This window comes from Enterobacter sp. MGH 38, from assembly GCF_000492855.1.
Taxonomy (GTDB): Bacteria; Pseudomonadota; Gammaproteobacteria; order Enterobacterales; family Enterobacteriaceae; genus Enterobacter; species Enterobacter hormaechei_C.
Genome location: NZ_KI535607.1, coordinates 1,307,400 through 1,365,070, shown reverse-complemented (window position 1 = coordinate 1,365,070; position 57,671 = coordinate 1,307,400). Strand labels below are relative to the sequence as shown.

The 57,671-nt window shown below is 55.6% G+C and carries 55 protein-coding genes (2 of these 55 cut by a window edge); 30 read left to right on the top strand and 25 right to left on the bottom strand.

Features of this window, described 5'->3' with window-relative positions; all coding sequences use genetic code 11:
* The 4 genes in view from gpsA to L384_RS14485 are tightly spaced (at most 31 nt apart) and all read right to left on the bottom strand, a layout consistent with a single transcriptional unit that may run on beyond the window.
* Positions 1–1,013 carry the 5' portion of an NAD(P)H-dependent glycerol-3-phosphate dehydrogenase gene (gene gpsA, locus L384_RS14470; RefSeq protein ID WP_006812398.1) on the bottom strand. The gene continues 7 nt to the left of window position 1, outside the view, so the window shows 1,013 of its 1,020 coding nt (coding positions 1–1,013); the start codon lies at positions 1,011–1,013; its stop codon lies off the left edge, out of view.
* Positions 1,013–1,480, bottom strand: a complete 468-nt coding sequence (secB, locus tag L384_RS14475; RefSeq protein WP_003860835.1) for a protein-export chaperone SecB — start codon at positions 1,478–1,480, stop codon at positions 1,013–1,015. The genes gpsA and secB overlap by 1 nt, the downstream gene beginning before the upstream one ends.
* Before the next feature lie 31 nt (positions 1,481–1,511).
* On the bottom strand, positions 1,512–1,763 hold the full coding sequence (gene grxC, locus L384_RS14480) for a glutaredoxin 3 (RefSeq protein WP_023323980.1): 252 nt from the start codon (positions 1,761–1,763) through the stop codon (positions 1,512–1,514).
* An 11-nt stretch (positions 1,764–1,774) separates the two neighbouring features.
* Positions 1,775–2,206, bottom strand: a complete 432-nt coding sequence (locus tag L384_RS14485) for a rhodanese-like domain-containing protein (RefSeq protein ID WP_003860840.1) — start codon at positions 2,204–2,206, stop codon at positions 1,775–1,777.
* Positions 2,207–2,454: 248 nt separating this feature from the next.
* On the opposite strand from L384_RS14485, the gene gpmM reads away from it, so the two are divergent.
* From gpmM to L384_RS14500, 3 genes are read left to right on the top strand one after another with little or no spacing between them, the layout of a single operon-like run.
* On the top strand, positions 2,455–3,999 hold the full coding sequence (gpmM, locus tag L384_RS14490) for a 2,3-bisphosphoglycerate-independent phosphoglycerate mutase (protein ID WP_023323979.1): 1,545 nt from the start codon (positions 2,455–2,457) through the stop codon (positions 3,997–3,999).
* A gap of 33 nt (positions 4,000–4,032) precedes the next feature.
* Positions 4,033–5,292, top strand: coding sequence for a murein hydrolase activator EnvC (gene envC / locus L384_RS14495; RefSeq protein WP_026094345.1), 1,260 nt, complete (start codon positions 4,033–4,035; stop codon positions 5,290–5,292).
* 3 nt (positions 5,293–5,295) lie between these two features.
* Positions 5,296–6,228 (top strand): divergent polysaccharide deacetylase family protein, encoded by a 933-nt coding sequence (locus L384_RS14500; RefSeq protein ID WP_003860850.1) that lies wholly within the window; start codon positions 5,296–5,298, stop codon positions 6,226–6,228.
* An 11-nt stretch (positions 6,229–6,239) separates the two neighbouring features.
* Here the strand turns inward: L384_RS14500 and L384_RS14505 are convergent, their stop codons facing one another.
* Positions 6,240–7,040: a glycosyltransferase family 2 protein gene (locus L384_RS14505; protein ID WP_023323978.1), complete on the bottom strand. Its 801-nt coding sequence runs from the start codon at positions 7,038–7,040 to the stop codon at positions 6,240–6,242.
* A 205-nt stretch (positions 7,041–7,245) separates the two neighbouring features.
* Here L384_RS14505 and L384_RS14510 point away from each other — a divergent pair, with 205 nt between their 5' ends.
* Both L384_RS14510 and L384_RS14515 read left to right on the top strand, forming a co-directional pair.
* Complete coding sequence (locus L384_RS14510) at positions 7,246–8,451, top strand: glycosyltransferase (RefSeq protein ID WP_023323977.1); 1,206 nt, start codon at positions 7,246–7,248, stop codon at positions 8,449–8,451.
* A gap of 15 nt (positions 8,452–8,466) precedes the next feature.
* Entirely contained in the window at positions 8,467–9,381 is a 915-nt protein-coding gene (locus L384_RS14515) for a hypothetical protein (RefSeq protein WP_023323976.1), read from the top strand.
* Positions 9,382–9,408: 27 nt separating this feature from the next.
* Here the strand turns inward: L384_RS14515 and tdh are convergent, their stop codons facing one another.
* On the bottom strand, positions 9,409–10,437 hold the full coding sequence (gene tdh / locus L384_RS14520) for an L-threonine 3-dehydrogenase (protein WP_017383610.1): 1,029 nt from the start codon (positions 10,435–10,437) through the stop codon (positions 9,409–9,411).
* Between the two features lie 9 nt (positions 10,438–10,446).
* On the bottom strand, positions 10,447–11,643 hold the full coding sequence (kbl, locus tag L384_RS14525) for a glycine C-acetyltransferase (RefSeq protein WP_023315172.1): 1,197 nt from the start codon (positions 11,641–11,643) through the stop codon (positions 10,447–10,449).
* 213 nt (positions 11,644–11,856) lie between these two features.
* Between kbl and rfaD the strand changes: the two genes are divergently transcribed.
* The 6 genes from rfaD to L384_RS14555 are packed head-to-tail and all read left to right on the top strand — an operon-like array spanning position 11,857 to position 18,042.
* Positions 11,857–12,789: an ADP-glyceromanno-heptose 6-epimerase gene (rfaD, locus tag L384_RS14530; RefSeq protein WP_003860858.1), complete on the top strand. Its 933-nt coding sequence runs from the start codon at positions 11,857–11,859 to the stop codon at positions 12,787–12,789.
* Positions 12,790–12,791: 2 nt separating this feature from the next.
* Positions 12,792–13,838, top strand: a complete 1,047-nt coding sequence (gene rfaF / locus L384_RS14535) for an ADP-heptose--LPS heptosyltransferase RfaF (protein ID WP_003860863.1) — start codon at positions 12,792–12,794, stop codon at positions 13,836–13,838.
* A gap of 3 nt (positions 13,839–13,841) precedes the next feature.
* Entirely contained in the window at positions 13,842–14,825 is a 984-nt protein-coding gene (rfaC, locus tag L384_RS14540) for a lipopolysaccharide heptosyltransferase RfaC (protein ID WP_022646632.1), read from the top strand.
* Positions 14,826–14,828: 3 nt separating this feature from the next.
* On the top strand, positions 14,829–15,938 hold the full coding sequence (locus tag L384_RS14545; RefSeq protein WP_023323975.1) for a glycosyltransferase family 9 protein: 1,110 nt from the start codon (positions 14,829–14,831) through the stop codon (positions 15,936–15,938).
* A 5-nt stretch (positions 15,939–15,943) separates the two neighbouring features.
* Positions 15,944–16,843: a glycosyltransferase family 2 protein gene (locus tag L384_RS14550; protein WP_022650152.1), complete on the top strand. Its 900-nt coding sequence runs from the start codon at positions 15,944–15,946 to the stop codon at positions 16,841–16,843.
* A complete protein-coding gene (locus L384_RS14555) occupies positions 16,831–18,042 on the top strand; it encodes an O-antigen ligase family protein (RefSeq protein ID WP_023323974.1) in 1,212 nt (403 codons plus the stop codon). The genes L384_RS14550 and L384_RS14555 overlap by 13 nt, the downstream gene beginning before the upstream one ends.
* Before the next feature lie 26 nt (positions 18,043–18,068).
* On the opposite strand, the gene L384_RS14560 is transcribed toward L384_RS14555, so the two are convergent.
* A complete protein-coding gene (locus L384_RS14560; RefSeq protein WP_022650150.1) occupies positions 18,069–19,022 on the bottom strand; it encodes a polysaccharide deacetylase family protein in 954 nt (317 codons plus the stop codon).
* A gap of 150 nt (positions 19,023–19,172) precedes the next feature.
* Between L384_RS14560 and rfaQ the strand changes: the two genes are divergently transcribed.
* The 7 genes from rfaQ to coaD all read left to right on the top strand — a co-directional run bounded on the left by rfaQ (position 19,173) and on the right by coaD (position 26,065).
* Positions 19,173–20,243, top strand: a complete 1,071-nt coding sequence (gene rfaQ, locus L384_RS14565) for a putative lipopolysaccharide heptosyltransferase III (RefSeq protein ID WP_003860870.1) — start codon at positions 19,173–19,175, stop codon at positions 20,241–20,243.
* Positions 20,240–21,367: a glycosyltransferase family 4 protein gene (locus tag L384_RS14570; RefSeq protein ID WP_023315168.1), complete on the top strand. Its 1,128-nt coding sequence runs from the start codon at positions 20,240–20,242 to the stop codon at positions 21,365–21,367. Before rfaQ ends, L384_RS14570 begins: the two co-directional genes overlap by 4 nt.
* A gap of 2 nt (positions 21,368–21,369) precedes the next feature.
* Entirely contained in the window at positions 21,370–22,470 is a 1,101-nt protein-coding gene (locus L384_RS14575; RefSeq protein WP_023323973.1) for a glycosyltransferase, read from the top strand.
* 11 nt (positions 22,471–22,481) lie between these two features.
* Positions 22,482–23,471 carry a glycosyltransferase gene (locus tag L384_RS14580; RefSeq protein WP_023323972.1) on the top strand — a complete coding sequence of 330 codons (990 nt, stop codon included), beginning with the start codon at positions 22,482–22,484 and terminating at the stop codon, positions 23,469–23,471.
* A gap of 66 nt (positions 23,472–23,537) precedes the next feature.
* A complete protein-coding gene (waaA, locus tag L384_RS14585) occupies positions 23,538–24,812 on the top strand; it encodes a lipid IV(A) 3-deoxy-D-manno-octulosonic acid transferase (protein ID WP_003860874.1) in 1,275 nt (424 codons plus the stop codon).
* Positions 24,812–25,582, top strand: a complete 771-nt coding sequence (locus tag L384_RS14590) for a glycosyltransferase family 2 protein (protein ID WP_003860875.1) — start codon at positions 24,812–24,814, stop codon at positions 25,580–25,582. Before waaA ends, L384_RS14590 begins: the two co-directional genes overlap by 1 nt.
* A gap of 3 nt (positions 25,583–25,585) precedes the next feature.
* Complete coding sequence (coaD, locus tag L384_RS14595; RefSeq protein ID WP_023315165.1) at positions 25,586–26,065, top strand: pantetheine-phosphate adenylyltransferase; 480 nt, start codon at positions 25,586–25,588, stop codon at positions 26,063–26,065.
* Between the two features lie 2 nt (positions 26,066–26,067).
* Here the strand turns inward: coaD and mutM are convergent, their stop codons facing one another.
* From mutM to radC, 4 genes are all read right to left on the bottom strand, one after another.
* Positions 26,068–26,877 carry a bifunctional DNA-formamidopyrimidine glycosylase/DNA-(apurinic or apyrimidinic site) lyase gene (gene mutM, locus L384_RS14600; RefSeq protein ID WP_003860879.1) on the bottom strand — a complete coding sequence of 270 codons (810 nt, stop codon included), beginning with the start codon at positions 26,875–26,877 and terminating at the stop codon, positions 26,068–26,070.
* A 72-nt stretch (positions 26,878–26,949) separates the two neighbouring features.
* Positions 26,950–27,117 (bottom strand): 50S ribosomal protein L33, encoded by a 168-nt coding sequence (gene rpmG / locus L384_RS14605; protein WP_003024094.1) that lies wholly within the window; start codon positions 27,115–27,117, stop codon positions 26,950–26,952.
* Between the two features lie 22 nt (positions 27,118–27,139).
* Positions 27,140–27,376, bottom strand: a complete 237-nt coding sequence (gene rpmB, locus L384_RS14610; protein WP_002436699.1) for a 50S ribosomal protein L28 — start codon at positions 27,374–27,376, stop codon at positions 27,140–27,142.
* 217 nt (positions 27,377–27,593) lie between these two features.
* Positions 27,594–28,259, bottom strand: coding sequence for a RadC family protein (gene radC / locus L384_RS14615; protein WP_006812419.1), 666 nt, complete (start codon positions 28,257–28,259; stop codon positions 27,594–27,596).
* 173 nt (positions 28,260–28,432) lie between these two features.
* On the opposite strand from radC, the gene coaBC reads away from it, so the two are divergent.
* The 3 genes from coaBC to slmA all read left to right on the top strand — a co-directional run bounded on the left by coaBC (position 28,433) and on the right by slmA (position 30,798).
* On the top strand, positions 28,433–29,644 hold the full coding sequence (gene coaBC, locus L384_RS14620) for a bifunctional phosphopantothenoylcysteine decarboxylase/phosphopantothenate--cysteine ligase CoaBC (protein WP_168714451.1): 1,212 nt from the start codon (positions 28,433–28,435) through the stop codon (positions 29,642–29,644).
* Positions 29,622–30,080 (top strand): dUTP diphosphatase, encoded by a 459-nt coding sequence (gene dut / locus L384_RS14625; protein WP_015570042.1) that lies wholly within the window; start codon positions 29,622–29,624, stop codon positions 30,078–30,080. Before coaBC ends, dut begins: the two co-directional genes overlap by 23 nt.
* 121 nt (positions 30,081–30,201) lie before the next feature.
* Positions 30,202–30,798, top strand: a complete 597-nt coding sequence (gene slmA, locus L384_RS14630) for a nucleoid occlusion factor SlmA (protein WP_003860901.1) — start codon at positions 30,202–30,204, stop codon at positions 30,796–30,798.
* An 82-nt stretch (positions 30,799–30,880) separates the two neighbouring features.
* Here slmA and pyrE read toward each other — a convergent pair whose 3' ends face one another.
* Positions 30,881–31,522 (bottom strand): orotate phosphoribosyltransferase, encoded by a 642-nt coding sequence (pyrE, locus tag L384_RS14635; RefSeq protein ID WP_023323971.1) that lies wholly within the window; start codon positions 31,520–31,522, stop codon positions 30,881–30,883.
* 66 nt (positions 31,523–31,588) lie between these two features.
* Entirely contained in the window at positions 31,589–32,305 is a 717-nt protein-coding gene (gene rph / locus L384_RS14640) for a ribonuclease PH (RefSeq protein ID WP_003860905.1), read from the bottom strand.
* 125 nt (positions 32,306–32,430) lie between these two features.
* Here rph and L384_RS14645 point away from each other — a divergent pair, with 125 nt between their 5' ends.
* Entirely contained in the window at positions 32,431–33,294 is an 864-nt protein-coding gene (locus tag L384_RS14645; protein ID WP_003860907.1) for a YicC/YloC family endoribonuclease, read from the top strand.
* 208 nt (positions 33,295–33,502) lie between these two features.
* Positions 33,503–34,120 (top strand): trimeric intracellular cation channel family protein, encoded by a 618-nt coding sequence (locus L384_RS14650; protein ID WP_015570045.1) that lies wholly within the window; start codon positions 33,503–33,505, stop codon positions 34,118–34,120.
* A 26-nt stretch (positions 34,121–34,146) separates the two neighbouring features.
* Here the strand turns inward: L384_RS14650 and etk are convergent, their stop codons facing one another.
* From etk to ligB, 8 genes are all read right to left on the bottom strand, one after another.
* Positions 34,147–36,324: a tyrosine-protein kinase gene (gene etk, locus L384_RS14655; protein WP_023323970.1), complete on the bottom strand. Its 2,178-nt coding sequence runs from the start codon at positions 36,322–36,324 to the stop codon at positions 34,147–34,149.
* Between the two features lie 22 nt (positions 36,325–36,346).
* Positions 36,347–36,790: an arsenate reductase/protein-tyrosine-phosphatase family protein gene (locus L384_RS14660; protein WP_003860912.1), complete on the bottom strand. Its 444-nt coding sequence runs from the start codon at positions 36,788–36,790 to the stop codon at positions 36,347–36,349.
* On the bottom strand, positions 36,778–37,911 hold the full coding sequence (locus L384_RS14665; protein ID WP_023323969.1) for a polysaccharide export protein: 1,134 nt from the start codon (positions 37,909–37,911) through the stop codon (positions 36,778–36,780). Before L384_RS14665 ends, L384_RS14660 begins: the two co-directional genes overlap by 13 nt.
* Before the next feature lie 43 nt (positions 37,912–37,954).
* On the bottom strand, positions 37,955–40,048 hold the full coding sequence (locus L384_RS14670; RefSeq protein ID WP_023323968.1) for a YjbH domain-containing protein: 2,094 nt from the start codon (positions 40,046–40,048) through the stop codon (positions 37,955–37,957).
* Complete coding sequence (locus L384_RS14675; RefSeq protein WP_023323967.1) at positions 40,048–40,785, bottom strand: capsule biosynthesis GfcC family protein; 738 nt, start codon at positions 40,783–40,785, stop codon at positions 40,048–40,050. Before L384_RS14675 ends, L384_RS14670 begins: the two co-directional genes overlap by 1 nt.
* Positions 40,782–41,426: a YjbF family lipoprotein gene (locus L384_RS14680; RefSeq protein ID WP_023323966.1), complete on the bottom strand. Its 645-nt coding sequence runs from the start codon at positions 41,424–41,426 to the stop codon at positions 40,782–40,784. The genes L384_RS14675 and L384_RS14680 overlap by 4 nt, the downstream gene beginning before the upstream one ends.
* A 115-nt stretch (positions 41,427–41,541) precedes the next feature.
* The gene (locus tag L384_RS21815; RefSeq protein ID WP_022650140.1) at positions 41,542–41,838 is read right to left on the bottom strand and encodes a hypothetical protein; all 297 of its coding nucleotides are present in this window, start codon (positions 41,836–41,838) and stop codon (positions 41,542–41,544) included.
* 708 nt (positions 41,839–42,546) lie between these two features.
* The gene (ligB, locus tag L384_RS14685) at positions 42,547–44,217 is read right to left on the bottom strand and encodes an NAD-dependent DNA ligase LigB (RefSeq protein ID WP_023323965.1); all 1,671 of its coding nucleotides are present in this window, start codon (positions 44,215–44,217) and stop codon (positions 42,547–42,549) included.
* 250 nt (positions 44,218–44,467) lie between these two features.
* On the opposite strand from ligB, the gene gmk reads away from it, so the two are divergent.
* From gmk to recG, 5 genes are read left to right on the top strand one after another with little or no spacing between them, the layout of a single operon-like run.
* Complete coding sequence (gmk, locus tag L384_RS14690) at positions 44,468–45,091, top strand: guanylate kinase (RefSeq protein WP_006177710.1); 624 nt, start codon at positions 44,468–44,470, stop codon at positions 45,089–45,091.
* 54 nt (positions 45,092–45,145) lie between these two features.
* Positions 45,146–45,421, top strand: coding sequence for a DNA-directed RNA polymerase subunit omega (gene rpoZ, locus L384_RS14695; protein WP_000135058.1), 276 nt, complete (start codon positions 45,146–45,148; stop codon positions 45,419–45,421).
* Between the two features lie 19 nt (positions 45,422–45,440).
* The gene (gene spoT / locus L384_RS14700) at positions 45,441–47,555 is read left to right on the top strand and encodes a bifunctional GTP diphosphokinase/guanosine-3',5'-bis pyrophosphate 3'-pyrophosphohydrolase (RefSeq protein WP_003860921.1); all 2,115 of its coding nucleotides are present in this window, start codon (positions 45,441–45,443) and stop codon (positions 47,553–47,555) included.
* A gap of 4 nt (positions 47,556–47,559) precedes the next feature.
* Positions 47,560–48,249: a tRNA (guanosine(18)-2'-O)-methyltransferase TrmH gene (gene trmH / locus L384_RS14705; protein WP_003860922.1), complete on the top strand. Its 690-nt coding sequence runs from the start codon at positions 47,560–47,562 to the stop codon at positions 48,247–48,249.
* A 3-nt stretch (positions 48,250–48,252) separates the two neighbouring features.
* On the top strand, positions 48,253–50,334 hold the full coding sequence (recG, locus tag L384_RS14710) for an ATP-dependent DNA helicase RecG (RefSeq protein WP_023323964.1): 2,082 nt from the start codon (positions 48,253–48,255) through the stop codon (positions 50,332–50,334).
* A 3-nt stretch (positions 50,335–50,337) separates the two neighbouring features.
* Here the strand turns inward: recG and gltS are convergent, their stop codons facing one another.
* A complete protein-coding gene (gltS, locus tag L384_RS14715) occupies positions 50,338–51,540 on the bottom strand; it encodes a sodium/glutamate symporter (protein WP_006812438.1) in 1,203 nt (400 codons plus the stop codon).
* Between the two features lie 225 nt (positions 51,541–51,765).
* Between gltS and xanP the strand changes: the two genes are divergently transcribed.
* Entirely contained in the window at positions 51,766–53,157 is a 1,392-nt protein-coding gene (xanP, locus tag L384_RS14720) for a xanthine/proton symporter XanP (RefSeq protein WP_023323963.1), read from the top strand.
* A 118-nt stretch (positions 53,158–53,275) separates the two neighbouring features.
* The gene (locus L384_RS14725) at positions 53,276–54,970 is read left to right on the top strand and encodes an AsmA family protein (RefSeq protein ID WP_023323962.1); all 1,695 of its coding nucleotides are present in this window, start codon (positions 53,276–53,278) and stop codon (positions 54,968–54,970) included.
* A gap of 84 nt (positions 54,971–55,054) precedes the next feature.
* Here L384_RS14725 and yicI read toward each other — a convergent pair whose 3' ends face one another.
* The gene (yicI, locus tag L384_RS14730) at positions 55,055–57,373 is read right to left on the bottom strand and encodes an alpha-xylosidase (RefSeq protein ID WP_023323961.1); all 2,319 of its coding nucleotides are present in this window, start codon (positions 57,371–57,373) and stop codon (positions 55,055–55,057) included.
* A gap of 12 nt (positions 57,374–57,385) precedes the next feature.
* Positions 57,386–57,671 carry the end of a glycoside-pentoside-hexuronide family transporter gene (locus L384_RS14735; protein WP_015570055.1) on the bottom strand. 1,106 nt of this gene lie beyond the right edge of the window, so the window shows 286 of its 1,392 coding nt (coding positions 1,107–1,392); its start codon lies beyond the right edge, outside the window; the stop codon is at positions 57,386–57,388.

Genomic DNA, 57,671 nt, shown 5'->3' with positions numbered 1-57,671 from the left:
CTGCTGCGCTCGTCCTTGCGCGCACGACCTAATAAGGTCAATGCTGCCTCGCGCGCATTTTTTCCGCAATACAATACCTGATAAATTTCCTCGGTTATTGGCATTTCGACACCGAAACGGTGCGCCAATTCGCGAACTTCTTTGGTATTGCGATAGCCTTCAACCACCTGACCAATCTTCTCCTGCGCGCTTTTTACATCGCTGCCCTGTCCGAGCATCATGCCAAAGCGGCGGTTACGCGACTGGTTATCGGTGCAGGTCAGCACCAGGTCGCCCAGCCCTGCCATTCCCATAAAGGTGGCCGGATCGGCACCCAGCGCTTCGCCCAGGCGGGACATTTCGGTCAGACCACGGGTGATCAGCGCCGTACGCGCATTCGCGCCGAAACCGATGCCGTCAGACATCCCGGCCCCGATGGCAATGACGTTCTTCACCGCACCGCCCAGCTGTACGCCGATAAAATCAGGGTTGCTGTACACGCGGAAGCTTTTGCCGCAGTGCAGCAGTTGCTGAAGATCGTCTGAAAATGCCTGGTCGGTGGACGCCAGCGAGATCGCCGTCGGCAAGCCCGCAGCCAGCTCTTTGGCAAAGGTCGGCCCCGAGATCACCGCCAGCGGGATCGCTGTTCCCAGCGCTTCGCGGGCAACGTCCTGCAACAGACGTCCGGTTTCCGCTTCCAGCCCCTTCGTCGCCCACACAATACGCGCATCCGCACGCATCAGCGGCTTAATCTGACGCAGGACTTCGCCAAACACGTGGCTTGGCACCACAATCAGAATATTGCGGCTGGCCGCCAGCGCGGTCGCGAGGTCGCTTTCCAGATAGAGAGAGTCAGGGAACGGAACGTCCGGGAGAAACGCCACGTTGCAGCGGTCGTGTTGCAACGTCGCGATATGTTTTGGATCGTGGCCCCACAGGACCACGTCGTGACCATTTCTTGCCAGCGTGATGGCAAGAGCGGTGCCGTAAGAGCCGGCACCGATCACAGTCATTGACGCATTAACAGTGCTCATCAGGCATCCTGATGTTGTTCGGCACCTTCGCCAGCCTGCTGCTGTAGATAGTTCATGAACAGCGCATCAAAGTTTACTGGCGCGAGGTTCAGTTGCGGGAATGTACCGCGAGAAACCAGGCTGGTGATGCATTCACGCGCATACGGGAACAGGATGTTCGGGCAGTATGCACCCAGGCAATGCGCCATCTGGTTGCCTTCGATGCCGCCGATGGAGAAGATACCGCCCTGCTGAACTTCGCACAGGAACGCAGTTTCTTCGCCCAGAGAGGCGGTCACGGTGACACGCAGTACGACTTCATACACATCATCCGCCAGCTGGGTGGATGCGGTATCCAGATCAAGTTTAACCTCTGGCTGCCAGTCTTTCTGGAAAACGTGCGGCGCATTTGGCGCTTCGAAAGAGACATCCTTGGTGTAGATGCGCTGGATCTGGAAAGTCATCTCGGTGTTATTTTGTTCTGACATGGAAAAACCCTTTTTAATTGTCCTAAAGTCTCTAGCTCAGCAGCGGATCGAGTCCACCACGGGCGTCGAGCGCATACAAGTCATCACAGCCGCCAATGTGCTGCGCATCAATAAAAATCTGTGGAACCGTTGTGCGACCACTGCGTCGGATCATCTCTTCGCGTTTAATCGCGTCACCATCGATCGGCAGTTCCTTGAACGTTACGCCTTTGCTGGACAGCAGCGCTTTCGCTCGGTGGCAGAACGGGCACGTTGCTTTGGTGTAGATCTCAATATTGGCCATCACTTAACTCCTTATTTACCGCGCACTAAAGGAAGATTCTCCCCGCTCCAGCCGGAGATGCCTTCTTTCAGCACCGTTACGTTTTCAAAGCCTGCTTTATGCAGTGCGTTGGCAGATTCCTGCGCCTGCATGCCAGTGCCGTCAACAACAATAATCGGCTGGGCTTTATGCTTCTCCAGCTCACCAATGTTGTTCGCTTTAATTTCCGCTGGCAGCAGGTTGATAGCACCTGCAATATGGCCCTTGCGGAAATCGTCGCGCTGACGCAGATCGACAACCACGGCGTCCTCTTTGTTGATCAGACGTGTCGCTTCACCGCGGGTGATCACCTTAATTTTAGACGTCAGTCCCTTAAATGTGGTGAACAGTACAGCGACCAGCAGGCCAATCCACGCGATGCTCAGAACCGGGTGGCGGCTAACGAATTGCATAATTTCTTGCATGGGGGGTAACAACTCCCGACTAAGTGATTAAAAAAACCAGGACAGGAGTATACCTGTGCGCTGTGGCAAATACAGCCAGCGACATAAAGCTAATCTATTTTCTGCGGCATGCCACGTAAAAAAAGCCTCAAAATGGCCTGAGAACAGCCTTGCCCCCGCGCTTTCTTTGATCTTCTGTGGCTATTTTATCGATTCAGCTGTAGTAAAATTACGCAATATTTTTGTCTCTTGAGCATGAGGTTGTCGCAATGTCGGTTTCTAAAAAACCTATGGTACTGGTGATTCTGGATGGCTATGGCTACCGTGAAGATCAACAGGATAACGCCATTTTCAACGCCAAAACCCCGGTTATGGATGCGCTATGGGCAAAACGTCCCCACACCCTGATTGATGCGTCTGGCCTGGAAGTGGGTCTGCCGGATCGTCAGATGGGCAACTCAGAAGTGGGTCACGTTAACCTGGGTGCGGGCCGTATCGTTTATCAGGACCTGACGCGCCTGGACGTTGAAATCAAAGAACGTACATTCTTTGCCAACCCAACGCTCACCGGAGCGGTTGATAAAGCCGTTGCCGCAGGCAAGGCTGTTCACATTATGGGTCTGCTCTCTGCGGGCGGCGTTCACAGCCACGAAGATCACATCATGGCGATGGTAGAACTGGCCGCTGAGCGCGGTGCGGAAAAAATCTATCTGCACGCCTTCCTGGATGGTCGCGATACGCCACCACGCAGCGCAAAAGGTTCTCTTGAAGCGTTTGAAGACAAATTTGCCGCACTGGGCAAAGGCCGCGTGGCGTCCATCATTGGTCGTTACTATGCCATGGACCGCGACAACCGCTGGGACCGCGTTGAGCAAGCCTATGATCTGCTGACCCTGGCAAAAGGCGAGTTCCAGTTCCCGACCGCCGTTGAAGGCCTGGAAGCGGCTTACGCGCGTGATGAAAACGACGAATTTGTGAAGGCAACCGTGATCCGCGCTGAAGGCCAGGCCGATGCCGCCATGGAAGATGGCGATGCGCTGATCTTCATGAACTTCCGTGCCGATCGCGCGCGCGAAATCACCCGCGCCTTCGTCAACAGCGATTTTGACGGTTTCGCCCGTAAGAAAGTGGCGAAGATTGATTTCATCCAGTTGACCGAATATGCAGCGGATATCAAAGCCCCATGCGCGTATCCGCCCGCCTCGCTGGCAAACACCTTCGGCGAGTGGATGGCGAAAAATGACAAAACGCAGCTGCGCATCTCCGAAACTGAGAAGTATGCGCACGTGACATTCTTCTTTAACGGCGGCGTAGAAGAGCCGTTTAAAGGCGAAGACCGCATCCTGATTAACTCACCGAAAGTCGCCACTTACGATCTCCAGCCAGAAATGAGCTCTGCGGAGCTGACCGAAAAACTGGTGGCCGCGATCGAAAGCGGTAAATACGACACCATCATCTGTAACTATCCGAATGGCGATATGGTGGGCCACACCGGCGTGATGGAAGCAGCCGTTAAAGCGGTTGAAGCGCTGGACCACTGCGTTGAGCAGGTTGCGAAAGCGGTTGAATCCGTAGGCGGCCAACTGCTGATTACCGCTGACCACGGTAACGCAGAACAGATGCGTGACCCGGCAACCGGTCAGGCACATACCGCCCATACCAACCTGCCTGTTCCACTGATTTATGTGGGTAATAAATCAGTGAAAGCAGTGGAAGGCGGCAAGCTTTCCGACATCGCGCCAACCATGTTGTCGCTGATGGGTATGGAAATCCCTGAAGAGATGACTGGCAAGCCGCTGTTCATCGTGGAATAATCGCTCCCCATGAGGGGAAAGGCGATTTTTTCAATCACATGGGTCGTGAAGCCGCTTCGGTTATCAGTCAGACCTCTGCTTTGCGCCAGCGCACTCAGCGCTGGCGTATTGCTGTGCGCCGCATCCGCCCATGCGGATGACCGCGATCAGCTTAAATCCATTCAGGCCGATATCGCCGCCAAAGAGCGTGCGGTACGTCAGCAGCAACAGCAGCGCGCCACCCTGCTCGCCCAGCTTAAAAAGCAGGAAGAGGCCATTTCCGCCGCCGCGCGTAAGCTGCGTGAAACACAAAACACCCTTGCCCAGCTCAATAAGCAAATCGATGAAATGAACGCGTCGATTGCGAAACTGGAGCGTCAGCGCGATGCCCAGGAGCGGAACCTTGCTGCACAGCTTGATGCTGCTTTCCGTCAGGGTGAACACACAGGTCTTCAGCTGATCCTCAGCGGTGAAGAGAGCCAGCGAGGTCAGCGTTTACAGGCCTATTTCGGCTATCTTAACCAGGCGCGTCAGGAGACCATTGCGCAGCTGAAACAGACGCGCGAAGAAGTCACCACGCAAAAAGCCGAGCTGGAAGAGAAGCAGAGCCAGCAGCAAACGCTGCTCTACGATCAGCAGGCGCAGCAGGAGAAGCTTGAGCAGGCGCGCAATGAGCGTAAGAAGACGCTCGCCGGGCTGGAGTCCTCTATCCAGGCAGGACAAAGCCAGCTGAGCGAAATGCGCGCCAACGAATCGAGACTGCGTAACAGCATTGCCCGGGCAGAAGCCGCGGCCAAAGCGCGCGCCGAAAAAGAAGCGCGCGAAGCGCAGGCGGTGCGTAACAAGCAGCAGGAAGCCTCCCGGAAAGGCACCACCTACAAACCGACTGAAAATGAACGTTCCCTGATGTCCCGTACCGGCGGCCTCGGCTCCCCGCGTGGTCAGGCTTACTGGCCCGTTCGCGGTACGATCCTGCATCGCTATGGCGAACAGTTGCAGGGTGAGCTACGTTGGAAGGGGATCGTTATCGGTGCGTCTGAAGGTAGCGAAGTGAAAGCCATCGCCGATGGCCGCGTGATCCTGGCCGACTGGCTACAGGGTTATGGGCTCGTGGTGGTGGTTGAACACGGTAAAGGCGACATGAGTCTTTACGGCTACAACCAGAGTGCGCTAGTCAGCGTTGGCACTCAGGTGCGCGCGGGTCAACCCATTGCCCTTGTGGGCAGCAGTGGCGGTCAGGGCCGCCCGTCACTCTATTTCGAAATTCGTCGTCAGGGTCAGGCGGTCAATCCACAGCCGTGGTTGGGAAGATAAGTTTTGCTTCAATTTCGTCGAATTGTTGTTTCCGTAGTCAGCGCACTGGCGCTGGCTGCACCGGTTTATGCAGGCAAACTCGCGATTGTGATTGATGACTTCGGTTATCGACCACACTATGAAAATCAGGTGCTGGCGATGCCGTCAGCCATCTCTGTCGCCGTCCTGCCTAATGCGCCTCACGCGCATGAAATGGCGACCAAAGCTCACAATGGCGGCCATCAGGTCCTTATCCATCTGCCGATGGCCCCCCTCAGCAAGCAGCCGCTGGAAAAAGATACCCTGCGCCCGGACATGAGCAGCGACGAGATCGATCGCATCATCCGCGATGCGTACAATAAAGTGCCGTATGCCGTGGGTCTGAATAACCATATGGGCAGCGCGATGACCTCCAGCCTGTACGGTATGCTGAAAGTGATGCAGGCGCTGGAGCGTTACAACCTCTATTTCCTCGACAGCATGACCATCGGCAACAGCCAGGCGATGCGTGCCGCTCAGGGAACGGGCGTGAAAGTCATCAAGCGCAAAGTATTCCTGGATGACTCCCAGAACGAAGCGGATATCCGCGTCCAGTTCAACCGCGCGGTACAGCTGGCGCGCCGTAACGGTTCGGCGATTGCCATTGGGCATCCGCATCCGTCTACCGTTCGCGTTTTGCAGCAAATGTTGCCGGGCTTACCCGCCGATATCACGCTGGTGCGTCCGAGCGATCTGCTCAATGAACCTCAGGTGGATACTTCTCGTCCGGGTAGCGCGCAACCACCCGCAACGCGGCCACGTAATCCATTCCGCGGCGTGAAGAACTGCACGCTGAAACAGCCGCCTGAACCGGTCTATGCAACCCGCTTCTTCACGGTGATTGGCGAAAGCATCAGCAGCAGTACGCTGGTTAAATACGTCCAGCAACAGTGGCAGGGTTGGGGAAAAAAAGCCTGATCGGCTAACGCCTATTCTGCCAGATAAGAGTCCGACTGCTCTTTTGCAACGGACTCTTTCTTTTCCCGATTCTGATACCAGGCCTTGAAATACTTCAAAAAACTGTACGCCGTGGCATAAAACCCTGTCACCACACCCACTTTGCCCTGACGCCAGGCACCACTAAACAGATACCATTTGAAAAATGCGCCGATAGCGCTGATCGCTCCGCGACCAAGAGAGGGACGTATCGTCTGATATTGAACCAGGCGAGTGGTATATCCGTTTAATTTATTGAAAAGTTCATGCAGTGAATAAAATGTATCATGTCTGACATAGCCAGGAATACGTTCAGAATGGAGAAAACCTTCGACCTGATCGTCTACTGGCCGGTTATTAAATCGCGACTGCGTACGGTTAAAAAGACGCACCGGATAATCCGGTGATGAGACGGGATAAATCGTTCGGACATTTTCTCCCAGAACAAACCAGTGACGACATATCCGCCACGCCATATCCGGTTCGGGTTCATCGCCCATTTTTAATTTTAAAATAGCATCAACGGTTTCTTGATCGAGTATTTCGTCGCTGTCCATGCACAGCACCCAGTCGTTGTGTGCATGGGATACGGCATGGTTCATCTGCTCGCCGTGCCAGCTATATTTTTTGAATATGGCCGACAATCCATAACTCTGGCAAATATATATCGTTGCGTCTGTACTTCCGGAATCAACTACAACGAATTCATCCGCTATTTTTAAAAGAGGAGGAATAACATCGTGCAACGTTCTTTCGGAGTTAAACGTTAATAAGCAGACCGTTATTTTAAACATTTTCTCACTCTCTCAATAACAACATAAATACTTTCGCTAATAGTATCTAATTGAGAAGAGGCGATTAAAGTCTTAAATCACACTTTTAAAATAAGCGCGTTTAAAACGTTTTCTTATAAAAAGACAAAGAAATACAAAAAATCTATTTTATTTCAACAAATTCTTTATAATGCGGTCAGATGAAGGGTAGCATACGGATTCAGACATGCCGCAAAAACGTAAAATCCTCCTCCTGGACACGGGCAAAGAATGGGGGGGAGGTACCAACAGTATGCTTGAGCTTCTGAAGCGAATCAACCGCGAAAAATTCGACATTACTTGTTGTTTTTACAGTGATTATAGTCGTGCTGAAGGTGAAACGATAGGCCAGGTGCTCAATAGCATTGGGATACCTCTACTCGTTATCCCTCAACGTAAGCAACCGGCATGGGCAAAACTCCTGAAAGAAGCGGGACGTGGTCTGCTGTTTTTCTCGCGTTCGGCGCGCAAAGCATTTACGCGACATATCGATACCCTGTGGCGCATTCGCCCCAACGTCAGCAAGATCGAGACCATTTTCAGGGAAGGTGGTTTCGATACGCTGTATATGAACAACCAGCCAGGCTCTAACGAAGAAGGGTATCTGGCGGGTGCAAACCTGCATGCGCGGATAATCCAGCACTGCCGGATTGAACCGGTGCTGACCCCGCCGCTGGTGAAGCTGGTGAATGCCCATGCCACAAAAATCATCGCCGTCTCGCACGGCGTTGAACGTGTGCTACTTCAGCATGGCGTCCGGCCAGCGCTGTGTACCACGGTCAACAATGCCATCGACATCCACCAGCCTTTGCCCGACCGACGCGCGATGCGCCAGCGCCTGAACATTGATGATGACACGTTTGTGTTCGGCAGCGTTGGCTCGTTAATCCCTCGCAAGGCCAACCATCACACGCTGGAGGCGCTGGCCCAGTTCAACCAGAGGCACCCGCAGGCAAAATGGAAGATGGTGCTGGTCGGTGAAGGGGCTGAGCGCGGCGCGCTGACGGCACAGGCTGACGCGCTGGGGATTGCTGAACACGTGATTTTTACCGGTTTCCAGAACACGCCTTTTGACTACCTTGCTACCTTTGACGCGTTTATTCTGGCCTCGAAGAGCGAAGGTCTGCCGCGCGTCGTGCTGGAGGCAATGCTGCTGAACATCCCAGTGATTGGTTCAAAAGTGACCGGCACGGCAGAATTGATCGATCATGAGTCGACCGGCCTGCTGTTTCCGTGGAGCGACGTGTCGCAACTTGCTCAACATCTGGATAATATCTGGCAGGATCCTGCTCTGCGCGCCCGGCTCGCCGCTGCCGCACACCAGAATGTCTGCAACATGTATGCCATTGAAAGCTATGTTAACGGTGTCGAGGCCGTTCTTGGCGCGCAATAACCAAACGAGAAGAACATGTTTAAATTCCTGAATGCTCGCTACCGCCACATTACCGGGCGTCATAACATTCCCTACGCTTCCCTTCCGGTCACGCGCGATCTCGTTGCGGTTGATTCCATCGTGATCCCTTGTACGGGCGCGGATTTCGTCGAAGAGGCGTTATTATCAGCGACCTTTGCAGAGCGTTACGCCACCGACGTCAGCGAGATTGTTATCGTCAGCGATCAGCCTGAATCCGCTTTTGGCGAACTGCCGCCAAAAACCCGCGTTGTGACCCTCACGCCGCCAAAACGTGAAGAGGGGTACCGCTATAAGCAGATCTACCTCAGTCGTCTGGTGAAGCTTAATGCTCCGCTTCAGGCGCGCGGTGAAGGGGTGCTGATGATCGACTCCGATCTCAACCTGCTGAAGATGCCCCAGATCAACATGACCGATATGCACATCTACTCCAGCTTCCGTCAGGGCAAAATGATTGCCAAGCTGGACGGCGCCCCCGCAGAAAAAGTGCCGGCCTATTACAAAGAAACGGTGCGCCCGTATCTGGTCGATCACGTTAACGGCGCGTTTCTTGCGGCCACCAAAAAGACCTGGCGCCGTATCTGCCCGCTGTGGCTGACGCTGTTCCAGGATACCTGGGAGCTGATGGACGATACGCAGCCGCCGACCGATCAGCTGCCGCTCGCTGCGCTGCTGGACATGCTGGATGTAAAAACGGTTAACCTGGGCGACTGGATGAACTGGCCGGTCTCCAAGAAGATCGGCGGTCAGGAAGCCGTTGTGCCGAAAGAGGTGATTGGCGCGCACGGTGGTTTCCCGCTTTCCGAGTGGCAGAAGTATCTGGAATCGCCGGATAACAAACTGCTGTTCAAAGGTCAGGACTACACCCGCAAGGTGCGTTACCTGACGGACGAAGAGAAAAAGAATCAGTAAAATAAGGGGCCGCTGGCCCCTTTTTCATTATTTATCCCAGCTCAGGATCACTTTCCCTGACTGGCCGGAACGCATCGCGTCAAAGCCCTGCTGGAACTCATCGATGGAGAAACGGTGAGTGATAATCGGGGACAGATCCAGACCAGACTGGATCAGCGCGGCCATCTTGTACCAGGTCTCAAACATCTCGCGGCCATAGATGCCCTTAATGAATAGCCCCTTGAAGATGACTTTGTTCCAGTCGATGGACATATCTGACGGCGGAATACCCAGCATCGCGATACGACCACCGTGGTTCATGGTGTCGAGCATGGTGCGGAACGCGGGTGGCGCGCCGGACATCTCCAGACCCACGTCAAAGCCTTCGGTCATGCCCAGCTCTTCCATCACGTCGGTCAGGCTCTCTTTCGAGACATCCACCGCGCGGGTGACGCCCATTTTGCGCGCCAGCGACAGGCGGTATTCGTTCACGTCGGTGATCACCACGTTGCGCGCACCCACATGCTTCGCCACGGCTGCCGCCATAATACCGATGGGGCCTGCGCCGGAGACCAGCACGTCTTCCCCCACCAGGTCGAAGGAGAGCGCCGTATGTACCGCGTTGCCGAACGGGTCGAAGATGGAGGCCAGATCGTCAGAGATATTGTCCGGGATTTTGAACGCGTTAAACGCCGGGATCACCAGGTATTCCGCGAAGCAGCCCGGACGGTTCACGCCCACGCCGACGGTGTTGCGGCACAGGTGGGTACGCCCACCGCGACAGTTGCGGCAGTGACCACAGGTAATGTGGCCTTCACCGGAGACGCGGTCGCCAATGTTGAAGCCTTTCACTTCCTGGCCGATGCCGACTACTTCGCCGACATATTCGTGGCCGACTACCATTGGCACGGGAATAGTTTTTTGCGACCACTGGTCCCAGTTGTAGATGTGAACGTCAGTACCGCAGATGGCGGTTTTACGAATTTTGATCAGCAGATCGTTATGACCGACTTCCGGCTCCGGTACGTCGGTCATCCAAATCCCTTCTTCCGCTTTCAGTTTGGATAACGCTTTCATCACACGTCCTCAGGCAATTACGCCCAGCTGTTTGCCGATGCGGGTAAAGGCTTCCACCGCACGTTCAATTTGTTCAGGCGAGTGCGCCGCAGACATCTGGGTGCGGATACGCGCCTGACCTTTTGGTACCACCGGGAAGAAGAACCCGGTCACGTAAATCCCTTCTTTCTGAAGCTCACGAGCAAATTGCTGTGCGACAACCGCGTCACCCAGCATCACCGGAATGATCGCGTGGTCAGCACCGGCCAGGGTGAACCCTGCTGCGCTCATTTTTTCACGGAACAGGCGGGCGTTAGCCCACAGACGCTCGCGCAGTTCAGCTCCTGATTCCACCATCTCCAGCACTTTAATAGAGGCAGCCACAATCGCCGGCGCCAGGGAGTTGGAGAACAGGTACGGGCGGGAGCGCTGACGCAGCCACTCAACCACCTCTTTACGCGCAGCGGTATAACCGCCAGACGCGCCGCCGAGCGCTTTGCCCAGCGTACCGGTGATGATGTCCACGCGGCCCATTACGTCACAGTATTCGTGGGAGCCGCGACCGTTTTCGCCGACAAAGCCAACCGCGTGAGAGTCATCCACCATCACCAGCGCGTCGTATTTATCCGCCAGATCGCACACGCCCTTCAGGTTGGCGATCACGCCATCCATGGAGAACACGCCGTCGGTGGCGATCAGCACGTGGCGGGCACCGGCTTCACGGGCCTCTTTCAGGCGGGCTTCCAGCTCAACCATGTCGTTGTTGGCGTAGCGGAAACGCTTCGCTTTACACAGGCGAACACCGTCGATGATGGAGGCGTGGTTCAGGGCGTCGGAGATAATCGCATCTTCTGCGCCGAGCAGGGTTTCAAACAGACCGCCGTTGGCGTCGAAGCAGGATGAGTACAGAATCGCGTCTTCCATTCCGAGGAAGTTCGCCAGCTTTTGCTCAAGCTGCTTGTGGCTGTCCTGGGTACCGCAGATAAAGCGAACGGAGGCCATACCGAAACCGTGGGTGTCCATGCCGTTTTTCGCCGCGGCAATCAGCTCAGGGTGATTCGCAAGACCTAAGTAGTTGTTCGCGCAAAAGTTGATCACATGGCTGCCGTCGGCAACGGTGATGTCCGCCTGCTGGGCAGACGTGATAATACGCTCTTCTTTGAACAACCCTTCCGCACGTGCGGTCTCGAGGTCGCTGTTTAACTGTTTGTAAAAATCACCACGCATTGCAATTCTCCAGACTCGGCAAATTTTGGCACATATTACCCAAACCAATAGTTCATGACGAGATGACGCAGTATCTCTTCTCGTTTTTGCAGCATAAATCACGCGTACCCCTGCTGCATATCGGTGAATGGCTGAAGCCTGAGCATTGTGATGATATGATAAAGAGATTAGCGTTCGGGATATTCCCCGACTCATACTTCAAAGGTTACAGTTATGATCATCGTTACTGGCGGCGCGGGCTTTATCGGCAGCAATATTGTTAAGGCCCTCAATGACAAAGGCATCACCGACATTCTGGTGGTGGACAACCTGAAAGACGGCACCAAGTTCGTGAACCTGGTGGATCTGAACATCGCTGACTACATGGATAAAGAAGACTTCCTTATCCAGATTATGGCGGGTGAAGAGTTCGGCGAGATCGAAGCCATCTTCCACGAAGGTGCATGCTCCTCCACCACCGAGTGGGACGGCAAGTACATGATGGATAACAACTATCAGTACTCCAAAGAGCTCCTCCACTACTGCCTGGAGCGTGAAATTCCGTTCCTGTACGCCTCTTCCGCGGCAACCTACGGTGGGCGCACTTCAGATTTCATCGAATCCCGCGAATATGAGCAGCCGCTGAACGTCTACGGTTACTCCAAATTCCTGTTTGATGAGTACGTGCGTCAGATCCTGCCTGAAGCGAACTCGCAAATTGTCGGCTTCCGCTACTTCAACGTCTACGGGCCGCGCGAAGGCCACAAAGGCAGCATGGCGAGCGTGGCGTTCCACCTGAACACCCAGTTAAATAACGGCGAAAGCCCGAAACTGTTCGAAGGCAGCGACGGCTTCAAGCGTGACTTCGTCTACGTGGGCGACGTGGCGGCAGTGAACCTGTGGTTCCTGGAAAATGGCGTGTCCGGCATTTTCAACCTGGGCACCGGCCGCGCGGAATCCTTCCAGGCGGTGGCAGACGCGACGCTGGCGTACCATAAGAAAGGCAGCATCGAGTACATTCCATTCCCGGATAAGCTGAAAGGCCGCTACCAGGCATTCACTCAGGCGGACCTGACTAACCTGCGCGCCGCAGGCTATGACAAGCCGTTCAAGACCGTTGCCGAAGGCGTAACGGAATATATGGCCTGGCTGAACCGCGACGCATAAGTATGAAAATTCTGGTGATCGGCCCGTCATGGGTGGGCGACATGATGATGTCGCAAAGTCTCTATCGCACGCTCAAGGCGCGTTATCCCCAGGCGATAATCGACGTGATGGCACCCGCATGGTGCCGTCCGCTGTTATCGCGTATGCCGGAAGTGAACGAGGCGATCCCGATGCCGCTCGGCCACGGGGCGCTGGAAATCGGTGAACGCCGCAAACTCGGCCACAGCCTGCGCGAGAAACGCTATGACCGCGCCTACGTGCTGCCTAACTCCTTCAAATCTGCCCTTGTGCCCTTCTTTGCGGGCATCCCGCATCGTACCGGCTGGCGCGGTGAAATGCGCTACGGCCTGCTGAACGATGCCCGTGTGCTGGATAAAGAGGCCTGGCCGCTGATGGTCGAGCGCTACGTGGCGCTGGCCTACGACAAAGGCGTGATGCGCAGCGCGAAAGATCTGCCGCAGCCGCTGCTGTGGCCGCAGCTCCAGGTAAGCGATGGGGAGAAATCCCACACCTGTAACGCATTTGGCATTTCGTCCGAACGCCCGATGATTGGGTTCTGCCCTGGCGCGGAGTTTGGTCCGGCAAAACGCTGGCCGCACTATCACTATGCAGAGCTGGCGAAACAGCTTATCGATGAAGGCTATCAGATTGTGCTGTTTGGCTCGGCGAAAGATCATGAGGCGGGCAATGAAATTCTCGCCACGCTCAGTACCGAGCAACAGGCCTGGTGCCGAAACCTGGCCGGGGAAACGCAGCTCGAGCAGGCGGTTATTTTGATTGCCGCCTGTAAAGCCGTGGTGACGAACGACTCCGGTTTAATGCACGTCGCCGCCGCGCTGGATCGTCCCCTGGTTGCGCTGTATGGCCCAAGCAGCCCGGACTTCACGCCGCCGCTGTCGCACAAGGCGCGCGTGATCCGTTTAATCACCGGCTACCACAAGGTGCGTAAAGGCGATGCCGCAGAAGGCTATCATCAGAGCCTGATCGACATCACGCCGCAGCGCGTCCTTGAAGAACTCAACGCATTGCTGTTGAGCGAAGAAGGATAACGGATGCGGGTATTGATCGTTAAAACCTCCTCAATGGGTGATGTTCTGCATACGCTGCCGTCGCTGACGGACGCCATGCGGGCCATTCCCGGCATCCGTTTTGACTGGGTGGTGGAAGAAGGCTTCGCGCAGATCCCCACCTGGCATGAAGCGGTTGATCGCGTGATCCCGGTGGCCATTCGCCGCTGGCGCAAAGCGTGGTTCTCCGCACCGATTAAAGCCGAACGCAAAGCCTTCCGCGAAGCGGTGCAGGCCCGGCGTTACGACGCGATCGTCGACGCCCAGGGGCTGGTGAAAAGCGCCGCGCTGGTCACGCGTCTGGCGCACGGCGTAAAGCACGGCATGGACTGGCAAACCGCCCGCGAACCGCTGGCGAGCCTGTTCTATAACCGTCGACACCATATTGCGAAACAACAGCACGCCGTGGAGCGCACCCGCGAGCTGTTCGCGAAAAGCCTGGGCTATGCAAAACCTGAAGCCCAGGGTGACTACGCTATTGCACAGCATTTTTTGCGCGAGACGGAGGAGCATGCCGAGCCGTATCTGGTGTTCCTGCATGCCACAACGCGCGACGATAAGCACTGGCCGGAAACGCACTGGCGAAGGCTGATTGAACTAATGCAACCTTGCGGTATCCATATTAAACTCCCGTGGGGCGCTGAACATGAGCGTCAGCGTGCGGAGCGTCTGGCAGCCGGTTTTTCCCATGTCGAGGTGTTACCCAAACTCACGCTGGCGCAAGTTGCCGCACAGCTGGCGGGCGCAAACGCCGTCGTTTCTGTGGATACAGGGTTAAGCCATTTAACCGCCGCACTGGATCGACCTAATATCACGATTTTCGGCCCGACCGATCCGGGGTTGATCGGGGGTTACGGTAAAAACCAGCATCAGATGGTCAGCCCTACGCAACAAACGAAGGATATTAGCGCAGATGCTATTTTTTCATTTTTACAGGGCAGCCATCGGCTTTCCAACAGGGATATTTAACCCATGAGTTATGTATTTCTGCTGATTTTACTCTTTCCGGTGAAACTCATCCGGAAGCTGTTTCGAAAGGACACGGGCAAGAACCTTGTCATTCAAACAGCCAAAATCGGTGACTTTATTAATGCGACGCCTCTTCTGGCCTGGCTGCAAAAAAGCGATGTGTTGATCAGTCGCAGCGTTGGCGCGCTGGCGAAGCATGATGAGACTATCGAGCAGATCTATTTTATTGAGCAGCATAAGCGCAACCTGTGGCGTAAACTGTGCTTCGCGTGCAGGATCATGAACCGCTACGACAACGTCTACCTGCTACAGCCCAACAGCGTGAACCTCTTTTTTGCCGCCGTCTGCAATGCCAAAAACAAACAATTTTTAAGCATTTACACGCGCAGGTGGTATCACGGGATTTTCTATCTCGCGGCCGAAGGTACCGTTGAGCATGGCAAAAAAACGCTTTCGGTGACGAACTACCTGAAACTGGCCGACCGCTCGCTCACATGGCAAGACTCTCCCAAGCACGCCACAAAGCCGCTCTTCAAGCCGACGACCTGGCCGGCTATTCTTGATAAACCTGACGTTATCCGCATCGGCATCAGTATTGCGGCAGGCAATAAAGCCAAAACCGTCCCTCCGGTTATCTGGAAGCGGATTGTTGATCAACTCGCTGATTTACCCTGCGAGTTTTATGTCTTCGGCGCGCCAAACGAACAGTCGTGGATGGATGATATCACCCGCCTTTACGGTGAAATCCCTAATTTTATTAATCTTATTGGCAAAATTTCGCTAGAAGAGCTTCCCTGGGCCATTTCAAAGATGGACTGCTATATCGCGTCTGACTCGGGGAATGTCTATATCGCAGACGCCGTCGGCGTGCCGGTGGTCCTGCTGTTTGGACCGTGTTGTCATTACGAACAGCGTCCGCTTGGCAATGTGATGCTGATCGGGAATGACGACAACATTTGTTCTTATGTGTTTGAAACGCGCTATTACTTCCCGCAAGAACGGGAAGCGCTATTCTCTGTCACTGACTCCGCGTTACACGATCTTCAGCAGTTTGTCCGTACATTACCCAAAGCCCGCTCACTGGCTAGCGCTACCGACGCTCAAGGAAACTAATTTTTATGGCTTTTTTAAGCGTCATTATTGCTGCGCATAACGCTGAAGCTACGCTGCACGCCACGCTTTCAAGCCTGCTGGCAGCAATCGGTCAGGACACTGAAGTCATTATTTTCAATGACAGTTCTGAGGATGCCACGCAGGCAATAATTGAAGAGTGGTCGCCGAAATTTCCTCAGATCATCACGCGCACCGTGAACTTTCGTAACGTAGGCCGGGTACGAAACAGCGCTGTCGCGCTGGCATCGGGAGAGTATATTACGATGCTCGACAGTGACGATTGCTTAAAGCCGGGCAGCCTCGGGGACGCAATAGCCTTCCTGAAAGCGCAACGTCCGGATATGTTACTGACACGTTTGCTTGAGATTCGCGATCCCCGGAAAATGACTTCAGACTGGCAGGGATTTAATCCTGTGCCATTGCCACGAAATGAAGCAGTCGCTCGTTTCTTACGCCATAAAGACTTTCAGGCACATCTCATTGGCCAGTTTATTCATCGTAGCCTGTACGAGAGTAACCCTATTCCTCCGATGTTATGTTATGAGGATTTCGCTGTCTTCCCTGGAATGCTGATGCAATCGAACAAAATAGTCTATCAACGCCAGGGGCATTATTATTACATCAAGCGTCGCGACAGTTTGTCGAGCACTCTGGACGCCAGCAAAATTTCAACGCTTGTCGAATGCACGTTACAGATGGAAAGAACATTTCCGTCAAGCTACAAGCATCTCGTCAATTGCCACTGGTTTGATATTTACAGCAACCATCGGTCCTGTCTTACAGACCAACAATTGCAGCTCGTGAAACAACGCGTAAAGGCCATGTATACATTGTCTTTTTTCCTCTCCACCGATGTTCGTTTTAGCTATAAAAAAAGGGTTATTGAGGCATTATGGAAAAAATAAAACCACGGCTCTATCAACTGACGATCGCTTTGAGCCTCATCTCTTTGATACTGGCTTTAGTCAGTTCAGGGAAGCAAAGAGAGTTTTTCTATATTGCTATTTACGTCAGTATTATTGGCCTGGCTTTCGAATATAAAAAAATCACTCTGAGACCTTTTACTATAGCGCTGCCCATTCTGCTGATTGGATTACTTAACCTCGGCTGGTATTTACTCTATGAGTATCATAACGAGGGACTCAACCTTTACAGCGACTATCTCGGTGCCAGCAAAAAATTAATTTTAGCGAGTATCCTGATTTTCTATATTGACCGCTTTAAGTTTTATATCGATAAGGACACCTTCAGGAAATTTTTCTTCTTCGCAACGGCCTTAGGATTTGTGCTCGCCACAGGGTATGGCTTGTGGCAGGCCTCACAAGGTATGACTCGCGTTGAGATGGCAATTAACCGTGCCACCGTTTCAGCCTATGTTTATTCTGTCCTGTCACTGGCTTTCGTATACAGTCTTTACCTTCAACAGAACGTGAAGCTGTATGTTGTTGCGGGCTTCACTATATTAATCTCTTACTTCGTCATACTGTTGACGGGGACCCGTGCTGCGATGGGTTTATATCTGCTTCTGGCAATTGTGCTCACGCTTTATCATTTCAGAAAGATTCATCTTAAATCAGCCCTCATCTTTCTATGCATTGTTGCAGGCGTTGTAATCGTGAGCTACAAGCCATTGATTTCGCCGAAAATAAAACAAACCCAACATGAGGTTGAACGTTATCAACAAGGTTTTGACCGCACGTCATTGGGCGCACGTTTTTCGATGTGGACTGTCGGGATCGAGAATGGTCTTGCGCATCCGTTAGGGCAATCGCTGGAACAGCGTGAAGCGTGGACGCGGCAGTATATTAAAGACGGACATCCGCACCTTGGCAGTGCACTCGAATACATCAAAGTTCATCTGCATAATGAATTTATTGAGAAATACTCTTTGCAGGGGATCCCCGGCGTAGCGGTAATGCTCTTTTTCTTCGTTTCGATGATTGCGTATGCCCTACGAAACAGAAACGCGCTGCTGCTAACGTCAATGCTTCTTTTGCTTTTGTATGGACTGACGGATGTCATACTGCTCAGTTCAGAAGCCTTAATCTTCTTTATGATTTTGTTTGCGTTAAGTACACCTTTCTCACAAACAAAGCAGCAATAATAAATATGCCCGCCTGGCGGGCATAACTATTTTTTGTACTGGTAAAACTCCGCAAGCGTCATCCCCACGGTCTTATCTGATAACCAGGTAAAGAGCTGCTCCAGATCCTGATACAGTCCCTCAATCGCGGCCTGGTCTTTAAAAGTAGGGCTGCCGCCAGGCATAAATTCCGACGAATGCAGCATGAACTCTACGTAGTCATTCCCCTGAGCCAGGCACTGCTGCGCAACCTTAATCATCTCCTGCGCGTTACCGCCGGACGGGCGTAACCAGTTAACTGACGGAGAACGGTATTTACCGCGCAGACGATCGTAACCCTGCTTCAGGGAATTCAGCCATGCCGGGTGTTTATACTGGATACTCATCGGCACTTCGAGGAGAGGGCTGTTTCCCGGCCGGGAAATGTCGTCTACGTCCAAAAAATAGGCGCGATCGGGAAAATGCTGGTAATTCGTTCCGCCATTACCCTGCGGGGCACCTTTCGCGTTGCGCCAGTTCACGCGCGGCGTAACGGAACAATCTACCTGATACCCCAGCTCAATCAGCAACCGGGCGTAACGGCTGTCGAATGCCCAGCGCCCGGCGCGATGGCTGAGCATTTTTGTCTGGAAAGTCTCTTCCAGTAAGCGGGTCATGAACAGCACTTTCTCACGCATGACCTCGTCTGAAAACTCAATCAGATAAGGCTGCCAGCGCCAGTCATCACCGGTCAGATCGTGCTCCGGAGGGCTATTCCAGGCATGGAGATGCATTCCCACCTCACCCTGGCCGCGGGCTATGACCTCTTTCGCGAACTCAATGAATACCGGTTCGACGGCCATCTCGTAGTTGGTCAGCCAGACGGGCTTAAAGCCGAAGCGTTCACAAAGCGCCTGAAACCGCGCCAGGTAGCGCGCGTTTTCCGTTTTGATCACCCGGTGGTTCTGCCAGAGATTATCCCCTTCGGTATCGATCGTGATGATAAACGCTGGTTTTTTCATAATAAGTCCGCAAGACAAAATAGTTAGCGCTATGTTACGCACGCCCGAAAGCAGGAGTAAACCCTTCCAGGGAAATTCCTGACATTATGGAGAATGAGTGCAAGTCGTTACCAGGTCTATTAGAATTGCCAATAGTACAACGCCGATAAGATGATGATGAATAACTTACCTGACACGCCTGATTTGCGCATTTTACTGATCAAACTTCGCCATCATGGCGACATGTTACTCACCACCCCCGTCATCAATTCATTACGCCAGAAATGGCCTGAAGCCCAAATCGACGTGCTTCTCTATGAAGAGACGCGAGACATGCTCGCCGCGCATCCGGCAATCGGGACGATCTATGGTATCGATCGTAAATGGAAGCAGCTGGGGACGCTGAAGCACCTGCAAAAAGAGTGGCAGTTGCTTCGTGCTTTACGCGCTCAGCATTATCATCTGGTGATCAATCTTGCCGATCAGTGGCGCAGCGCGATTGTTACCCGCTTCACCGGCGCACCGGTTCGGCTCGGGTTCGCTTTTAACAAGCGCAAGAATGCCTTCTGGCGTTTTTGTCACAGTGAACTGGTCTCGGTCGCCAGCCATCAGTCGCTGCACACCGTTGAACAAAATCTCTCCATACTGTCAGCGCTGCCGGTAATGGCCAACCCTACCGTCACCATGGCTTACAGCGCGGATGACTGGCGCCATGCTCACCAAAAGCTGACACAAAAGGGCGTGGGAGACCGCTACATCGTTATTCAACCCACGTCACGCTGGTTCTTTAAGTGCTGGGACGAAGGCAAAATGGCGCAAACTATCGCCGCGTTGCAGCAGGACGGCCACACTATCGTCCTTACGGCGGGACCGGATAAGAAAGAGCTGGCGATGATTGACCGCATTCTTGCCGCCTCCCCGCAGACGGGTGTTGTATCGCTGGCAGGGCAGTTAACCCTGCGCCAGCTGGCCTCGCTAATCGATCACGCGATCCTGTTCATTGGCGTTGACTCCGTACCCATGCACATGGCCGCCGCCCTTCAGACGCCCTGCGTGGCGCTGTTTGGCCCGTCAAAATTGACGTTCTGGTCGCCATGGCAGGTTAACGGCGAGGTCATCTGGGCAGGTAACTACGGCCCGCTTCCCAACCCTGACGCCATTGATACAAAAACGACGGAACGTTATCTCGACGCCATCCCCGTTGATGCTGTCGTCTCCGCCGCAAGGAGATACCTGCAATGAAGCTTCATCGTCTGGCCATTGTGCGCCAAAAATATCGTCCGGATGGAGGAGCAGAACGTTTTGTCTCCAGGGCACTTACCGCGCTGAGCAATCAAAATCTTGAGCTCAACGTCATCACCCGCGAGTGGCAGGGCGAAAAGCAGGACGACTGGCATATTCATATTTGCGATCCACGAAAGTGGGGCCGCATCAGCCGTGAGCGCGGCTTTGCACACGCCGCACGCGCGCTGTGGCAGCAACAGCAGTTTGATATTGTCCAGAGCCACGAACGTATTCCGGGCTGCGATATTTACCGCGCCGGGGATGGTGTACATCGACGCTGGCTGCTACAGCGTACGCGTATTCTTCCCGCCTGGCGTGCGAAGCTGCTTATGCACGATCGTTATCACCGCTACGTGATGAACGCAGAACGTGAAATGTACCAGGCTCCCGAGTTGAAAGCCGTTATCTGTAATGCGGAGATGATCAAACGCGAAATCGTCGAAGACTTTGATATTGACGCAAAAAAGATACATGTGATTTATAATTCAATAGATTCCAGCCGCTTCGTTCCGGCAGAAGAGAGACAACGCGCTGTACTGCGTCAGCAATTTGGCTTACCCGCTGATGCCGTCATTTTCTGCTTCGTGGGTTCAGGGTTTGAACGCAAGGGGCTGGCAAGCGCTATTCGGGCTATAGCAGGAACATCGGCGTGGCTGGTTGTGGTCGGTCAGGATAAAGCGGAAAGCCGTTATCGCGACCTCGCCCGTTCATTAGGCTGTGAGGGGCAAATCCGTTTTCTGGGGATGCAAAAAGAGACGCTGCCATTTTATCAGCTTTCTGATGGTTTACTGCTGCCGACGCTGTATGATCCTTTCCCTAACGTCATACTTGAAGCAATGGCCTGTGGATTGCCCGTCATTACGTCAGAGAGTTGCGGTGGTTCAGAATTTATTGAGCAAGGCCAGAACGGGTTTTACTGTGATGCACTTGATATCCACACATTGAAGGAGGCCGTCATGTCCATCCCTTCACTGGAAAAAAATAATAATATGGGGCTTGCGGCGCGTGAACGCGTCAGAGAAGCAACCCCTGAAAAACTATCAAGTCAGCTTATTTCGCTTTATCAAAAATTACTGGATTAATAATGCGCATCCTAATGATTATTGATGGTTTACCCGGTGGAGGAGCCGAAAAAACGGTTCTCACCCTCTCCAGCGGACTGACAGAACTGGGGCATCAGGTCACCCTTTTCTCCTTACGGAAGGTGTGCGACTACGCCATTCCGGAAGGCATCGATTTTCAGATTGTGCAGGATACCTGTAAAAAACCCTGGCGGAAGCTGACCGAGATCCCGCGTCGCGCCCGTTTGCTGGATCGCGCCATCGAGAATGCAGAACGCAGCGGTAAATTTGACGTCGTGTTCTCGCATCTGCATAAAACCGACCGTATCGTGGCGCACAGCCGCGTGCTGGATCGGGATAAGGTCTGGTTCTGCGTTCACGGGATGTTCTCCTTCTCCTATTTGCGCCATCGCAGCGGGCTTTCTCGCTGGTTTAAGCATTATAAAATTCGGCATACCTATGAAAACCGCAACGTGGTGGCGGTTTCCGGCGCCGTGCTGCACGACCTCTCTCAAGTACTCGCGATCCCCCTGCGGCGCAAAGCGGTTATCCATAACCCCTTTGATATCCCTGAAATTCAGCGTCTGGCGGAAGCGCCCTTTGAGATGCAGGGGCAGGATTACATTATCCACGTTGGCCGTTTTCATGAACACAAACGTCACGACCGGCTGCTGCGGGCGTTTGCGCTGAGCAAGATCGACGCATCGCTGGTGTTGATGGGCAAAGGTTCTGACGCGAAAATAAACCAGCTTAAACAGCTTGCCGCTAAGCTGGGAATTGAAAACAAGATCGTCTTCCGCCCGTTCGAAACCAACCCCTACCCGTGGATCAAAGGGGCACGCCTTTTAGTGTTAAGTTCCGACTGCGAAGGTTTTGGTAATGTACTGGTAGAGTCCATTATCTGTCAGACCCCACCGGTGAGTACAAACTGCCCTGGCGGTCCTGCTGAGATCCTTACTGGCCCCCTGGCGCGAGGTCTGACAGCGTTAACCGACGAATCACTGGCGAAAACACTGGCAGAATTGTATGCCTCTCCGCCAGTTGTTGATCGCGAAACGATCGCATCGTTCGGTATTAACGCCATTTGCCAGCAATACATTGCTTTGGTCGACAACCAAAAATAATCAGGTTTCATATGCAAAATTCAGCGCCTTTATTAAGCGTGGTGGTTGCCGTTTATAACGGTGAAGCTTTTCTCGATCAGTTCTTTACCTGCCTTGTAAATCAACACATCGACAGTATGGAAGTCATCATCGTGAATGACGGCTCCACTGACCGCTCGATGCAAATTGTCGAAAAATGGCGCGAAAAGCTGCCACAGATGCAGGTTATTGAACAACCTAATCAGGGCGTGTCCATCGCGCGTAATACCGGCCTGGCGGTTGCGACCGGGCAGTATCTCTCTTTCCCGGATATTGATGATGTCTTCAAACCCGGCATGTACCAGCGTCTGCTGGATATGGCCGTCACGCAGAACCTGGATGTCGCCACCTGCAATGGCAACTACGTCTGGGAAAATAACAAAAAACCGTCTCGCCCTATCTTCCCTGAAGATAAGCTCGCCTCGACGGGCGTCATGAATGGTGCGGTATGGTTAAAAAAGGCGCTAGATTCACGTAAGTTCCTGCATGTGACCTGGCTGAATATCTATCGTCACGATTTTATTCGTCAGCACGGCTTCCGTTTCGAGCCTGGCCTGCGCCATCAGGATATTCCGTGGACGACTGAGGTGCTGCTTGCCGCGGAACGCGTTCAGTACACCAGCGAACGCTTTTACGACTACTACATTCACTCCGCCTCGGTATCGCACACCCCGGATAATGACGACACGCTGATTCGCTCTGCGCGCCATTACATGAAGATACTGAAGATGCTTGATGCCATTAACCAGCGCTACCCGGATAAAGTGAAAAATATCCCGGCCTGCCACTGGCAAATCGCCAAAGAGGGTCTGGGAATTATTCATACCTTCGACAACATGAAGGATGAGGCGAAGAAAGCAATGATAATCAAAGAGTTCTTCGACACCGGGATCTGGAAGCTCATCTGGAAAAGTGCCAAAAGCCCGCGTTTGCGCTGGCGCCTGGGCCGACGCTACTTCCGTTTAAAACGGTATCTGGCATAAGAGATAGCTTTAGCACGCTTAAATGCTTAGAATTTCCCGGCCGAAACTAAAAAAACGGATAATCGCTTGGAATTGTTGTATACCGCCCTGCTCTACATCATTCAGCCACTGGTTTGGCTGCGACTGTTGCTTCGTAGCCGTAAAGCGCCTGCGTACCGTAAACGCTGGGCCGAACGCTATGGCTACTGCCGCAATAAAGTGGCGCCGGACGGTATTCTGCTGCATTCCGTGTCAGTCGGGGAAACGCTGGCCGCCATTCCACTGGTGCGTGCCCTGCGCCACCGTTATCCGTCACTGCCCATCACCGTCACCACGATGACGCCAACCGGCTCAGAGCGCGTGATGTCTGCCTTCGGTAAAGACGTGCATCACGTCTACCTGCCGTACGATCTCCCCTGCGCCATGAACCGTTTCCTGAATACCGTGCGCCCTAAACTGGTGATCGTCATGGAAACCGAACTGTGGCCGAATATGATTTCCGCCCTGCATGCCCGTAAAATTCCTTTGGTTATCGCCAACGCGCGTCTGTCGGAACGCTCGGCTAAAGGGTACGGCAAGCTGGGTAAATTTATGCGTCGCCTGCTCAGCAAAATCACGCTGATCGCCGCGCAGAACGAAGAAGATGCCGCGCGCTTTATCGCCCTAGGTCTGAAGCGCAACCAGCTTGCGGTCACGGGTAGCCTGAAGTTCGATATTTCCGTCACCCCTGAACTCGCCGCCCGTGCGGTAACGCTGCGTCGTCAGTGGGCGCCGCGTCGCCAGGTCTGGATTGCCACCAGCACCCATGACGGCGAAGAAGCCATTATCCTTCAGGCTCACCGCCAGCTGCTGGAAAAATTCCCTGATTTACTGCTGATTCTGGTTCCTCGCCATCCGGAGCGTTTTAAAGATGCCCGCGAGATGGTGCAAAAAGGCGGTTTCAGCTTTACCCTGCGCAGCAGCGGCGAAATCCCCTCTGGCAGCACGCAGGTGGTGATTGGCGATACGATGGGCGAACTGATGCTGCTGTACGGCATTGCAGACCTCGCCTTTGTTGGAGGTAGCCTGGTGGAGCGAGGTGGTCATAACCCGCTGGAGCCGGCAGCCCACGCCATTCCCGTGCTGATGGGTCCACACACGTTTAACTTCAAAGATATCTGCGCGAAATTGCAGCAAGCCGATGGCTTAATCACCGTGACCGATGCGGACTCGGTGGTCAAAGAGGTCTCAACCCTTCTGACTGACGAAGATTACCGCCTGTGGTACGGTCGTCACGCCGTTGAAGTCCTGCATCAGAACCAGGGCGCACTGACCCGTCTGCTGCAACTTCTGCAACCTTATCTGCCGCAGCGGAGCCACTAATGTCAACGCGTCTGTCGGTCGTGATGATCGCCAAAAACGCCGCCGACCTGCTTCCGGATTGCCTGGCCTCTGTTGCCTGGGCTGACGAAATCGTCATTCTCGACTCCGGAAGTACGGACAATACGGCGGACGTTGCCCGTGCAGCCGGGGCAAAAGTCTTTACCGACACCGACTGGCAGGGCTACGGTATTCAGCGTCAGCGTGCGCAGGGTTACGCCACGGGCGATTACGTGTTGATGATCGATACCGATGAGCGCGTCACCCCAGAACTCCGACAGGCCATTCAAACGGTGCTTGCCGCGCCACAGCCTGGCGCGGTCTACAGTATCGCGCGTCGTAACTATTTCCTGGGCCGCTTTATGCGCCACAGCGGCTGGTACCCCGACCGCGTGATGCGCCTCTATGCCCGCGAGCGTTATCAGTACAACGATAACCTGGTCCATGAGTCTCTGGCCTGCGATAACGCTCAGGTCATCCCCCTGACGGGCGATCTGCTTCATCTGACCTGCCGCGATTTCGCCAGCTTCCAGCGTAAACAGCTGAACTATGCCACCGCCTGGGCACAGGAGCGGCATGCGCGCGGCAAGAAGGCCACGCTGACCGGCATCTTCACCCACACGCTGGGCGCGTTTCTGAAAACGCTGCTGCTGCGTGGCGGCGTGCTGGACGGCAAACAGGGCTGGTTACTGGCCGTAGTGAATGCCCAGTATACTTTTAACAAATACACCGAGCTGTGGGCGCTGAACCGCGGCTACTCAGAGAAAACGTGAGCCATGAGCACAAAAGCGATTTATCCGGGTACCTTCGATCCGATCACTAACGGTCATCTTGATATCATCACCCGTGCGGCGTGTATGTTCGACAAGGTGATTCTGGCCATTGCCGCCAGCCCGAGCAAAAAGCCGATGTTCGACCTGAACGAACGCGTGCAGCTTGCCACCGATGCGATTTCGCATCTGTCGAATGTTGAGGTCGTCGGATTCAGCGACTTGATGGCAAACTTTGCCCGTGACCGGCATGCCAATATCCTGATCCGCGGTCTTCGCGCGGTAGCAGACTTCGAATATGAGATGCAGCTGGCACACATGAACCGCCATCTGATGCCGGAGCTGGAGAGCGTATTCCTGATGCCCTCCAAAGAGTGGTCCTTCATCTCTTCTTCGCTGGTGAAAGAGGTGGCGCGCCATCATGGGGACGTTACCCACTTCCTGCCGGTTAACGTCCACCAGGCGTTGATGGAAAAGCTAAAGTAACCCTACTTCTGACACTGACGGCAGTAAAACGTGGCGCGCTGAGCGTGCTTCGTGGCAATAATCGGCGTCCCGCAGGCTCTGCACGGCTCACCCTTACGGCCATAAACCTGCAACTCCTGCGCAAAATAACCCGGCTTCCCGTCGCTTTGCAGGAAATCCTTCAGCGTCGTCCCGCCCTGCTCAATTGAGCGCAGCAGTACCGCTTTAATAACTCTGACCAGCAGCTCGCACTCCTGCGCCGACAGCGAGGAGGCCAGCCGATCGGGATGGATCCCGGCGGCAAACAACGATTCGCTGGCGTAGATATTCCCCACGCCCACCACCAGCTTGTTATCCATCAGCCAGGGTTTAATCGGGGTTTTCTTTTTCGCGCACTTCTCTTTGAGATAATCTGCGTTAAACGCCTCTGAGAGCGGCTCAGGTCCGAGATGCGCCAGCACGTTGTGTCCTTCCAGCTCTTTGGTCCACAGCCATGCGCCAAAGCGACGCGGGTCGGTGTAACGCAGCACTTTGCCGTTACTCATCACCAGATCAACGTGGTCGTGCTTTTCCGCAGGCAACTCTTCGGTAAGAATACGCAGGCTTCCCGACATGCCCAGATGGATAATGATCCAGCCGTCAGGCAGCTCCAGCAGCAGGTATTTCGCGCGGCGCTGCACGCTCAGGACGGGTTTGTCACTTAACGCGTGGATCTCATCGGACACCGGCCAGCGCAGACGCCCGTTGCGAACGACAGCATGAAGAATAGTCGCGCCAACCAGATGGGGCTCAATGCCGCGGCGGCTGGTCTCTACCTCAGGTAATTCAGGCATGGTTCCTCCGTTGAGATGCAGAATGCAAAAAACCCCGCAGTTGCGGGGTTTTTCAATACAAGGAGACTAAAATTATTTGATTTTAGCTTCTTTGTACAGTACGTGCTGGCGTACAACTGGATCGAATTTTTTCAGTTCCAGTTTTTCCGGCTTAGTACGTTTGTTCTTCGTGGTGGTGTAGAAGTGACCTGTACCAGCAGAAGAAACCAGCTTGATTTTCTCGCGAATACCTTTAGCCATGATTTATTTCCTCTTTAAGTACTTAGTACTTTTCGCCACGGGCACGCAGTTCGGACAGAACTGTATCGATGCCTTTCTTATCGATTACACGCATACCTTTAGCAGATACGCGCAGGGTGACAAAACGCTTCTCGCTCTCAACCCAGAAACGGTGAGAGTGCAGGTTCGGCAGGAAACGGCGTTTAGTCGCGTTCAGTGCGTGGGAACGGTTGTTACCGGTCACCGGACGCTTGCCAGTAACTTGGCAGACTCGGGACATGTCTATTCTCCAAAAATCAAATTAGCTCGAGCTTCGTATGGGGTATCGGCGCCTCGTCAGGCTTTACAGCCCGGTCATCGCATAGTTCTATTGAACTCTCGATTGCCAGGCCCAAATGCCAAACCCGAGATTCTCAAAGGTGGCGTAGTATACGCTGACTCGGCGGTGTGCTCAAGTCCCGAACAGACAAAGATCCCGATGGATCGCGAGAAAAGGCCTAAATCCAGCCACGTTCGGCAAAAGAAATGTACTCTCCGCGGCCAATTATCAGATGGTCCAGCACACGAATGTCCATGAATTGACAGCATTTGATAATACGTTCGGTAATTGCTTTGTCAGCTCTGCTTGGTTCTGCACAGCCAGAGGGGTGATTATGCGCGAGGATCACGCCGGCTGCATTCACTTTTATCGCTTCCCGCACAATTTCACGCGGATGCACCTCAACATGGCTCAATGTTCCCGAAAAAAGGCGGGTATGTTTCAGTACCCGGTTTTTGTTGTCGAGAAAGATCACCATAAAGATCTCCCGCTCCAGATCGGAGAGCTGGCTTTGCAGAAATTCGCGGGTCATGTCGGGGGTGAGGATCGGGTCTTCTTCCTCCATACGCACGTTGTAAAATCGCCGGGCCAGCTCGGCAATGCCCCGCAACTGGGCATATTTCGCCACGCCAATGCCCTCAACGTGCGTAAACGCCTCCAGCTCAGCGGTCAGCAATCCATACAGTGAACCGAAATGGTCTATCAGTTCTTTCGCCAGCGTAAATACCGTTTTCCCCGGCGTGCCTGTGCGTAAAAAGAGCGCCAGCAGCTCGTCGTCCTTTAACAACGTGACGCCATGACGCAGCATTTTTTCACGCGGTAGCAGCAGTTCAGTCTCTTCCATGCCTGGCCTCCTTCTGTTTGCCATTATGCTGCCACAGGCAAATTCGGGGTTCGATGCTGGCATTTCGTTCTTGCGTAACGCCTCGCAAAGTGAATTAAGGACATCATCACCCCGTTTTAGGGATTGTGATAAAATGCCCGCTCTCTGGTGAAACCCAACAGGAAAGAATCATGATGAGCCTGGCCGGTAAAAAAATCGTTCTTGGCGTCAGCGGCGGTATTGCTGCCTATAAAACGCCAGACCTGGTGCGCCGTTTGCGCGAGCGCGGGGCCGACGTACGGGTCGCGATCACCGAAGGCGGCAAAGCCTTTATCACCCCGCTGAGCCTGCAAGCCGTCTCGGGATACCCGGTATCCGACAGCCTTCTCGACCCGGCGGCCGAAGCCGCAATGGGCCACATTGAGCTGGGGAAATGGGCCGATCTGGTTATCCTTGCCCCCGCCACGGCAGATTTAATTGCCCGCCTGGCAGCCGGTATGGCGAACGATCTGGTAACGACCATTTGCCTCGCCACGCCTGCGCCCGTCGCGGTTGTGCCCGCAATGAACCAGCAGATGTACCGCAACGCCGCTACCCAGCACAATCTGGACACGCTGGCCTCGCGCGGCCTGCTGATTTGGGGACCGGACAGCGGCAGCCAGGCCTGCGGCGACGTGGGGCCAGGGCGTATGCTCGACCCATTAACGATTGTTGATATGGCCGCCGCCCATTTCTCGCCTGTCAACGATCTGCAACATCTCAACATCATGATTACCGCGGGCCCCACGCGCGAGCCGCTGGATCCGGTGCGTTACATCACCAACCACAGCTCCGGCAAAATGGGCTTTGCGATTGCTGCCGCGGCAGCCAAACGCGGCGCGAACGTCACGCTGGTGAGCGGCCCGGTGTCGCTTACCACCCCTGCGTTTGTGCAGCGTATTGATGTGACGACCGCGCTGGAAATGAACGCCGCCGTACAGGCACATGCTCAACAGCAGCATATTTTTATCGGCTGTGCGGCCGTCGCTGATTACCGCGCCGAAACTATTGCTGACGCCAAAATTAAAAAGCAAGGCGATGAATTAACAATAAAAATGGTGAAGAACCCGGATATCGTTGCCGGTGTCGCCGCACTGAAAACTCATCGTCCTTACGTTGTTGGGTTTGCCGCAGAAACGAATAATGTGGAAGAATATGCCCGGCAAAAACGTACCCGCAAAAACCTCGATTTAATTTGCGCGAACGACGTATCGCTGTCCACGCAAGGATTTAACAGCGACAGCAACGCATTGCACCTTTTCTGGCAGGATGGAGATAAAGTCTTACCGCTTGAGCGCAAAGAACTCCTGGGCCAACACTTACTGGACGAGATCGTTACCCGTTATGATGAAAAAAATCGACGTTAAGATTCTGGACCCGCGCGTTGGCGAGCAATTTCCGCTGCCAACGTATGCCACCTCCGGCTCTGCCGGTCTTGACCTGCGCGCCTGTCTCGATGACGCCGTAGAACTGGCGCCGGGTGCAACGACCCTGATCCCGACCGGGCTGGCGATTCACATTGCTGACCCGTCACTGGCAGCGGTGATCCTGCCGCGCTCTGGCCTGGGCCATAAGCATGGCGTCGTGCTGGGTAACCTGGTCGGCCTGATCGACTCTGACTATCAGGGTCAGCTGATGGTATCCGTATGGAACCGTGGCCAGGACAGCTTCACCATTGAGCCGGGCGAGCGTATCGCGCAGATGGTGTTTGTACCGGTGGTGCAGGCAGAATTTAACCTGGTGGCAGACTTCGACGCTACCGACCGTGGCGAAGGCGGCTTCGGCCATTCCGGGCGCAAATAACCGCCCGACAAACACGCATCTCACAGCGCCATAATGCAATAACAAACCGCAAACGTCAGTTTGCGGGTCGCTGTGTGGTTGCCAGCCTGACAAGTGCTTATTTTCAGGGGTATTTTGTAACATGGCAGAAAAACAAACCGCGAAAAGGAATCGTCGCGAAGAAATACTTCAATCTCTGGCTCTGATGCTTGAATCCAGCGACGGCAGTCAACGCATCACCACCGCAAAACTGGCGGCCTCTGTGGGCGTGTCAGAGGCGGCGCTGTATCGTCATTTCCCGAGCAAAACCCGGATGTTTGACAGCCTGATCGAGTTTATCGAAGACAGCCTGATCACGCGCATCAACCTGATTCTGAAGGATGAAAAAGACACCAGCACGCGTCTGCGTCTGATTGTGCTGCTGATTCTGGGCTTTGGTGAACGTAACCCGGGTCTGACCCGTATTCTGACCGGCCACGCGCTGATGTTTGAACAGGATCGTCTGCAAGGCCGTATAAACCAGCTTTTTGAGCGTATCGAAGCCCAGCTGCGTCAGGTTCTGCGCGAGAAGAAAATGCGGGAAGGCGAGGGATATAATACGGATGAGACCCTGCTGGCAAGCCAGATCCTGGCATTTTGCGAAGGGATGCTCTCCCGGTTTGTGCGCAGCGAGTTTAAATATCGACCAACGGACGATTTTGACGCCCGCTGGCCGTTAGTGGCTGCTCAGTTACAGTAACGCCATCGCCGGATGGCGGCTTCGCCTTATCCGGCCTACGAACGGGTAGGCCCGGTAAGCGCAGCGCCACCGGGCAATTGAATTAAACGCCAAACTCTTCGCGGTATTGACGCACCGCCGCCAGATGATCAGCCATCTCAGGCTTCTCTTCCAGATACGCAATCAGATCTTTCAGGGTGATAATCGACGTCACTTTGCAGTTGTAGTCGCGCTCCACTTCCTGAATAGCAGAGATGTCGCCGCGCCCACGCTCCTGACGATCGAGCGAAATCAGCACGCCCGCAAGCGTTGCACCGTTAGCCTGGATTATCTCCATCGATTCACGGATCGCGGTACCTGCGGTGATCACGTCATCCACCAGCATCACGCGGCCCTGCAACGCGCTGCCTACCAGATTGCCGCCTTCACCGTGGGTTTTGGCCTCTTTACGGTTAAAGCAGTACGGTACGTCGCGGTCATGGTGCTCCGCCAGCACCACCGCCGTGGTGGTTGCGATTGGAATGCCTTTGTACGCGGGGCCAAACAGCAGGTCGAAATCAATCCCGGAATCCACCAGCGCTTCGGCATAGAAGCGGCCTAACAGTGCCAGGTCGCGCCCGGTATTAAACAGCCCGGCGTTGAAGAAATACGGGCTTTTACGCCCGGATTTCAGCGTGAACTCGCCAAACTTAAGTACCTGCTTGTTAAGCGCAAACTCAATAAACTGGCGCTGATACGATTTCATGGATTTGCTCCTTTGTCTTTTCAGTCTTACAGGCAAAAAAAAGGCGACTCATTGGTCGCCTTAAAATCAATTTTCTAACGCCGCTTTCTGCATCGCTACAATAGATTCGATTCCCCCTCGGGCCAACGCCAGCAAGGTGAGCAGTTCTTCGTGGGTGAATGGCTCGCCTTCTGCCGTACCCTGCACTTCAATGATGCGACCATCTTCGGTCATCACCACGTTCATGTCGGTTTCTGCGGCAGAATCTTCAACGTATTCCAGATCGCAAAGCGCTTCGCCGTTAACGATACCAACGGAGACAGCAGCAACCATCCCTTTCATTGGGTTGGTTTTCAGCTTACCGGCGGCAACCAGCTTGTTCAGGGCGTCTGCCAGCGCCACACAGGCACCGGTAATAGAGGCCGTACGCGTGCCACCATCGGCCTGGATCACGTCGCAGTCCAGCGTGATGGTGAACTCACCCAACGTTTTCAGGTCAACCGCGGCGCGGAGCGCACGCGCGATCAGGCGCTGAATCTCCATAGTACGGCCGCCCTGCTTACCTTTTGCCGCTTCACGGGCATTACGGGTATGGGTTGCGCGCGGCAACATACCGTATTCGGCGGTGATCCACCCCTGGCCCTGACCTTTCAGGAAGCGAGGCACGCCCTCTTCAATGGACGCGGTGCAAAGCACCTTGGTGTCACCAAACTCAACCAGCACGGAGCCTTCAGCGTGTTTTGTATAGTTACGGGTCAGGGTGACGGGACGCACCTGGTTGGCGCTACGACCTGCTGGACGCATGATGGATTCTCCGGCTTGAAACGAATGTGGCTGCGCATTATACGGATAAAGGACGCTTATTCCTATCCTGAGAAGCCCCTGAAAGCTATAATCCCCCCATCTCTCCTTTAAAAACGGGAATGTCTATGATCCGCAGTATGACCGCCTACGCCCGGCGTGAAATCAAGGGTAGCTGGGGTAGCGCTACCTGGGAAATGCGCTCGGTAAACCAGCGCTATCTGGAAACGTATTTCCGTATGCCGGAACAGTTCCGCAGCCTGGAGCCTGTGGTGCGTGAGCGTATCCGTACGCGTCTGACCCGCGGGAAAGTGGAATGTAACCTACGTTTTGAGCCCGATGCCAGTGCACAGGGCGAACTGATCCTGAACGAAAAGTTGGCAAAACAGCTGGTTAATGCGGCGAACTGGGTCAAAATGCAAAGCGATGAAGGCGAGATCAACCCGGTTGATATTCTGCGCTGGCCTGGCGTGATGGCCGCCGGAGAGCAGGATCTGGACGCGATTACCGCTGAGATCCTGGCTGCACTCGACGGCACGCTGGACGACTTTATCGTTGCCCGCGAAACCGAAGGCCAGGCGCTGAAAGCGATGATTGAGCAACGCCTTGAGGGCGTGAGCGCCGAAGTCGCTAAAGTGCGCGCTCATATGCCAGAAGTGCTGCAATGGCAGCGTGAGCGTCTTGTCGCCAAACTGGAAGAGGCGGAAGTCCAGCTGGAAAACAACCGTCTGGAACAAGAGCTGGTGCTGATGGCGCAGCGTGTGGACGTGGCTGAAGAGCTGGATCGTCTGGAAGCGCACGTTAAAGAGACCTACAACATTCTGAAGAAGAAAGAAGCGGTAGGCCGCCGTCTCGACTTTATGATGCAGGAGTTCAATCGCGAGTCGAACACGCTGGCGTCTAAGTCTATCAATGCAGAGGTAACCAATTCAGCGATTGAACTGAAGGTCCTGATTGAGCAGATGCGCGAGCAGATCCAGAATATCGAGTAATTCCTTTCAGGGTGGTATTGCCTCGCATACCACCCATTACTTTTTCTAATCCTTTCTTAGCCCTACTTCCTTTCTATCCCGCCTTATATCAAGCCTGCCTGGCATGCGTTGATAATTTTCTGTAGGGCAAACCCCCTCACCTTAGAAAATCTCAATCGTGATCTTCCGCACAAATCGCTAATCTCCTTCTCTTCATTCCGGAGGGTTTATGCTGCTTCACATTCTTTATCTTATTGGCATTACCGCAGAAGCCATGACCGGCGCGCTCGCTGCCGGACGTCGCCGTATGGACACCTTCGGCGTGATTATCATTGCCACAGCCACCGCGCTCGGCGGCGGGTCCGTACGCGATATCCTGCTTGGCCATTATCCGCTCGGCTGGGTAAAAAACCCTGAGTACGTCATTATCGTGGCAACGGCAGCCGTGCTAACCACGATTGTGGCCCCGGTGATGCCTCATCTGCGCCGCGTGTTCCTGGTGCTGGATGCGCTTGGGCTGATTGTTTTTTCCATCATTGGCGCACAAATCGCTCTCGATATGGGTGAAGGCCCGGTTATCGCCACCATTGCTGCCGTGATCACGGGCGTGTTTGGCGGGGTGCTGCGGGATATGTTCTGCAAACGTATCCCGCTGGTTTTCCAGAAGGAACTGTATGCCGGCATCTCCTTTGCTGCGGCAGTGCTTTACGTCGCCTTGCAGCACTATGTCACCAGCCACGATGTGGTGGTTATCTCCACCCTGCTGTTTGGCTTCACCGCGCGTATGCTGGCATTGCGCCTGAAGCTGGGCCTGCCCGTTTTTCATTACAAACACAATGCGCATTAATGTCAGAACGGGCAGGCGCCGGATAATCAGTTACTCGAGTAGTTGTAACCGTAGTGATGATAGCCGTAGCCGTAAGCGTTGCTTGCCCGCTTAACGACGCCGTTGAGAATCACCCCTTTGGTATTGACGCCACTCTGCTCCAGACGCTGTACACAGACCAGCATCTCCTTCACGCTGTTCATCCCGAAGCGGGCGACCAGCAGCGTGGTGCCTGCGCGACGGCCGACAACCGCCGCGTCGGTGACCGCCAGGATCGGTGGCGTATCGATAATCACCAGATCGTAGCGTTCATTCGCCCAGTCCAGCAGCTGCTGGAAACGCGTATGCATCAGAAGCTCCGCCGGATTAGGAGGGATCTGCCCGCGCACGATGGTATCGAACCCGCCTTTATCGAATGTCTGAACGCCCTGGGTATACTCCGCCTTACCGGACAACATCTCCGACAAGCCGCAGGTATTGTCGAGCTTAAACAGATCATGGGCATACCCGCGACGCATATCCGCATCAATATAGAGCACTTTCTGGCCCGCCTGCGCCACGACGGCCGCCAGGGTACTGCTGACAAAGGTTTTACCGCTGTCAGGCGTGGCGCCAGAGATCATCAGTATATTGTTCGCTGACTCCATCATCGCGAAATGCAGGCTGGTGCGCAGGCCGCGAATCGCCTCCACGGAGAGATCGACCGGATTATCCGCCGCCAGGAAGGGGATATGTTTGGTCTTATGGCGCAGCCCTGGGGACATAAAGTCTTTTTTACGCAAACGCATCTTTTTAGCCAGCCATTCTGACAGCGGTACGGTGGCATAGACGTTAATCCCGTGCTCCTCCAGCTGCTCCGGCGTTTCAATGCCCATACGCAGCATACTGCGCGCCAGGATCCAGCCCGCAGAGACGAACAGACCCAGGAGAACCCCCAGAACGACGACCAGCGTTTTTTTCGGCTTGACTGGCTGCGGCCGGGTCACGGCCGGATCGATAATGCGGACGTTACCAATTGCGCTCGACCGGGCGATGCTCAGCTCCTGTTCGCGGTTAAGCAGCTGCTGGTAGATAACGCGTCCCGACTCCACATCACGGCTCAGGCGCAACACCTCCTGCTGAGTTGACGGCATGGACGATACCCGTTTATTCAGGCGGTTTTTTTCCTGCTCCAGCGTCTGGCGTTTCTCAATCAGCGCCCGGTAGGTGGGGTGATCTTTTTTGTAGAGCTGCGAAATTTCCGCTTCCCGGAAGGTCAGTTCATTGAGCTGATTGTCCGCATTCACAATCTGCTCCAGCACCGCTTTTGCCTCCAGGTTCAGGTCAACGGAGTCGTTTTGCTGGCGATAGCGGTTGAGCTTCTCCTCGGCCTGGTCCAGCTCGCTGCGTACCTGCGGAAGCTGCTGCTTCAAAAATTGCAGGCTTTTCGCATCCTGCGCCGCCTGGCGAGCCACGTTCTGTTGTAAATAGTTGTCGGCGATGCAGTTAAGCACGCGGGCCATCTCATCGGGATCTTCTCCCGTGATGGTCAGGCCAAGCATCCCGCTGTCCTTGCTGCGCTCGCTCACGGAAAAACGCAGCTGTAGCGCGTCAATGGCCTCCAGCTCACTCTGCTGTGTAATCGTAAATTGCGTACCCGGCTTCGCCTGGATATCGGCAATGGTAATGGCGATATTCGCCGCGCTCAGGGGTTGTCCCACAACGCCCTGTAACGTCACATTATCGCCTTCCAGCTGATAGTGGCCCTTCTCGCCGACGGTCAGCGTCAGCTTTTGCGCCCGGCCCGCAACAGGGGGAAGATTGAGCATACGGATATCGACGATGCCAGGCTGTTGGCCGGTGAGCCGCGCCCAGCCGCGTCCGACAAGGGGAAAATAGTTTTCACTTACCTGCGTGCGCAGGTTCAGGTCATCAATCGTTTTACCGAGGATCATGCGCGACTGGAGAAGCTGAAGCTCCGGTGCCGACTCCGGCGAGGAGTCAGGGATGAACTCGCTAAGGTTACTGAGTAGCGCGTTGCCCTGCTTCTGTTCCACCTGTATCAGCGCATCGGCCTGATAAACCGGTGTGGCAAAGAGCGCATAAAGCAGGGCCACCAGCGTGAACAGCGCGGTAAGGATGAGAATAAATTTTCGGTGGTCGAGCAGCTCACCCAACAGGCGCACAAGATCGATCTCGTTATTCGCGGCAGACGCATCATGGGCGTGAAGGTTATTTGTTGACATAAAACGTAACTATCCCGTGTGATTAACTGAGCCGTTTCGCCCATTCCAGACTGGCCTGCTCCAGCAGCCCATAAACATATTCAAATGCGTCCCGGTTTTTACGGTAGGGGTCCGGGATCTCTTTTCTGCCCGTCCAGTGACCAAAGAGCATCATTTTGCCGCGCGCCTCCGGTGCGATAGCCGTGACCTGCTCGATATGTTCCAGCTCCATCGCCAGAATCAGATCGTAGTCGCGCACCATGGCGGGGGTGAGCCTGCGCGCCACGTGGCCCTCAAGCAGGGTGCCGCGTTCGGCGGCGATCTCTGTCGCCTGTAAATCGGCGGTGCGCCCTTCCAGGCCACACGTTCCCGCTGAATCGACCCGGGCAGCGGGAAGCAGCCGGCGCAGCAGCCGTTCCCCAATGGGGGAGCGGCAGATATTGCCGGTACAGATCACCAGGATGGCGTTAAACGTTAGTTTGGCCATGTTCTGATATATCTCCCTGTTTCAGTCAGGTCATGTACGCCGGTAATGGTCGGCACAAGCTGAGAGATCACGCGGTTCCAGCGCACCAGCGGCGCGGTGGTGACATAGACGATGTCGTAAGGCTCAAGCTGAAATTCAATGCTCAACACCATCGCGGTGGCATCCCGGGCGTTAAGCTGGTAGACGTTGGCGATTTTGCCGTTCTGCTTGCCCTGCAACGGACGAATCACAAAGATTCCGGTGGCGTCGGCCATATCCTGATTCACGCCCTGTGCATTACCCAGCGCTTCCGCCAGCGTCATGCCGCTACGGTCCATCTTCAGGGTGCTCTGTTTACCCACCTCGCCCATGACAAACACTTTCAGGTCGTCATTACGGGGAATGAAGAGAATATCGCCCGGATAGAGGAGTTTGTTCTGGGTGAGATCGCCGCGCTGCATCAGCGCGTAGAGCGAAATGTGCGTGTCCTGGCCGTTGTGGGTCAGCACCACATGGCGCCAGTCCGCCTCAGATGTCAGGCCGCCAGCCGCATTGATCGCATCCATTATCGTCAGCGGAATGTTGGTGATGGGCTGCTGGCCCGACTTAGCCACTTCGCCCGTCACGTAGGCTTTTTGCGAGCGGAATGCCGCGACGCTGACATCCACCTGCGGGCTCTCAATCACCGAATCCAGCCGGGCGGCGATCTCATCGCGCACCTGGGCCAGCGTTTTGCCGACGACGCGGATTTTGCCGATATAGGGGTAGAAGATCGTGCCATCGGCATTCACCCAGTTGCCCGTATCGCTGGCGCTGCGGTACTGACCTGCGGGGGTGGTCAGCTCCGGGTGGTCCCAGACGGTAACCATCAGCACGTCGCCGACGCCGATGCAATATTGGTAGTTCTGAAGCTGGCGATCCAGTTCAGGATTCGCGCGGGAGTCGACTTTGCCAGGCAGCAACTGCTCCACCAGCCCCGGTGTGAGGGGATAGACGTTGACCATATTATTCAGATCGTAATTGCTGTCAGGCAGATCGATCATATCTTTGCCCTGGGTGCTAAGTCCCTGGCCCGGTACGACAGTACAACCGCTTAACGCCATCATAGCCAACGCCAGCACGGAAAATTTAACGTTTTTCATTCAGGAAAATCATCTGGTTAAGTAATGCCTGTTTCATCCGGTACTACTGCCCTACCGGGGTTTCGCGTTCTGACGTCATGTCATAGAGCTGATATTTACGGCCTAACATCTGGCCGCCATCACGCGTGAGAGGCGTCCAAGAGACCACCGCCCGGTTGCGATTTGGGCCGATCGTCATCAGATCAAGCGGGATCGAGATGTAGAAGCCTTTGCTAAAGCCACCTTCGCCATAATCCTCTTTCGAGACGTTGGTCAGCGCCGCCCAGACGCCTACCGTCACGCCGCTGTCGAATCGCTTCGCGACGTCGAGGGTGGCGCCTTTATCCTTCGCCAGGTACTGCCCGACGCTCAGCTTCATTAGCACACTGTTGAGCTTCGCCGGGTTCCAGTAGGCGGTGATAAATCCGGTTGGCACGCTGTAGTCGGTGAAGCGCATCATGTCGTCCCAGTCGCGCTGCTTGACGTAATTCGCATCCACGCCCAGCGCCCAGTCGCTATCCAGCGGGCGCCAGAGCGCCTCTGCTCCCACGCCGCCGTACATGGTTTCGAGGTAGCCGCCATAAATCTGGGCATAGAAGCCGTTCCCCAGCGCATCGACATAGTTGGCCTGTAAGTTGTTGATGTAGACGTCATTGCTGACATAATCGCGAATATGGGTTCTGACGCGCGGCAGGCTGGAGTCAGCGGGAAGTAGCGAGGATTTGAACTTGTCGTAGTTGTTATAGAGGTTGGCGAACACGCCGCCGTCGAGCAGCAGACGATCGGTCAGCCAGTAGCTGGCGCTGGCCATCACCCCCACCTGGAACATATAGAAATCTTCCGGACCGCCCAGCGACTGCGCCAGCGTCGGTTTAACGCTGTAGCTGAAGCGATCGGCGCGAATACGGTAGCCACGCCCGAATGCTGTGGTATCCACAGGCTCGACGCGCTGCTGCCTGAGCGCCTCCTCCTGGCCGAGCGGCTGCCCCGCCAACTGTTTGCGCAGGCTGGCGACATCGGTTTGCGTCGTGACGAGCGGCAGATGATCACGCTGCTGGGTGATAGCGATCGTGTCGACCCCGTCGGGCAGGTTATTGATCAGAATACGGTTGGCACGATCCACCGCTTCGCGCGGATCGCGATAGCGATACTGTTCGCCGGTCATGTATAAGGTATTGCCGTGCTGAAGGATCTCCGGCGCATCGAAGCCTGCGTTGTACTTAAGCGCGGTGAGCTGGTTCGCCGCAGAGGTATAGTCCAGCGTCTCGCCTTCCGGTGCCGGTTGCCAGGCCGGTTTCGGGTTATCACGCAACGCGGGGCGCAGGTCGTTAAAGTTGGTCCGCAGGGTGAAGCCAAACATCAGCGTATTGCCGCGCTCGTAGCTGAGGTTGAGATCGGCCCAGTCGGCAACGCGATAGACCGCCCCCACGTTAATATGGCTCGACTGCTTAATGGAGCCGGCAAAATCATCGGCATAATTGTTGCCGTCATACTCAAGCTTCAGGCGCAGGGGCTGCCAGGGCGTCTGATACTGGAGGCCGCCAAACAGAGACGCCGGACCACGAAACATATCGCTAAAGCTGATATCTCCGGCATCATGCGACTCGCCGCGGGTGCAATACTTATTGTTGTCATGGCAAAGCGGGTTACCCACGTTGTCGCTATTACCGGGATATCCCCAGGCTATTCCAAAGGTAAAATCGACCGGTCCGGCCATTTTACTGGCAACCAGATATTCACCATCGAACAGGCCGGTGCCTGCAATATCACGCTTGCCGAGCGCCACCTGCGGCAGGCTATAGTCCTCTTCCCACAGACGAACTTTAAAGTCGAACGACTTATCCTTGTAGCTTTGATCGCCGCTGAAATCCTCGTCGCTGCTGTATTTACGGGTGCGGACGTCGGTATAGCGAATTGTCCCTTCCAGCCACGGGAAGAGCACGACCGAAGAGGAGTAAAAACGGTACTGGTTGTTATCGCGGTAGTTGACGCTGAATTCCCCTTCCCGGCCAAAGCGCGCGTCGGGCATTTGCATCAGGCCGGTGCCGCCAAAATCGGACTGTGACGGTCCGGTCGGATCGGGCCAGGTACGCAGCTCCGCGTGGCAGGCAGAAGAGATCGCCAGAGCAAGGCCGCTCAGTAAAAAAAGTTTGTTCATCAGTCAGGTATCCGCCGCGTCAGGAGCGCAACGATTTGCTCATTCAGACCGGTAAAATCGTCCGGTACCGCCCGGGGATCAAACCCCACCCACAGAACAGCGCCCGGCTCTGCTTCAATATGGCGTGCGTTCCAGTACGCCACCGGCGCAACAACCGTACTGCCGTCAGGATCGATAACGGTTACGTTATTCCTGTCGGCGCCGGCCAGCCGCAACTGCCCCTGTAAGTAGTCCCGGATGCTTGCGCCCGGTCGCCAGGCCCGTTTCCCCGGCGTGACGACCGCCCCCATCAGCGTGACGGTACGGGGCGCAGGAGAGAGCCACAGATCGTAACGGCCCTCAAGGGAGCGATCGCCGCGGGCGTCGGTACGCACGGCATCTGGGTCGAGGCTGACAAACTGCCGCCCGACGATCCGCAGGGAGCGGATCTGTGCAGCGACAGCGCGAATGGTCGCGATCCGCTCGTCATCGGCGCGATTCTGCCAGGCTGAAAGCGACGCCAGCACCTGCTGTTGCGTCTGTTGCGCGCGCAGCGTGGCGGAAGGGGTTGCGATGACAGCCCCCTGCCACCAGACGTTGTTCAGCTGCGGCTGGGTGACCAGCCGGGAGAGCGTATCAGCCGGTTCAGCAGACCACGTTTTGCCCGGCTGATGCACGGTAACGACACTTGCGCATAAGGCGGACAGGCTGAAGAGAGATAGCCCTACGCCAGGTAACCATTTTCTGAGTCTGTTCATGGGGCGGGCTTCAACATCGTCATGGCGACAGGGAATACGCCCGCGCCGAGCATCTGTTCGCTCTGGCGTACCTGGCCGGTAGCGGAATCAATCCAGAAGGTGTTATGCCAGCGACGATCGAGGCCGTCGGCCTGCACCGCCTCCTGCCAGACCTGACAACGTAGCGTGTTTCCGGCAAGGGTCAGGTTTTCCGTCCCGCTCAGGGAGAAGCGCGAGGTCAGGTGTGCGGAGCGATACCGCCCCTCTTCCTGCCAGCGCACATCACGCGACCACTGGCTGCCGTCGCGGAGCTGCGGCGTGTGGCGCAGCGGATCGTGCTCAAGATTGGTTACCTCAAGCAGGTTATAAGGAAGCTTGAGCGTGTGGATAAGGCGACCGTTATGCGTGACGATCATCGCATTATCCTGCGATAACCATTTACTGTTTCCCTGTTCGATGTATCCGAGAACCACCAGGATCCTCGGGCCATTATCCAGTCGCAGGTACATGGTTGAGTATGGGAGCGCCTGAATCTGCCCGTCCGTTACCGTCACATCCTGGCGCCCGTCCAGACTGGCGTTAAAGGTCTCAATAATGCTCTGCTGGCTCGGCGTACACCCCTGGATCAGCAGAGTCACGATGAGCAGAATAAACAGTCTCACCAGAAATCCTTGATTAAATAACATTGAAATCAATCAAATACCCGGCTTTGATATCGACGCCGGGTCAAGTCGTTGCGCTGTTCAGCGCAAGGCTATATCGCCTTGCGCACCAGCCTTAGCGGGTAACTGTCGTCGTGGAAGTACCATTGCTTGAGTCATCGCCACTGTCGCTTGCCGCGACAACGGCTAACGTCGCTACGCCGGCAATCGCAGCGGTGGTGACAACAGCGGTTGTCCCAATCGCCCCTGCCGCCAGTCCCCCCGTAGTGCCAGCGGTAGTTCCCACCGTTGCTCCGGTTGTTGTTCCGGTTGTTGCTGCGCTGGTGCTACCTGCTTCGGTGGTAGCGCCTATAGCAGGCAAGGCAGTCGCCAGCGTGAGTGCCGTCAGCACTGTACAAAGCGTCCTTTTCATTTTTGGTCCTCATTCAAATGAAGGAAAATATGAGCACCTGGAAACCAGGTCCCGGTTAACGGGCATAAAGCCCGGGGCTGAATTCCGGCCCGACTGGGACGGAAAATCATCCATGTAAAAGCCCTGGGCTCTGAACACCAGCGCATATAAACCGCCAGGATATATTTCGGTACCCTTAATTGCTTCAATTGGAGTTCAGATAGTTAACTCCCTCACGGGGTGCAAAAAGAAAGGAAAACGCAGAAGTGATGCAAAATGCACCCCAGCGGTAACTACCTTAAAAATTTTGGATAAGATAATTCTTATAATAATTTGACGCAATGATTTCCGGCAGAATAAATATGACCAATTGTTAACCAGAAAAAACTCAAAATATTATTAATTAAAAATTTAACCAACTGATATTAAAAGAAAAACCACGTCAAGCACACAGACTACATCACCTATAACGCCTTCATTACCGACTAGTGTTCTCGATTAATAATGATTGAGATCAATTAAACCAACCTCTCGAGAAAAATAAAAACACAAGCAGAGCAAACCCTGAAATCAGGATCGGGAATAATATTTCCTCAAAATATATTTATCATGAATAATTCATTTATATTCATAATTATTGCGTATATAAACCGCGTCTCATAAATACGCTATTTCACGGCAGCGAAAATGTTTTCCTCCCTCGCCAGTCTGTTCAGGAGCGCACGCAGATTAAAATCCACCGATGTGCTCTGCGGCCAGCCACTTTGCCAGGGCATCAATCTGAGGCTGATGCAGCCAGTTTACGATCTGGCGGGCTTTCTCCTGCCCGACACCCGGTAGCATCCGCCACTCCGCTTCGCTTCGCTGAATCAGCGCCTGCCAGGTGCGATCCCCTGCCGCCTTGAGCGTCGACCGGGCCAGCGGTATTCCCATCGCGGTGATCCAGCGGATAAAAGGACGCTCCCGCGCCAGGTTAAACTGATGCCACAGCGCAGCGCCATGCGATGCCGATATCCCCGGCGTCGCGGTGAGCTGCGCCTGCGTGAGCTGTAGCCAGGAGAAGGGGTGCTCAAACCGATGCGCCTGATAGAGGGTCCGCCATCCTGATTCGCCCATACCTTCAATATCTAACGCCTGCCTGGAACTTAGCCACGTCAGCCGGGCAAAAAATTGCTCCATGCACTCCGGGGAGGCATAGAAACAGGTTAAGCCGTTATAGCGCGATGAGGGCGACTGTGGTTTACGGCGATCCACATTGCGCCACACCACGTTATCCAGCCGGGGAATACCTTGTCCCGCCAGGCTTACCAGCACCTGATCGCCGGGGGCAGTATCCAGCCTCTGCCAGCGGTTAACTGACCCTAAGCTGACGCGCTGTACGTGTTTATCGTCGAGCATCAGCGGCTCAAGCTGCGCAATCGCGGTGATCCGCCCGGTACGGCCAACGGTAAAGTGAATCGCTTTGACTTCCGTCACCTGGGCCACAGGAAGGTATTTCCATGCGACGACCCAACCTCCTTCCCCCGGCAGCCACTCCTCGCCCGGCGGCTCTGCCGAGGCGCGGACCACGATGCCATCCGTGGCGAAGGGCAACGAAGCCTTAAACCAGGCCGTCCGCTGCGCTTCCACGTCAGCCGCGTTTTTAACCGGCAGGGTATAGCGCGCCGTCAGGGTAAAACCAGCCTCCGCCAGCGCGGAAAGGCGTGCTTTCATCACTTTTGGGCCGTTCGGCCAGGCCCAGATAAAAATGCCTGTCTGCTTCAGCGCTGCGCGATCGGTCGCGCGCATCATCGCCCCCGCTACCTTCGCACGCGCGTTCATCCCCCCCATCCGCTGCTGGATATGCCCCTCGCGCAGCAGAAAAAGTTCCCCCTGCAACACGCTGTTGGCAAGCGGCCCGGCCAGTGTTTGCGGAATAGCGGGGATCATTCGCGCCTGTGCCGTCCACTCTTCCCCCTGTAAGCCGTCGCCCCGGCTGATCGCCTGCGCCAGCTTGCCGTTTTTGTAGACCAGGGTGACCGCAACACCATCCACCTTTGGCTGTACCCAGAGATCCTGCTGCGTCGCCATCCAGCGGCTAAGCGCCTGCTTGCTTTCTACCTTATGCACGCCGGTATGGGCGAAGGGATGCTTCACCGTCCCGCTGGCGGCAGGAGGATCGTCGTGCAGCGGCTCATCGTGAAAACAGCGCTGCCACTGCTTTAAGCGGGCGTTAAGCCTGTCGTAAACGTCGTCGCTCACCTCGCTGCTGCCCTGCTTCCAGTAATCTTCATTCCAGCGGGTCAGCTGCGCCTTCAGGGCCGCGATCTCCTGCCCGGCTTTAGCCGGTGACCAGACCGGGCAGATAGCCATCGCCCCGCTGCTTAAGAAGATCATCAGTATGCTTATCCATTTCACCATTATTACCCCTCCCTGTTTTGCGAAGGGTATACCCTGCCCGGGAGCCGCAGACCAGCTGCAAAAATGCATTTTACGAGCGCGCTTCAGCGCATTGTTTTTGTTGCAGCAAAAGGAAGGTAAAAGCTGAAAACGGCACGCAAAATTTAATCATCCGGGGGAAAAAGTGTGACAAAGACTACGTCACACAGCGGCGACGTGTATAATAAGCCCGTATGTAGGACTTCTTCGTTAACACATACAAAAGACTCTCATGGCTCAAGGCACGCTTTATATTGTTTCTGCCCCTAGTGGCGCGGGTAAATCCAGCCTTATTCAGGCACTGTTAAAAACCCAACCGTTGTACGATACGCAGGTTTCTGTTTCTCACACCACGCGAGCACCGCGTCCGGGTGAAGTGCACGGTGAACACTATTTCTTTGTAAATCACGACGAATTCAGAGCGATGATTGGCAGAGACGCGTTTCTTGAACACGCAGAAGTATTCGGTAACTACTACGGTACTTCGCGTGAAACCATTGAGCAGGTTCTGGCGACCGGCGTGAACGTGTTCCTGGATATCGACTGGCAGGGCGCGCAGCAAATTCGTAAGAAAATGCCTGATTCGCGCAGTATCTTTATTTTACCGCCATCGAAAGATGAACTGGATCGCCGCCTGCGTGGTCGCGGCCAGGACAGCGAAGAAGTTATCGCGAAGCGTATGGCGCAGGCTGTTGCAGAAATGAGCCATTACGCGGAATATGATTACCTTATTGTGAATGATGATTTTGATGCCGCGCTGAGCGATCTCAAAACTATCCTTCGCGCAGAACGCCTGCGTATGAGCCGCCAGAAGCAGCGACATGACGCATTAATCACCAAACTGTTGGCAGACTGAACCCACTTTCAGTATCATGCCCAGTCATTTCTTCACCTGTGGAGCATTTTAAGTATGGCACGCGTAACTGTTCAGGACGCTGTAGAGAAAATTGGTAACCGTTTTGACCTGGTGCTGGTCGCCGCGCGTCGCGCTCGTCAGATGCAGGTAGGCGGTAAAGATCCGCTGGTACCGGAAGAAAACGATAAAACCACCGTTATTGCACTTCGCGAAATCGAAGAAGGTCTGATCAACAACCAGATCCTCGACGTGCGTGAGCGCCAGGAGCAGCAAGAGCAGGAAGCCGCTGAATTACAAGCTGTTACCGCTATTGCTGAAGGTCGTCGTTAATTAAACCTGCGGGTCGCCCTTGTATCTGTTTGAAAGCCTGAATCAACTGATTCAAACCTACCTGCCTGAAGACCAGATTAAGCGTCTTCAGCAGGCGTATCTCGTTGCACGTGACGCTCACGAGGGCCAGACACGTTCAAGCGGTGAACCCTATATCACGCACCCGGTAGCGGTGGCCTGTATTCTGGCCGAGATGAAACTCGACTACGAAACGCTGATGGCCGCCCTGCTGCATGACGTGATTGAAGATACCCCTGCCACCTACCAGGACATGGAACAGCTGTTTGGCAAAAGCGTTGCCGAGCTGGTGGAAGGGGTCTCTAAGCTTGATAAGCTGAAATTCCGCGATAAGAAAGAGGCGCAGGCCGAAAACTTCCGCAAGATGATCATGGCGATGGTGCAGGATATCCGCGTCATTCTAATCAAACTCGCTGACCGCACCCACAATATGCGCACGCTGGGCTCACTTCGCCCGGATAAACGTCGCCGCATCGCCCGTGAAACCCTCGAAATCTACAGTCCGCTGGCGCACCGTTTAGGTATTCATCACATTAAAACCGAGCTGGAAGAGCTGGGTTTTGAGGCGTTGTACCCGAACCGCTATCGCGTGATTAAAGAGGTGGTGAAAGCCGCTCGCGGTAACCGTAAAGAGATGATTCAAAAGATCCTCTCTGAAATCGAAGGGCGTTTGCAGGAAGCGGGCATTCCGTGCCGCGTGAGCGGTCGCGAAAAGCATTTGTACTCTATCTACTGCAAAATGGTGCTCAAAGAGCAGCGTTTTCACTCGATCATGGATATCTACGCATTCCGCGTGATCGTCCACGACTCGGACACCTGCTACCGCGTGCTGGGGCAGATGCATAGCCTGTACAAGCCACGCCCGGGGCGCGTCAAAGATTACATCGCCATTCCAAAAGCGAACGGATACCAGTCTTTGCACACCTCCATGATTGGCCCGCACGGCGTTCCGGTTGAGGTGCAAATTCGTACCGAAGACATGGATCAGATGGCGGAAATGGGTGTCGCGGCACACTGGGCCTATAAAGAGCACGGTGGTGAAAGCAGCACCACCGCGCAAATCCGCGCCCAGCGCTGGATGCAGAGCCTGCTGGAGCTGCAACAGAGCGCAGGTAGCTCGTTTGAATTTATCGAGAGCGTTAAATCCGATCTCTTCCCGGATGAGATTTACGTTTTCACGCCGGAAGGGCGCATTGTCGAACTGCCTGCGGGCGCGACACCGGTCGACTTCGCTTACGCTGTGCATACCGATATCGGCCATGCCTGCGTAGGTGCCCGCGTCGACAGGCAGCCTTATCCGCTGTCGCAGCCGCTCTTCAGCGGACAGACGGTGGAGATCATTACCGCGCCGGGGGCACGTCCTAACGCCGCCTGGCTGAACTTTGTCGTGAGCTCAAAAGCGCGCGCAAAAATCCGCCAGCTGCTGAAAAACCTTAAGCGCGACGACTCCGTTAGCCTGGGGCGTCGTCTGCTCAATCACGCGCTGGGTGGCAGCCGCAAACTGGCAGAGATCCCGCCAGAAAACATTCAGCATGAGCTGGAGCGTATGAAGCTCGCCTCGCTGGATGACCTGCTGGCAGAGATTGGTCTCGGCAACGCCATGAGCGTGGTCGTGGCGAAGAACCTGCAACAAGGTGAAACGACAGCCGTTCCTGCCACCACGCAAAATCATGGTCACCTGCCGATCAAAGGCGCTGACGGTGTGCTCATCACCTTCGCCAAATGCTGCCGTCCTATCCCAGGCGACCCGATTATTGCGCACGTCAGCCCGGGTAAAGGGCTGGTGATCCACCACGAATCCTGCCGTAACATCCGTGGCTATCAGAAAGAGCCTGAGAAGTTCATGGCGGTCGAGTGGGATAAAGAGACGGCGCAGGAATTTATCACTGAAATCAAGGTGGATATGTTCAACCACCAGGGTGCACTGGCGAACCTGACGGCAGCGATTAACACGGCCTCGTCCAACATTCAAAGCCTGAATACGGAAGAAAAAGATGGCCGCGTTTACAGCGCCTTTATTCGCCTGACCGCCCGTGACCGCGTGCATCTGGCAAATATTATGCGCAAGATCCGCGTGATGCCGGATGTCATTAAAGTCACCCGTAACCGAAACTAGCATTATGAATTCAAAACGTTACGAGCGAATCTGCGAAATGCTCGCCAGGCGTCAGCCTGATCTGACGGTCTGCATGGAGCAGGTCCATAAACCTCATAACGTCTCTGCTATCGTCCGCACCGCAGATGCCGTCGGCGTGCATGAAGTCCACGCCGTCTGGCCAGGCGCACGTATGCGTACCATGGCCTCCACCGCCGCAGGCAGCAACAGCTGGGTATCCGTGAAAACTCACCAGACTATTGGTGAAGCGGTCTCGCACCTGAAAGGGCGTGGCATGCAGGTTCTGGCAACCAACCTCTCTGCTAAAGCCGTGGATTTCCGTGAGATCGACTACACCCGTCCGACCTGTATTTTAATGGGCCAGGAGAAAACGGGGATCACGCAGGAAGCACTGGATTTGGCCGATCGGGACATCATCATTCCGATGATTGGCATGGTCCAGTCACTCAACGTGTCGGTCGCCTCAGCGCTGATCCTGTATGAAGCGCAGCGCCAGCGTCAGAATGCCGGAATGTACGAGCGCAGCAACAGCATGCTGCCGGAAGAGGAGCAGCAGCGCCTGCTGTTTGAAGGTGGCTATCCGGTGCTGGCTCGCGTTGCGAAGCAGAAGAAATTGCCTTACCCCCACGTCAACGCGCAGGGCGAAATTGAAGCCGATGCCGAGTGGTGGTCCACCATGCAGTACGCGGGATAAATCATGAAAGGCCGCCTGCTGGACGCTATACCGCTCAACAGCCTGACGGGCGTGGGCGCGGCACAAAGCAGTAAACTGGCGAAGATTGGCCTGCACACCGTGCAGGATCTCCTGCTCCACCTCCCCCTGCGTTACGAAGACCGTACTCAGCTTTATAAAATTGGCGATCTGCTGCCCGCTATTTACGCCACCGTTGAAGGGGAAGTGCTGAACTGCAACATCACCTTTGGCGGACGCAGGATGATGACCTGCCAGATCAGCGACGGCACCGGTATTCTTACCATGCGCTTTTTCAACTTCAATGCGGCAATGAAAAACAGCCTTGCCACTGGACGACGCGTACTTGCGTACGGTGAAGCCAAACGGGGCAAATACGGCGCGGAGATGATCCACCCGGAATACCGCGTACAGGGCGATCTCAGCTCACCTGAGCTACAGGAGACGCTCACGCCGGTCTATCCAACCACTGAAGGCATTAAGCAGGCCACGCTGCGCAAGCTCACCGACCAGGCGCTGGAGCTGCTCGATACCTGCGCCATTAACGAGCTGCTGCCGCCGGAGCTGGCGCAGGGCATGATGAGCCTGCCAGAGGCGTTGCGCACCCTGCACCGCCCACCGCCAACGCTTCAGCTTGTTGATTTAGAGAGCGGTAAACACCCCGCCCAACGGCGTCTTATCCTTGAGGAATTACTGGCTCACAACCTGAGCATGCTGGCCCTGCGCGCAGGTGCGCAGCGTTTCCACGCGCAGCCATTAAGCCAGCGTGATGAGCTCAAAGATAAGCTGCTGGCCTCACTGCCATTTAAACCCACCGGCGCCCAGGAGCGCGTTACTGCCGAGATCGAACGCGATATGGCGCTGGATGTGCCGATGATGCGCCTGGTGCAGGGCGATGTGGGTTCCGGTAAAACGCTGGTCGCCGCGCTGGCCGCTTTGCGCGCTATCGCCCACGGCAAGCAGGTGGCGCTGATGGCACCGACGGAACTGCTGGCCGAGCAGCACGCCAACAATTTCCGTAACTGGTTTGCCCCGCTGGGAATTGAAGTGGGCTGGCTGGCCGGGAAGCAGAAGGGCAAAGCGCGCCTTGCGCAGCAGGAGGCGATAGCCAGCGGGCAGGTGCAGATGATTGTCGGCACGCACGCCATTTTCCAGGAACAGGTGCAGTTTAACGGCCTGGCGCTGGTGATTATCGACGAACAGCACCGCTTTGGTGTTCATCAGCGTCTGGCGCTGTGGGAGAAAGGTCTGCAACAGGGCTTCCACCCGCATCAGCTGATCATGACCGCCACGCCGATTCCGCGCACCCTGGCGATGACGGCCTATGCCGATCTGGATACCTCCACCATCGACGAACTCCCCCCGGGTCGTACGCCGGTGACAACGGTCGCCATTCCGGACACGCGCCGCAGCGACATCATTGACCGCGTGCGCAACGCCTGCACCCACGAAGGACGTCAGGCTTACTGGGTCTGTACCCTGATTGAAGAGTCTGAGCTGCTGGAAGCGCAGGCTGCCGAAGCCACATGGGAAGAGTTAAAGCTCGCCCTGCCGGAGCTGAACGTCGGTCTGGTTCACGGGCGCATGAAGCCTGCCGAAAAGCAGGCGGTGATGCAGTCGTTCAAACAGGGTGAACTGCATTTACTCGTTGCGACCACGGTTATCGAAGTGGGCGTGGACGTGCCGAACTCCAGCCTGATGATTATTGAGAACCCGGAGCGCCTGGGCCTGGCGCAGCTCCACCAGCTACGAGGCCGCGTGGGCCGTGGCGCGATCGCCTCTCACTGCGTGCTGCTCTACAAAGCCCCGCTGTCGAAAACCGCGCAGATGCGTTTGCAGGTATTACGCGACAGCAATGACGGCTTCGTCATTGCGCAAAAAGATCTGGAGATCCGCGGCCCGGGTGAACTGCTGGGCACGCGTCAGACGGGTAACGCCGAATTTAAAGTGGCGGATTTGTTGCGCGATCAGGCCATGATCCCCGAAGTACAACGCCTTGCGCGTCATATTCATGAACGCTACCCCGAACAGGCGGCAGCGTTAATTGAACGCTGGATGCCGGAAACCGAGCGGTATTCCAACGCCTGACGATCAGCCAAACATCGGCAGCATCAGGTAGAGCTTAATGACCAGCGCGTTGACGATATCAATGAAGAATGCCCCCACCATCGGCACCACCAGAAACGCCATGTGCGACGGACCGAACCGTTCAGTGATCGCCTGCATGTTTGCGATGGCCGTTGGCGTTGCCCCCAGTCCAAACCCACAGTGACCCGCTGCCAGTACCGCCGCATCATAGTTTTTGCCCATCATGCGCCAGGTAACAAAGATGGCATACAGCGCCATAAACACGGCCTGTACCGCCAGGATCGCCACCATCGGCAGCGCCAGCGAGGCCAGTTCCCACAGCTTGAGGCTCATCAGCGCCATCGCCAGGAACAGCGACAGGCTGACGTTCCCCAGCACGGACACTGCGCGCTCAAAGACGCGGTAGAAGCCCATCTGCGCCAGACCGTTGCTCAGGATCACCCCGATAAACAGCACGCAGACAAAGGTTGGCAGTTCGAAAGCCGTTCCCGCCAGCCATTGCGCAACGATTTTGCCCACGGTGAGGCAGATAGCAATCATGGCGATGGTTTCAATCATCACCAGCGAGGTGATACTACGGCCAACGTCCGGTTTTTCAAATGCGGTCGGCACCATTTCATCGTCTGGCCTGCCTTCCGGCGTGGTGGAGTGTTTCACCAGATAGCGCGCCACCGGGCCGCCAATCAGCCCGCCAAGCACCAGGCCAAAGGTCGCGCAGGCCATCGCTACTTCCGTTGCGTTTTCAAAGCCATAGCGTTCGATGAACAGCTTGCTCCACGCCGCGCCCGTTCCGTGGCCACCTGACAGGGTAATCGACCCCGCCAGCAGACCCATCAGCGGATCCAGCCCCAGCAATGATGCCATACCGATGCCGATGGCGTTTTGCATCAGAAGCAGGCCCACCACAACAATCAGAAACACGCCCAGCACCTTGCCACCCGAACGCAGGCTTGCGAGGTTAGCGTTCAGGCCGATAGTGGCAAAGAAGGCCAGCATCAACGGATCTTTCAGGGACATATCAAAATCGATTTCCCAGCCCATGCTTTTTTTCAGTACCAGCAGGGCCAGCGCCACCAGCAAACCACCGGCGACGGGTTCAGGAATGGTGTACTTTTTCAGAAAGGAAACACTGTGTACCAGCTTGCGACCAAGCAGAAGAACCAGCGTTGCGGCAACAAGGGTCGACAACGTATCGAGATGAATCATAAAAGGCTCCTGTTATGCGCGTATTCCATACACACGCGGCGTTATCCTGGGCCGGGTGATGCTCGTCATGAGCCGCCGGCGCGAAAAGTGTAATTTTTTTTTGCTGTTCGTTATAGAAAAGCTGCTCACACCGGCAGATTTTCTCTCTTTTTTTTGCTGGCAATCGTTTGCTTTTACCAGGTGGTCAGCTAAAATGCCCGCTTTTCCACCGTGGGATTGCCGCCGATGTCTGTTAACACTCTGGAGTCTGCTGATGCGCAACCGATTGCGCAGAAGCAAAACAGCGAACTGATTTACCGCCTTGAAGATCGTCCCCCGCTGCCTCAAACCCTGTTCGCCGCCTGCCAGCACCTGCTGGCGATGTTCGTTGCGGTCATCACGCCGGCTCTGCTGATTTGCCAGGCGCTAGGGTTACCGGCGCAGGATACGCAACACATCATCAGTATGTCTCTGTTCGCTTCCGGCGTGGCCTCCATCATTCAAATTAAAGCCTGGGGTCCGGTGGGTTCAGGTTTGCTGTCGATTCAGGGCACCAGCTTTAACTTTGTGGCGCCGCTGATCATGGGCGGTACGGCACTGAAAACCGGCGGCGCAGATGTCCCGACGATGATGGCGGCGCTTTTCGGCACCCTGATGCTGGCAAGCTGCACAGAGATGTTCATCTCCCGCGTTCTGCACCTGGCGCGCCGGGTGATCACCCCGCTGGTCTCCGGCGTGGTGGTGATGATTATCGGCCTGTCGCTGATTCAGGTGGGTCTGACCTCCATCGGGGGCGGCTACGCGGCAATGAGCGACCATACCTTCGGCGCGCCGAAAAACCTGCTGCTGGCAGGCGTGGTGCTGGCGATCATTATTCTGCTTAACCGCCAGCGTAACCCGTACCTGCGCGTGGCATCGCTGGTGATCGCCATGGCGGCCGGTTACCTGCTGGCGTGGGCGCTGGGTATGCTCCCGGAAAACACCACCCCACCCAACAGCGCGTTGATTACCGTGCCAACGCCGCTCTACTATGGCCTGGGCATTGACTGGAGTCTGCTCCTGCCGCTGATGCTGGTCTTTATGATTACCTCGCTGGAAACCATTGGCGATATCACCGCCACCTCCGACGTGTCCGAGCAGCCGGTCTCCGGCCCGCTGTACATGAAACGTCTTAAAGGCGGCGTGCTGGCGAACGGACTGAACTCGTTTGTCTCGGCGGTGTTCAACACCTTCCCGAACTCCTGCTTCGGCCAGAACAACGGCGTGATCCAGCTGACCGGCGTGGCCAGCCGCTACGTGGGCTTCGTGGTGGCGCTGATGCTCGTGGTCCTCGGCCTGTTCCCGGCGGTAAGCGGATTTGTACAGCACATTCCCGAGCCGGTGCTGGGCGGCGCGACGCTGGTCATGTTCGGTACTATCGCGGCCTCCGGCGTGCGTATCGTCTCCCGCGAGCCGCTGAACCGCCGCGCAATCATGATTATTGCGCTGTCTCTCGCCGTAGGGCTTGGCGTCTCCCAGCAGCCGATGATTTTGCAGTTTGCCCCGGACTGGGTGAAAAACCTGCTCTCTTCCGGCATCGCCGCGGGCGGTATTACCGCTATCGTGCTGAATCTCATTTTCCCGCCTGAAAAGAACTGATCCCCACACGGCAGGCTGTTAATGCCTGCCGTGACATCTCTTTACACCATTCCCGCCTTGAGCATTGCGCATAATTCGTGCATAACACCCTTATGTGCGTTTCGCGGGAAGGAAGACCATGAAATTTATTGGAAAGCTGCTTATCTATCTTCTGGTAGCCCTGCTCATTGTAGTGCTAGCCTTTTATTTTCTGCTCCAGACCCGCTGGGGCGCATCGCAGGTCAGCAGCTGGATCACGGTGAATACCGATTACGAGCTCAACTTTGACCTGATGGATCACCGCTTTTCATCCCCTTCTCACATCCTTCTGGAAAACGTTACCTTCGGACGAGATGGCAAACCGGCCACGCTGGTCGCTAAAAAAGTGGATATTGGCTTAAGCAGCCGCCAGATCACCGACCCGCTACATATGGATGCCATCACCCTGTTCGATGGCACGCTGAATTTATCGCCGCAGACGGCGCCGCTGCCGTTCCAGGCCGACCGTCTGCAACTGAATAACATGGCCTTTAACAGCCCGAATACGGAGTGGGATCTCAGTGCGCAAAAGGTGACCGGCGGCGTCAGCCCGTGGCAGCCCGAGGCGGGGAACGTACTGGGGAAAAATGCGCAAATCCAGATGAGCGCCGGGTCGCTCACCCTCAACGGCATACCGGCCAACAACGTGCTGATTCAGGGACAACTCAACGGCAAAGAGGTGGCGCTGAATACCATCGGTGCCGATATGGCGCGCGGCTCGCTTACGGGCTCGGCTCTGCGTAATGCCGACGGTGGCTGGGTTATCAACACCCTGCGTCTGAATGAGATCCGCCTGCAAAGCGACAAATCGCTGCTGGATTTCTTCGCCCCTCTCTCCACCCTGCCTTCGTTACAGATTGGGCGGCTGGAAGTGACCGATGCCCGTCTACAGGGGCCAGACTGGGCGGTAACCGACCTCGATCTCAGCCTGCGTAACCTCACCCTGAGTAAAGGTGACTGGCAAAGCCAGGAGGGACGGTTATCCATGAACGCCAGCGAATTTATCTACGGCTCGCTGCATCTGTTTGACCCTATCCTGAACGCGGAATTCTCCCCGCAGGGCATTGCGCTGCGTCAGTTCACCTCCCGCTGGGAAGGGGGCATGGTGCGCACCTCCGGCAACTGGCTGCGCGAGGGTCAGGCGCTGGTGCTGGACGACGTTGCGATTGCCGGGCTGGAATATACGCTTCCGGAAAACTGGAAAACGCTGTGGATGGACCCGCTCCCGGCATGGCTGAACAGCGTGACGCTGAAAAAATTCGGCCTGAGCCGCAACCTGGTGATCGACATCGATCCGGCGTTCCCGTGGCAGATCACCTCCCTCGACGGTTATGGCGCTAATTTGCGGCTGGCGCAGGATCACAAGTGGGGCGTGTGGGGCGGTAACGCAACCCTCAACGGGGCGGCAGCGACCTTTAACCGCGTCGACGTGCGTCGCCCGTCGCTGGCGCTGAATGCCAACGCCGCAACGGTAAATATTACCGATCTGAGCGCCTTTACCGAGAAAGGGATCCTGGAGGCGACCGCCACGGTTTCACAGCTGCCGCAGCGGCAGACCACCGTGAGCCTGAACGGGCGCGGTGTACCACTCAACGTCTTGCAGCAGTGGGGCTGGCCAGCGCTGCCGATTACGGGCGACGGCAATATTCAGCTCACCGCCAGCGGCAGCGTGCAGGCGAATGCGCCGCTGAAGCCGACGGTGAACGGGAAGCTGAGCGCGGTGAATATGGATAAACAGCAGGTGCAACAGACGATGACGGGTGGTGTGGTGTCGACGGTGGCTCCGGCACAGTAAATAGCCGGGTGGCGGCTTCGCCTTACCCGGCCTACGATCTCATGTAGGCCCGGTAAGCTAAGCGCCACCGGGCATTTTTACGGCTCAGAGGTGCACCACCACCTCATCCCCCTCGGCTTTCACCACCACACCCCACTCGCTGCCCGCATGTGAACCGCCTTTAACGCCGCCGACCTTCTGCACGTTGCGCAAGCACACCGACCAGTTTTGCGCATCTCCCGTGCCGGTAAAGGTCACGACGTCGCCCTGACGTGACGCCTTCAGCGTAAACAACACGGAACCGTCCGCCGCAGGCACTTCACTCACCGCCGTTGCGCCATCGCTCAGGTTGAAGAGCTGGAAGGCTGTCCCCTCATGCCACGCATAGTCCGGCTTCTGGTTATTATTGCCGAGCGCCAGCAGCGTGTTGTCGCGCACATAGACCGGCAGGCTCTGGAAATCGTGCTGCTGCTTATGCCAGCGGCTACCCTCGATTTCGTCGTTGTGCCACAGGTGCGTCCAGCGCCCTTCCGGCAGCCAGAACTGCACGTCGCCCGCCTCGGAGAACACCGGCGCCACCATCATTGAATCCCCCAGCATGTACTGACGGTCAAGATAGTCACACGCCGGATCGTCCGGGAACTCCAGCATCATCGCCCGCAGCATCGGCGTGCCGAACTCACGCGCCAGAGCCGCCTGACGATACAGGTACGGCATCAGCTGGCATTTCAGCTGCGTGAAGTGGCGCACCACGTCGCAGGACTCGTCATCGTACGCCCACGGCACGCGGTAGGATTTGCTGCCGTGCAGGCGGCTGTGGCTGGAGAACAGCCCGAACGCGCACCAGCGTTTGTAGACGTGCGCCGGAGCGGTGTTTTCGAACCCGCCGATATCGTGGCTCCAGAACCCGAAGCCGGACAGGCCAATCGACAGCCCGCCGCGCAGGCTTTCGGCCATCGATTCATAGTTGGCGTAGCAGTCGCCGCCCCAGTGTACCGGGAACTGTTGCGCCCCCACGGACGCGGAGCGGGCAAACAGCACCGCCTCTTCTTCTCCCACCGTCTCTTTCAGCACGTTCCACACCAGTTCGTTGTAGATGTAGGCGTAATGGTTGTGCATCTTCTGCGGATCGGAACCGTCAAACCACTGGACGTCCGTCGGGATACGCTCGCCGAAATCGGTCTTGAAGCAGTCGACTCCGATCTCCACCAGGCCTTTCAACTTGTCGGCGTACCACCGGCACGCGTCCGGGTTGGTGAAGTCGTAGATCGCCAGCCCCGGCTGCCATTTGTCCCACTGCCACAGGGAGCCGTCCGGGCGCTTCAGCAGGTAGCCCTTCTCTTTCAACTCGCGGAAGATCGGCGATTTCTGGCCGATGTACGGGTTGATCCACACGCAGACCTTCAGCCCTTTCTCTTTCAGGCGGCGGATCATCCCTTCCGGATCCGGGAAGGTCACCGGGTCCCACTCGAAGTCGCACCACTGGAAGGCCTTCATCCAGAAGCAGTCGAAGTGGAAGACGTGCAGCGGCAGGTCGCGCTCGGCCATGCCGTCGATAAAGCTGTTCACCGTGGCTTCGTCGTAGTTGGTGGTGAACGAGGTGGTGAGCCACAGGCCGAACGACCACGCAGGCGGCAGCGCCGGACGGCCAGTGAAGCGGGTATAGCGGTTCAGCACTTCTTTCGGCGTCGGGCCGTCGATCACAAAGTACTCGAGATATTCCCCTTCCACGCTGAACTGCACTTTGGACACTTTCTCGGAGCCGACTTCAAACGAGACGTTTTCCGGGTGATTCACCAGCACGCCGTAGCCGCGGTTGGTCAGGTAGAACGGGATGTTTTTGTAGGACTGCTCGGTGCTGGTGCCCCCGTCGCGGTTCCAGGTCTCGACCGTCTGACCGTTGCGCACCAGGGCGGTGAAGCGCTCGCCCAGGCCGTAGACCGTTTCCCCCACGCCCAGATCCAGACGTTCAAACACATAGTTGCGATCGGTATTGCTGTCCTGTACGTAGCCGTTGTTTTTCAGCTGGCTGCCGGTAATGCGCTGGCCGTTGCGCAGGAAATCCAGCGCCCAGAACTCGCCTTTGGTGACGCGCACGCTGACGCTGCCGCTTTTCAGCTCGGCAAACTCGGCGTTGTTTTCAATCTCAACTTTTACATCCTTCAGAACGTTCAGCGGATAGTGCGGGCCTTTATTCAGCGCGCCCTGGAAGTGCTCAATGCGCACCCCGACAATCCCTTCCTGCGGGGCAAACAGGCGCACCGTGAACATCAACGTGTCGAGCTGCCAGGTGCGTTCGCGCACGTCACGCGGCGCGACGTACACCACCAGGTCATTGCCCTGCTGCTCCACGTCGAACACCTGAACCGGATACGTCACGTTCAGGCCCGGTTGAATAAGCCAGTTTCCATCACTGATTTTCATGCTTTCGTCCTCTTAGTTCTGCAATTCTTTACTGACCGGCAGGTTTTCAAACTCCTGCTGATTGCGGCGCGCACCCTGCGCCAGCTCGCGCAGGATTTTGGTCAGGAAGGGGGTTTTCAGCGTGTAGTAGCGTTTGGCGATGATGGCGCTCAGCACGTAGCAGATCGCTGGTGCCAGCGTAAACAGGCCGATAATGATACTGATGGTCGCGCTGTTCTGGGTTTTGGCCGCCGCGTCGTAGCCGCCGCCTGCCAGCATCCAGCCGATCATCGCCCCGCCCAGCGCCAGGCCGAGCTTC

Coding starts and splice junctions, on each gene's coding strand:
- secB (WP_003860835.1), bottom strand. CDS start 1,480: ATGTCAGAACAAAATAACACCGAGATGACTTTCCAGATCCAGCGCATC.
- grxC (WP_023323980.1), bottom strand. CDS start 1,763: ATGGCCAATATTGAGATCTACACCAAAGCAACGTGCCCGTTCTGCCAC.
- L384_RS14485 (WP_003860840.1), bottom strand. CDS start 2,206: ATGCAAGAAATTATGCAATTCGTTAGCCGCCACCCGGTTCTGAGCATC.
- gpmM (WP_023323979.1), top strand. CDS start 2,455: ATGTCGGTTTCTAAAAAACCTATGGTACTGGTGATTCTGGATGGCTAT.
- L384_RS14505 (WP_023323978.1), bottom strand. CDS start 7,040: ATGTTTAAAATAACGGTCTGCTTATTAACGTTTAACTCCGAAAGAACG.
- L384_RS14510 (WP_023323977.1), top strand. CDS start 7,246: ATGCCGCAAAAACGTAAAATCCTCCTCCTGGACACGGGCAAAGAATGG.
- L384_RS14515 (WP_023323976.1), top strand. CDS start 8,467: ATGTTTAAATTCCTGAATGCTCGCTACCGCCACATTACCGGGCGTCAT.
- tdh (WP_017383610.1), bottom strand. CDS start 10,437: ATGAAAGCGTTATCCAAACTGAAAGCGGAAGAAGGGATTTGGATGACC.
- kbl (WP_023315172.1), bottom strand. CDS start 11,643: ATGCGTGGTGATTTTTACAAACAGTTAAACAGCGACCTCGAGACCGCA.
- rfaD (WP_003860858.1), top strand. CDS start 11,857: ATGATCATCGTTACTGGCGGCGCGGGCTTTATCGGCAGCAATATTGTT.
- rfaF (WP_003860863.1), top strand. CDS start 12,792: ATGAAAATTCTGGTGATCGGCCCGTCATGGGTGGGCGACATGATGATG.
- rfaC (WP_022646632.1), top strand. CDS start 13,842: ATGCGGGTATTGATCGTTAAAACCTCCTCAATGGGTGATGTTCTGCAT.
- L384_RS14545 (WP_023323975.1), top strand. CDS start 14,829: ATGAGTTATGTATTTCTGCTGATTTTACTCTTTCCGGTGAAACTCATC.
- L384_RS14550 (WP_022650152.1), top strand. CDS start 15,944: ATGGCTTTTTTAAGCGTCATTATTGCTGCGCATAACGCTGAAGCTACG.
- L384_RS14555 (WP_023323974.1), top strand. CDS start 16,831: ATGGAAAAAATAAAACCACGGCTCTATCAACTGACGATCGCTTTGAGC.
- L384_RS14560 (WP_022650150.1), bottom strand. CDS start 19,022: ATGAAAAAACCAGCGTTTATCATCACGATCGATACCGAAGGGGATAAT.
- rfaQ (WP_003860870.1), top strand. CDS start 19,173: ATGATGATGAATAACTTACCTGACACGCCTGATTTGCGCATTTTACTG.
- L384_RS14570 (WP_023315168.1), top strand. CDS start 20,240: ATGAAGCTTCATCGTCTGGCCATTGTGCGCCAAAAATATCGTCCGGAT.
- L384_RS14575 (WP_023323973.1), top strand. CDS start 21,370: ATGCGCATCCTAATGATTATTGATGGTTTACCCGGTGGAGGAGCCGAA.
- L384_RS14580 (WP_023323972.1), top strand. CDS start 22,482: ATGCAAAATTCAGCGCCTTTATTAAGCGTGGTGGTTGCCGTTTATAAC.
- L384_RS14590 (WP_003860875.1), top strand. CDS start 24,812: ATGTCAACGCGTCTGTCGGTCGTGATGATCGCCAAAAACGCCGCCGAC.
- coaD (WP_023315165.1), top strand. CDS start 25,586: ATGAGCACAAAAGCGATTTATCCGGGTACCTTCGATCCGATCACTAAC.
- mutM (WP_003860879.1), bottom strand. CDS start 26,877: ATGCCTGAATTACCTGAGGTAGAGACCAGCCGCCGCGGCATTGAGCCC.
- rpmG (WP_003024094.1), bottom strand. CDS start 27,117: ATGGCTAAAGGTATTCGCGAGAAAATCAAGCTGGTTTCTTCTGCTGGT.
- rpmB (WP_002436699.1), bottom strand. CDS start 27,376: ATGTCCCGAGTCTGCCAAGTTACTGGCAAGCGTCCGGTGACCGGTAAC.
- radC (WP_006812419.1), bottom strand. CDS start 28,259: ATGGAAGAGACTGAACTGCTGCTACCGCGTGAAAAAATGCTGCGTCAT.
- coaBC (WP_168714451.1), top strand. CDS start 28,433: ATGAGCCTGGCCGGTAAAAAAATCGTTCTTGGCGTCAGCGGCGGTATT.
- dut (WP_015570042.1), top strand. CDS start 29,622: ATGATGAAAAAAATCGACGTTAAGATTCTGGACCCGCGCGTTGGCGAG.
- slmA (WP_003860901.1), top strand. CDS start 30,202: ATGGCAGAAAAACAAACCGCGAAAAGGAATCGTCGCGAAGAAATACTT.
- pyrE (WP_023323971.1), bottom strand. CDS start 31,522: ATGAAATCGTATCAGCGCCAGTTTATTGAGTTTGCGCTTAACAAGCAG.
- rph (WP_003860905.1), bottom strand. CDS start 32,305: ATGCGTCCAGCAGGTCGTAGCGCCAACCAGGTGCGTCCCGTCACCCTG.
- L384_RS14645 (WP_003860907.1), top strand. CDS start 32,431: ATGATCCGCAGTATGACCGCCTACGCCCGGCGTGAAATCAAGGGTAGC.
- L384_RS14650 (WP_015570045.1), top strand. CDS start 33,503: ATGCTGCTTCACATTCTTTATCTTATTGGCATTACCGCAGAAGCCATG.
- etk (WP_023323970.1), bottom strand. CDS start 36,324: ATGTCAACAAATAACCTTCACGCCCATGATGCGTCTGCCGCGAATAAC.
- L384_RS14660 (WP_003860912.1), bottom strand. CDS start 36,790: ATGGCCAAACTAACGTTTAACGCCATCCTGGTGATCTGTACCGGCAAT.
- L384_RS14665 (WP_023323969.1), bottom strand. CDS start 37,911: ATGAAAAACGTTAAATTTTCCGTGCTGGCGTTGGCTATGATGGCGTTA.
- L384_RS14670 (WP_023323968.1), bottom strand. CDS start 40,048: ATGAACAAACTTTTTTTACTGAGCGGCCTTGCTCTGGCGATCTCTTCT.
- L384_RS14675 (WP_023323967.1), bottom strand. CDS start 40,785: ATGAACAGACTCAGAAAATGGTTACCTGGCGTAGGGCTATCTCTCTTC.
- L384_RS21815 (WP_022650140.1), bottom strand. CDS start 41,838: ATGAAAAGGACGCTTTGTACAGTGCTGACGGCACTCACGCTGGCGACT.
- ligB (WP_023323965.1), bottom strand. CDS start 44,217: ATGGTGAAATGGATAAGCATACTGATGATCTTCTTAAGCAGCGGGGCG.
- gmk (WP_006177710.1), top strand. CDS start 44,468: ATGGCTCAAGGCACGCTTTATATTGTTTCTGCCCCTAGTGGCGCGGGT.
- rpoZ (WP_000135058.1), top strand. CDS start 45,146: ATGGCACGCGTAACTGTTCAGGACGCTGTAGAGAAAATTGGTAACCGT.
- trmH (WP_003860922.1), top strand. CDS start 47,560: ATGAATTCAAAACGTTACGAGCGAATCTGCGAAATGCTCGCCAGGCGT.
- recG (WP_023323964.1), top strand. CDS start 48,253: ATGAAAGGCCGCCTGCTGGACGCTATACCGCTCAACAGCCTGACGGGC.
- gltS (WP_006812438.1), bottom strand. CDS start 51,540: ATGATTCATCTCGATACGTTGTCGACCCTTGTTGCCGCAACGCTGGTT.
- xanP (WP_023323963.1), top strand. CDS start 51,766: ATGTCTGTTAACACTCTGGAGTCTGCTGATGCGCAACCGATTGCGCAG.
- L384_RS14725 (WP_023323962.1), top strand. CDS start 53,276: ATGAAATTTATTGGAAAGCTGCTTATCTATCTTCTGGTAGCCCTGCTC.
- yicI (WP_023323961.1), bottom strand. CDS start 57,373: ATGAAAATCAGTGATGGAAACTGGCTTATTCAACCGGGCCTGAACGTG.